Genomic DNA, 52,515 nt, shown 5'->3' with positions numbered 1-52,515 from the left:
AAAAGCACGCAAAAAGGTAGAGAACGCTCATAATACGCCGCTGCTTGTGTTATACGGCTCAAATATGGGAACAGCTGAAGGAACGGCGAGGGATTTAGCAGATATTGCGATGAGCAAAGGATTCGCACCTCAGGTTGCAACGCTTGATTCCCATGCAGGAAATCTTCCGCGTGAAGGAGCTGTTTTAATTGTAACGGCTTCTTATAACGGACATCCACCTGATAACGCAAAGCAGTTTGTCGACTGGTTAGACCAAGCGTCTGCTGATGAAGTAAAAGGCGTTCGCTACTCCGTATTTGGATGCGGCGATAAAAACTGGGCAACTACCTATCAGAAAGTGCCTGCTTTTATCGATGAAACGCTAGCCGCTAAAGGGGCAGAAAACATCGCTGAACGCGGTGAAGCAGATGCAAGTGACGACTTTGAAGGCACTTACGAAGAATGGCGTGAACATATGTGGAGTGACGTAGCAGCTTACTTTAACCTTGACATTGAAAACAGTGAAGAAAATGCGTCTACGCTTTCACTTCAATTTGTTGACAGCGCTGCGGACATGCCGCTTGCGAAAATGCACGGTGCTTTTTCGGCGAACGTTGTAGCAAGCAAAGAACTACAAAAACCAGGCAGTGAACGAAGCACGCGTCATCTTGAAATTGAGCTTCCAAAAGAAGTTTCTTATCAAGAAGGAGATCATTTAGGTATTATTCCTCGCAACTATGAACGAATAGTAAATCGTGTAACGACAAGGTTCGGTCTAGATGCATCACAGCAAATCCGTTTGGAAGCTGAAGAAGAAAAATTAGCGCATTTGCCACTCGGTAAAACCGTATCAGTAGAAGAGCTTCTGCAATATGTGGAGCTTCAAGATCCTGTTACGCGCACACAGCTTCGCGCAATGGCTGCTAAAACGGTCTGCCCGCCGCATAAAGTGGAGCTTGAAGCCTTGCTTGAAAAGCAACCGTACAAAGAAAAGGTGCTGGCAAAACGCTTAACAATGCTTGAACTGCTTGAAAAATATCCGGCGTGTGAAATGGAATTCAGCGAATTTATCGCTCTTCTTCCAAGCATGCGTCCGCGCTATTACTCAATTTCTTCATCACCTCGCGTCGATGAAAAACAAGCAAGCATCACGGTTAGCGTCGTCTCAGGAGAGGCGTGGAGCGGATATGGAGAATATAAAGGAATTGCGTCGAACTATCTTGCTGAGCTGCAAGAAGGAGATACAATTACGTGCTTTGTTTCCACACCGCAGTCAGGCTTTACGCTGCCAAAAGATCCTGAAACACCGATCATCATGGTCGGACCAGGAACAGGCGTCGCGCCGTTTAGAGGCTTTGTGCAGGCTCGCAAGCAGTTAAAAGAACAAGGACAGTCGCTTGGAGAAGCGCATTTATACTTTGGCTGCCGTTCACCTCATGAAGACTATCTGTATCAAGAAGAGCTTGAAAATGCACAAAATGAAGGTGTCATTACGCTTCATACCGCTTTTTCACGCGTACCAAATCAGCCGAAAACATATGTTCAGCACGTTATGGAACAAGACGGCACGAAATTGATTGAACTTCTTGATCAAGGAGCGCACTTCTATATTTGCGGAGACGGAAGCCAAATGGCACCTGACGTTGAAGCAACGCTTATGAAAAGCTATGCTGATGTTCATGAAGTAAGTGAAGCAGACGCTCGCTTATGGCTGCAGCAGCTAGAAGAAAAGGGCCGATACGCAAAAGACGTGTGGGCTGGGTAAATAAAAAATAACCTCCGCTATTTAGCGGAGGTTATTTTTTATAGTCAGATTGAGACATGACTAACCCCACCTCATTTATAGCGCCTTAGCGTTTCTTCTGCGTGACAGCAAATTTTTTCAATTAGCTCCTGAGGTTCTTCAATTAAAGCATGAGCACCTAAGGTATAGAAAAAAGAAGCCATGTAGTTTAATTCATTTCCATCAGTTATCGTATCGATATAGCCACTGCCATCACGCGCCACCTTCACGTGATTTTCAAGCCACGGAACGCCTTTACACTGACGAACGCCTTCGTGCGTCAAGGTTACTTTTAACGAAATCGGCTGTGAGTTTACCGGTTCTGTTTCAAGCCATTCTTTTAACGTAAGAGACATCTTTTCGTCTTTTTCTAAAACTTTTAACGAGTGAATACGATCTGCTCGAAACAATAATACTTTTTGCTTATCGCAGGAATAAGCGGGGCAGTACCACAAGCCGTTATGAGCATAAATGCCAAGGGGTTTGACTTCTTTTCTTGTTTGACCCGTCTTTGAATCATAAAGAAATTCAATATATTTTCCTGTAAGGCTTGCTTCTAGAAGCTCTTTTAAATAAGGAGTGTCTAAGTTTCTTTTAGGATTCCAAAACGCAATATGAGCACTTATTTTATCTACTTTTTTCTTCGTTTCTTCAGACAGGTACACATAAAATTTTTGAAGAGCCGCATGAATTTCTGCATCAAACGGAAGGTCATGATAATACTGCAGAGCTTGATAAGCAAAAAAGATCGAAATAGCTTCTTCTTCCGTAAACAAGATAGGAGGGAGAATACGGTTTTTTAACACTCTGTAACCACCGCTCCGTCCTTTTTCACTGTAAAGAGGCAGTCCTAATTCACTTAAGTCCAGCAAATAGCGCTGAACGGTCCGTACAGAAAGGCCAAATTCCTCCGCTAGTTCTTTTGCCGTAAACGTTCTTTTTGTATTAATAAACATAAGCATATCAACAAGCCGTCTAGACTTAGCCATTTATTTTCACCTTTTTCTTTTAATATGACAAAAAGTGTCGTATTAAGATGATATCATACAGAAACAGTAAAGTTGAAAGGAGAAAAGGGAATGAAGAAAAAAATCGTCGTATATATTGCCGCAAGCTTAGACGGGTATATCGCAAGAGAAAACGGAGAGATTGACTGGCTAGAAAGTGTAGAAGGAGAGGGAGACAACGGCTACGAAGCGTTTTATCAAACGTGTGATGCGGTCGTTATGGGAAAGGCTACGTACGATCACGTGCTGAAGCTCACACCCGAGTTTCCGTATCTCGATAAAAAGTGCTACGTGTTTAGCCGCTCAGCTCAAGGAAAAGATCAGTATGTGGAGTTTATAAACGAAAGCGTGACGTCATTTCTCCACAACCTCAATCAAGGTACGAAAAAAATATGGCTGGTGGGAGGTGCTGATATTCTCGCTGATTTCTTAAAAGCAAACAGGGTGGATGAATTTATTATATCGGTTATTCCTGTTTTGCTTGGAGCTGGTATTCCATTGTTTAAGCCAGGAATTCCAGAAGTGAACTTCAAGCTCACTAATATGAAGCAGTACGGACAAATTGCTCAGCTGTATTACAAAAGAGGATAAGCCTTTTGCGGAGCATTCAATTCCTGTTATTTTAGGGACAGTGACATCAAGACCGGCTTTTTTTCATAGTATATTTTTGGGGTGAAAAAATGCCAAGAGTAAATTATCGAGATTCAGACGTTGCTTTAATGGCAAGGATGATGAGAGCAGAAGCTGAAGGCGAAGGAAAACAAGGCATGCTGTATGTTGGAAATGTCATTGTAAATCGCCTTAAAGCAAACTGTTTAGATTTCAAGAATTTAAGATCCGTTCCGCAAGTTATTTATCAGGTGCAGGGAGGCAACTATTCGTTCGAGGCTGTTCAAAAAGGAAATGTATTTTATCAACGAGCAAGAGGTGTTGAAAAAAGGTTAGCCAAAAAGAATTTGGATTATTGGAGAGAACACCCGGGGAAATATGCACTGTGGTACTTTAATCCATCCGCTCCATGCCCTCCAACATGGTACGGTCAACCCGCTTCTGGTCAATACAAAAATCATTGCTACTATGAGCCAAAGCCTGGAACATGCGCTAGCGTTTATAACGGGTAGATAGCTTAGAAGATATGCTGCGCTTTGAAAGTCTGGCCTCAAATCCAAACCGTTAGCTGCAGGTGACAAGGTAATTCTTCTTCATATAATAAGAGAAAGCCCTCTTTTCATAAAGAGGGCTTTTGCTAATTGGTGCATGTCTCATTTTGCTTCAAATTTTATGTTTTTACCAGCAGCAAATTCGGATTGATCCTTCGCTTTTGTATCCTTTACCACCCAGGACGTCTTTACCTTAGCTGCTGCTAAAATATCTTTGATTTGCTTATCGGTTAAGCCTTTCGTATAAAGGACAAATTCCCTTGTATAGATGTTTTTGTTTTCTTGCTCTTCATCTGCACCGCTGCCAAACCAATATCTTGTTTGCTGATCGTCTTTCATGTTATTAAAAGCTTCTTTATAGTTAGGTAGCTTAACTTGAATATCCGACAGGTAGTTCGTACCGCGTAAAGTAAGAGTCATATGTACTTTGTGAAAATCTTTTTTAGAAGGGCCTGTTAACCCTGATGTTCCAACTTCACTAAATTCTTTTTTCGTCAGCGGTTTAACTGTAGTAGAAACAGAAACTTTTGGATCTGAATTATTTGTCACAACGTCTTCGGTACTGCAGGCACTTAAAATGAACAGCGTTAAAAGAGCATAAACTGCTCCCATCACTTTTTTCTTCATGCTCGTTCTCCTTTGTCATTAATAGATAATGGTACTCATTCGCCATGTTCATTATCTTTACCTTTATTTGTCTCAACGTCATGATTAATGAAGAAAAGTATAGAAACATTAAAAAGAGAAATGCCGAGGCATTTCTCTTTTTGTTCTATGAGTCTGGATTAAGCGAAGTATGCGTATACTCTGGCATACGCTCTTCTTTTTCCGTTAGTTGAGTATCGGGGCTTTGCTGCTCTTGTGAAACAGGAGACAGCGTGGATTTTTGTTCATGATTCATGTTTGTCATTCCTCCTTCTATGAAGTGAGCTGTTAATCAAGCGAAAGCAAATCATCTTGAATTCGCTGTGTCAAAGAGGCAACTTGCTGCGTTAAACTGTCATTTTCCGCCTGGAGTTTTTGATAAGACTGATTTGCTTTTGAACATAGGTAAGGGTCTGTTTCCCACCAGTCCATGCCAATTTCTCTTGCTTTATCAATAGAAGCGACAAGCAGCCGGATTTTTATGGTTAAGAGTTCAACATCAGCAATTTGCACTTTAATATCTCCAGCAATAACAAGACCTTTATCTAATACTTTTTCCAATACTTCTACAATGGTACCCAGATGCCCGTTATGTTCCGCCGCCATTTTTTCACTCCTTGTTATAACACTTTTCCCAGCGGACCTAGATCAATATTTAAATCTTCATTTGTAAAGTTAAACACTGATTTTAGCTCCTCCATTTTGTTCTCTAACTTCATCAACGCCACGCCCAGATCTTCGATTTGAGCGTCCGTCAGGTTTCCGCTGTCGACTCGGCGAATCGCATGTTTTTCAATGAGCTGCCGCAGTAATTCAATGACGGTTAAAACAAGCTGTGCTAGGCCGTGTTCAGCATTTTCCGTACTCAGCTCAATGCGACCGTTCCGTTTAGGGTTATTTTCCATTTCGCAACGCCTCCGTTTCCTGTTCAAACTGCTGAGAAGAAATGATTTGACGATCATGAGAGCCTATCAGCGTTTCTACAGAAGAAATCAGTACGCGCAGATCAAGATAGACTAAATCAATTCCGGCAATTGAAATCAATAAATCACCTTTAATGGCAATTCCTTTATCGAGGATCACATCCAATATATCAATGAGGGCGATGTCTTTTTGCTCGAGCGTTTGTTTTCGCAGCGATGTCATCCCGCATCTTTCTCCGAGCGGAGAGTGTCGATATGATAAGCAGGCCATGGTCCTGTTACTTCAATGTTCAGTCCCATGTTTTTGTAAAGCGCTTGCTTGTTGCTAATGGCTTTTAGAAACGATTCCACATTGCTCTTGGACAAAAGGTAGATGCTGTTCCAGCACATGCTGTAGCTGTCGCCGGTTATTTTTTGACTCCAGTTATTTTTGATTGTGTGGTAAGCGGCGTAGGGACTTATCTCACTGTGCAGGTGATTACAAAGCGAAAGCTGCTCTTTTTCTGTTTCTTCTTCAATCAGCCTTTCTATCTTTTTACGTTCAAAAAACTGCCTGCCCGGAGGTAACGTATTTATTTCTTCTTTTTTCTTTTGGATCGTTTCACTGTATGTCAAGAGGTAGCTCTTTAAATGATTCGTATGGGCATACACTTTTATATTCCATTCTTCAGATTTTTTTAAAAGCTGAAGAGAAGAAAGGGTTTTTTCTTTGTTATCGACAATGCTTTTTTGGCAGCTGTCCTTGCTTTTATAGACAGTACAAAATTTCATTGGAAGAAGCGTGTAGTGCTTCTGTAAGAAAAGAAGGGTCTCATGGTGATGCATAGCTTTGTCTTGCAGCCATTTCATATCTTGCTCTATCTTTTCTTTTAGCATTTCTTCTGAATACTCAACGCTTGGCAAGTCGCATACGAATGCGGTAATATCATCAAAGCAAAGAGTATAGATAGGGTTGTTCTTGTCCATGCCTTCAAGGGCGGGGAAGGAAATTTGCTTAGTTTCTTCGGTTGGAACTAGACCATATAAATAAATGAGCTTTTCCATCTCTTTCAACCTCACTTTTGTTTCTTCGTCATTGATTCCCATCTTTTTAATTCATGTTCTTTTGCTGATTCATATCTAAGCAGCAGTTCTTTTTCTTTTTCCATATATGCATCTTCTGGTATTTCTCCAAGCTCATACATCATTTGAAGATGAACGATTTTTTGCTGAATAAAAGAAACGTCATACAGTTCCTTATCCGCTTCTTCTTTGATTTTTTGCCCAACTTTAACAATGAGCGTGACAGGAGATAACAGCAGTTTATGAATCATACATTCTCTTCTACTTTTAATTGAATATTGATAAAGTTATAAGCGGCCCACGGTCCGGAATATTTAAAATCGGCTTTGTGCTTCCACTTTTCATACAGATCATTTACACGTTCATCAAACTGCGCTTCTTTTTCTCGATCAATTAAAAATGAAGCATTCAAAAGCATCGTTTCAACAATAGGAGGGTTAAGTCTAGACGCTTCAGCCATCGGTTCTAAATGTTGATACAGCTCTTTTTTACAGTCATGCTGAAGCTTTAAAAAGAATTTCTGAGCTGTTTCTCCGTGCGCAATTTGTTTATAAAAATCAGCACTGGCAGAACGCGGATTTCGCACTTGCTGCAAAGAAGAGTCTTGCCCCACTTTTTGTTTCAGCCAGTCCGCTTTCCCAATTACTTTTAGTCCGACTTCTATTTTTCCTTTTAACTGTGGGAAAAGGGAGGAGAACTGTGGATATAAGTTTTCTAACAGCATTTCAACATCTTGTTGACTATGAAATACATTGCCAAAGCTGATTGGAATGACCGAATCATGCTTATTCATTACTTTGGAAATCACCTGCTGGTGCGCTGTGACATTCTCTTTTGTAGGATGATAAATTTTAAGAGGAAAGGCAGCGGCCACTATAGCTGCATCTCGGTAGTGAATGGTAAAAGTAGATCGTTCCTCGTGATCAATCGTGACGCTGCCAAACGTATGCGCCTCGGTGGCAGGAATGCTGCAAAAAATGTAAATGCCCGTTGCTTCACTCATCGATTTCTGTTTCATTCCTTTCCTTTAAAATAATAGGCTTACTTCTCTGCTGGGGAGCTTCGGTAGCGCAGGCTGGTACGTGAAAAAGACGTAATGTTATGCTGCTTATTGACCAGCACTTCATAGATACCAAGCAGTTCATCTTTTGCATAGCGCCTCATATACTCCTGTTCTTCAAAAGCTTCAAGTGTTATTTTCCATCCTCCATTTTGAATCGATTCATACGAAATAATTCGATGAGGAGGAGCGACGTGTTCTTTAAAAAAATCAGTCACGGATTCCATGATTTCGGCTACTTTCACTTCTCTAATCCACCTTTATGAGTTTATAAATCTAAATCTTGCAAAAGGTTTAGCTGTTCAAGTTTGTTTCCGCTGTTATTGGAAGAAAGGAAATCTTCTCTTTCGTTATGAAGCAGCCGAATGGCCTCAGCGTACCTCAGCCATGTGTCCACGCTCGCAATCACGATTCTAGCTTCAATGGTAATCAATTCAATACCAATAACGGAAATACGAGCGAATACGTCAATTACCACACCTTTATCTAAAATGCGGTCAACTACTTCAGCTAGACTAGAACAATCGTTTGATTTGTTAATCGTCATGATGAAAACCCTCTCATGTTGCATAATAGAATAGATGCGTTTGCTAATCTTGCTATTAATGTGCGTGATGTTGTAAAAAATATACAAATAAAACGTACATAAATGTAAAAATAGTATAAAATACCATGATTATTTTTGTTTAGATACGGGTAAAGTTAAGTACATTACTTTTATCCATTGATGATTGAAAACACATACATAAAAAACAAAGGGAGTGGAGAAAGATGAGAAAAGAAGAGCAGCCGGTATTATCTGATTTTATTGAAAAGGACCAATTTGAGTTAAATTCATATTTAACCTCTTTACTTGAAACGACAAGTGAAAAAAAGAAAATCAAAGTTGATGAGTTGAAAACATAAAGGGCTACTTTCCATGTGGAAAGTAGTTTTTTCATTTGTGAACTTGATATATTGGACAAAGAGGTGAGAAAGATGAACCAAAAAGACGTGGTTTCGAAAAGTATTTTAACAAAAGCGACCGGCTTTTTGGCATCCGGTTATACTCATAGTTTAAATCCGTATGCTGGATGTACATTATCCTGCAAATTTTGCTACGTGCGAGAACTACCAATTCAGCGTTTTAAAGAAATGGAGTGGGGAACGTGGTTAGAACTGAAATTCAACGCAGCTGAAGTCTATCAAAAAGAAATACAAAAACTGCGAAAAAAAGAGCAGCCGGTGTGCATTTTTATGTCTTCAGCGACAGATCCCTATCAGCCGGCTGAGCGTAAAGCAGGCATCACTCGGGCTCTTTTAGAAACAATGATCAATCATCCGCCTGATTTTTTACTGATTCAAACAAGATCGCCGCTTGTGACGAGAGATATTGATTTGCTTTTACAGCTTCAAAAAGTATGTGACCTTCGCGTATCGATGACTATTGAAACAGACCGAGAAGATGTAAAACAAATTTTTTCTCCTTATGCTCCGGGGATGAAACTTCGTATGAATGCGTTAAAAAAAGTAAAAGAAAGCGGAATTTTAACGCAAGTAGCCATTGCTCCAATGCTTCCTTTCACGCCTGAATTTCCTGAGAAAATAGAAGGAATGATGGACCGGATTTGCATTGATACCTTGTACTTAGGAGACGGTTCCTTAGGTAAAACGTCTAAAAGGCTAGGGATGCCGGAACTATTTGATCAGCACGGTTTCCTAGACTGGTATGACAAAGACATTCATATCAAAGCCATTCGTTATTTTGAAAAATTTTATCCTTCTTCGATGATTTATCTTTCTCAAGAAGGGTTTGCGCCGTAAAAAAAGAAGGGCCTATATAGCCCTTCTTTTCTCCATATTAATTTTTATACGTATCAAACATGTTTGTGTCATCAGGTACGTTTTCTAAATAACTGATCTTCCCGTTTTTATCTAGCTTAGCAATATCTTTTCCTGTTTGAGTAAATACGCTGCCAGATGCACGTTTTCCGCATACTGCCCAAGGCGTTTCAAACATGTCCGTACCTTCAACTGCTTTCCAGCCTTCGAACATATGCTTAATATCAGCATTTTCTTTAAAAACCATTTTCACAAACAGCTTCCAGTTTTCAATGCCTTGCTTTTCGTGGCCGTTTAAGACAAATACGATATCGTCTGAAAAAAGGCTCACCAATTCTTCAAATGCTTGTTCGCTTGTACGTGATTGATCGAATAAATCAAAATATCTATTTAAGTTTTCCATGATAATCTCCTTTGGGTGCTACAGCACCATTTTTTCTTCTACAGTTGCTTTTAGCATGTCCAGGTTTTCTTTTGGACATTTTTTATGAATTTCATTTGTAAGCGTGGCAATGGTTTGCCGTTTTAAAATGGACTGCCATGAAGATTCGGCTTCTTCCATTAAATCGGATAATAAGCAAATATCTTTGTCTTTTAAATTAAGCATATCGTGAAAAATACCGCTTGATGAATAAAGAGACTGCTTGCCTTCAATGGCTACGTATACGTCATAGATTCGAATTTCTTCCGGCGTTTTCTTTAAGCGAAATCCACCTTTGCTACCAGGAACGGAAGCAAGTAAATCAGCGCTAACCAGCTTGCGAAGAAGCTTTTGAAAATACGTAGGCGAGCCCCCAAGCTGAGTGCTGATAACATCTCCTGGCAGCACAGCTTTTTCAGGTAAAAACGTAAGCAGCAAAATGGCATACACCGATTGCTCAACGCCTGTTTTCATGTGCAAAAACATCATCTCCTGCTATATGTGTACAACGTGGATAATATTTATCCACGTTTAGGTTATCATACCGCTTATGAAGCAAAAAGTAAAGCAGTTACTTAATATACACGCGATATTCGTGTATACTGTGAAAGAAGCAGCAACAAAATACGGAGATGAGAGAATGACAACTATTGCAGATATCGCTCGGCTTGCAGGAGTAGCAAAAAGCACTGTATCCCGCTACCTTAACGGAGGGTCTGTGAGCGATGCGACGAAACGAAAAATTGAAGGAATTATTAAAGAAACAAACTATAGCCCAAATGCTTTTGCTCAAAGCTTAAAAGCAAAAAAAACAAATATCATCGGTGTCATTGTTCCGCGCATGGGTTCTTTTGCGACTTCCCGCACATTAGATGGCATTGACCAAGAACTTAGAGACCACCACTATCAAATGATTGTTTCCAATTCTAATCAAGATTTAGAAAGAGAAATTGAAAATATTTATACGCTGGCTAAGCAGAAGGTAGCCGGTATTATTTTGCTTGCCGTTCAGATTACAAAAGCTCATTTGGAAGCGTTCCGTACGATTTCAATTCCCGTTTTGCTAATTGGACAGGAGCATAAAGAAGTTCACAGTTTAATTCACCAAGATTACGAGGCTGCATGCGACATTGGAAGGTACATAGGGGAAAAAGGGCATAAAAAAATTGCTTTTTTAGGCGTAACTGAAAAAGACATAGCTGTAGGTGTAAAGAGAAAAGAAGGGGTAAAGCAAGGTCTTAAAGACAGCGATTGCGAGATCCGCTGTTATGAAACAAGCTTTAACATGAGCGATGCAATCGGAGCAGCTACGGCAGTGATGAAAGAATTTAACCCGTCCATGATTGTATGTGCGACCGATAACATTGCGCTTGGTACGTTAAAGGCAGCTTATTTAAACGGACTGCGCGTTCCTGAAGATGTATCCATTACCGGCTTTGGAGGCTATGAAATTACAGGTGTGATTCATCCGAGCTTAACAACCGTAAAATATTACTATAAAGAAGCGGGCCAAATGGGAGCACAGCGAATTATCAAGCTAGTTAACGGCGAAGAAGTTGAAAAGCTTACACTTTCGAACTATGAATTGATTGAAAGAGAAAGCGTTGACAATCGTTTTACATAAAAAATGATTGACAGAATGTAGGAGATGCTATAGTATAAATGGTGTAAATACAAACAAATAACTGAACGTATCTCCTAAAGGGGAGTAGCTTTAACAGCAAAGTCGTCATTACAGAGATTATCTCTCGGCTTTGTTGGCGACATTATGTTGTTAGCAAGACCTTTACCGCTTATTTGGTAAGGGTCTTTTTTGTATTTAATTATAAAAAAGGAGGAAAAGGCTCGGACATTTAGAGGAGAAACGTTACATAAAAAGAGAAGGTGGAGGTAACTATGGAGGAACTAATTGGCGTATCAGTGCAAGGTTTGCTGCAAATTATTTTTCTTGATTTAATTTTAAGCGGAGATAACGCGATTGTGATTGCAATGGCGGCTCGTAACGTACCAAAAGACTTACAAAAAAGAGCGATTTTAATTGGAACAGGCGGCGCGATTGGTCTTCGATTATTATTTGCGGCTATTATTGTCCCATTATTAAAAATTCCATTAATCGGAGCGGTCGGCGGCTTGATGCTAGTCTGGATCGCGTATAAATTATTAGCCGATAATCACGAACACGGCGATAACCCTCAAGGTGGAGCAACGGTATGGAGTGCGGTTAAAACGATTATTATCGCAGATGCGGTCATGTCATTAGATAACGTATTAGCTCTAGCTGGTGTAGCTCATGAATTTGTTCCAATTATGATTGGTGTATTAATTTCAATTCCGATTATTATTTGGGGAAGCAGCTTTATTATGAAAGCAATGGAAAAATTTCCGATTATCATTTACGCTGGAGCGGCGATGCTCGCATGGTCTGCTGGAAAAATGATTGTTGAAGATAAAATTATTGGTGGATTTGTTCCAAGTACAGCTTTACATCTTGCTGTTCAAGTTATCTTAACGATTGCAGTTGTAAGTATTGGATACATGAAAAACAAAAAAATGAAAAAAGAACAAGCCCACGCAGCTTAATAAAAAAAGAGCGTACGGATGATCCGTACGCTCTTTTTTATGATTCGGGATAGTGCATAAGTAAAAAAAAGCTTGCTTCTTCTTCAGATGAATTGATATAGCTGTGAGAGGTATTTCCTGAAAAATGCAGAGCGTCTCCTGAGACTAATTCATGTTCTTCACTTTCAAAACGAACCGTTAATTCTCCTTCTTTAATAAGTAAGTATTCATCTCCTAAGTGAGTTTTTGCTTCGTGCACGCATCCGGGCTTTAATGTGACAATGTAAATTTCAAACTTTTTTTCCGGGTGATAAGGAAAAAAAGAATACACTAAGTAATCACCTTTGTTGTCCGTGATGGGATCTAGCTGTTTTATGCTTACTTTCTGCACATCCGGAGTGTCTTCTTTTATAAATACAGAAAAAGAGACTTGAAGGCCGTTCGCAATCTTCCAAAGCGTAGTAACTGTCGGACTGGATTTACCTTTTTCAATTTGTGCAAGCATTGCTTTGCTCACACCTGTTAATTCAGAAACTTGATCAAGCGTCAAATTTCGATTTTTTCGTAGTTTAACAAGATTTTTAGCAATAATATCTTGAATCGCGTCCATTGTTGTACTCCTTTAATGATTATAAAGATAGTATAACATACCGTTGTTTAATATAACGTATAGATGTATAATATAGCAGAAAAGGAGGGAGTACGGTGATCGCAGAAAAAGCAGTACAGCAGAGAGAAAAAGTGGATCTAACGTTCAGACAAGGGGCCAAGGACTGTGTCCCTACGCTACTCGGTTACATAAGCATAGGGCTTGCCGCCGGGATTGTCGGCGTGTCCTCGCATCTTTCCGTTATGGAAGTTACTTTATTATCAGCGCTCGTGTATGCCGGGGCTGCTCAGTTTATTATTTGTGCACTGATGGTTGCGAACAGTTCGATTTCAGCTATTATTCTCACAACATTCATCGTTAACTTACGACATTTTCTTTTGAGTGCTACGGTCGCACCTAAATTCGCAAAATATTCGTTATTAAAAAACGTCGGAATTGGAGCGCTTCTGACGGATGAATCATTTGGAGTGGCTTCAAATAAAATTGCAAAAGGGGAGCCAATTAATGACCGCTGGATGAACGGATTAAATATAACGGCTTACGTCAGCTGGATTATCGCCTGTACGATGGGAGCCATTTTTGGGCATTTGCTATCTGACCCGGAAGCCTTTGGATTTGATTTTGCCTTAACGGCTATGTTTTTAGCTCTGCTTGTTTTACAAATCGAAAGCGTGTTACCTTCAAAACTTAATCATTATTTACGTTTAATTCTTTATATGGCGATTATTATGATTGTGCTGTCTTTTTTGGTACCTTCACATGTAGCTGTCTTAATTTCAACGATTATTGTAGCGACGATTGGGGTGGTGACGGATAAATGAGTATCCACTATTCAACACTTATCATTATTTTAGGGTGTGCCCTTGTTACCGTAGTTCCTCGTATTGTTCCGTTTTTAGTTGTGCGTAACATCGCGCTGCCAGAACCCGTATTAAAATGGCTGTCCTATATTCCTATTTGTATTTTAACAGCACTTGTTGTACAGAACTTTATCATTCAAACAAATGACAGTGTGAAAATTAACTGGCCCGTCATCATCGTAGTTATTCCAACCTTACTGATTGCGCTGAAAACAAAAAGTTTATCTCTCACCGTTATTAGCGGAGTTGGAATGATGGCGCTGCTTCGTTTGTTTTTATTTTCATAAAAGAGGCTTTTCGTTTAGTTGAAGATAAAATTGAGTCTACTCATAATATGTTCATTCATAAAAAAGAAGCATCTTTTATAGCTCTACCATGCTTTTAAAAGGTGCTTCTTTTTTATTATACGTCTGTTGAAACAGGCAAGCTGCTTAGCGTTGTAAAACAAAAAGCCATTTTTTTTGCAAAATGCAAAGGAGGCTCTACAGATTGAATATGAAGATACATAAGGACGGGTTCTGTAAAAAGCCAATGGTTATGCAAAGCGCTTACGATAAGACCTTGCCGCGCAGCAGCTTCTGTAAAACGAGGGATTTCTTCTTGCAAAATAGCAATCTCAGCCAAGTTTAACGCGTTTCCCTGCGCGTCTATCGCCTCAAATGATACGCCAACCGGAACGACAGAGCTGCTTTTCCGCCCTTGAACAGAAGCCTGAAAGCTTCTTTTAAGCGACACTGAGCATCCTGTTGGACTAACTTTGCTTTTAGCGTTTAAAATCTGGCCAAACTGCTGACATATCTCACTTGTAGTATACATATAAGCCCCTGCCTTTCTTCTATACTCTTAGTAAGCTTTATGACATAAGAGCTTCACTTATGCAAACCGTGTTCTTATAAAAAAATCCTCTTCACGATGAAGAGGATTTTTTTATTATTCAGCATGCGATGAACGTTCGTTTAGCAAATTTTCATAAAAACGAGCAAGTGAAGCAGAAAGGTATGGAATAGACCATAAAAAGCCGATTCCTACTGTAATAATACTTAATAAAAACCAGCCAAGAAAGCTTAGCAGCAGGAGGAAGTACTGTCCTTTATAACCATTCATCAACCTGCGGCTTTCTGTAATCGCTTGATTCATCGAGTAAGTAGGATTGTCTTTACAAATATAGTACGTTTGTGAATATGCCAGTGCTTTAATAATTCCAGGAATCAGTAAGAGCAGTGACCACAGCATCACATAAAGAGTCATAAGTACATAAATTCCTAATGACTTTACATAAAGGCCAAAGTCTTGGAATGTTTTAAACAAGTGCCCCAATCGAACAGATTCACCTCGTGCTAGACCTAAAAATGCCCAGTAGTTCGCCATCAGAAGAGGCGAGAAGACAATAGCAAAGGCAGTTGAAATCCATGAAGCGGAATCAGATTCATCTTTCATCCAATTGTCATAGCCTCCGCTTGCCACAATTTCAAATGGAATAGGCAGAAGCGTATATACTCCGTACGTCACCACCGTCAGTAGAATCGCAAGTCCCCAGCGATTCTTTAAAGAAGCTTTAGCTTCTCTTTTAATCGTACCGATGTTCATGTTGTTCCTCCTTTAATGTTGCAAAACAGTATCTTTTTGCTCGTATTAACATGTAAACCATGCACAATTGTTAATTTTGTATGAAATGAAAATAATAGTCAATAGGTTCTGAGATGAAAAGAGCGCTCTTGCAAAAAAATTTACTAGACAGATAGAAATCTCTAAGTAGGTACAATCTGCTTTTGAATAAGGAGGAGGTGCAAAAGCACTGTGTGCGATGTTTTATTTTAGTATGAAGTGAAACCCTCATGGAAAGACTTTCTAAGATAGGAGGGATTTCTATGTTTGAAATGATTAAAATGATGCAACAAGTCTTAAACGAAAAAGAATTTTCTTATTGGGTTCATCAAGATCTTTTTAGTTTTCAGTGGTGGCTCATAGTAGTGATAAATGCACTTTTCCTGCTGCTTTTTTACTTTTTTATTGATAGACAGCGTCTCTTTTTTATGCTTCTCGTTTTTTTTATCAGCTTTGATATAGTCGGCTTGGTAGATGAATTCGGTAAATTTTTTAATCTGTGGTGCTATCCTCACCAGATGCTTCCATTTACCGATCGCTTCAATACGGTTGACTTTGCTATTATTCCGGTAAGTATCGCACTCGTCTACCAATTTTTTAGCAAATGGAAATCTTTCTTTATCGCACATATTATTACGTCTGCCGTTATTGCTTTTATAGGCATTCCGATATTCAAAGCGCTGTATTTGTACCAATTGCTGAACTGGTCGATGTTTTATTCATTTCTTACCGTATTCGTCATGGGAATTGTCGTGAAAATGATTAGCGATTGGATTGCGGGTAAGAAGAGAGGCTATAGCGTTAGCTAAACAAACAATACTCCTGTCTATTTGAGATAGGAGTATTATTTGTTTAAGGGAAAACGGCAGTATTCCTTTATAATAAATGTAAGAAAGAATGAGAGGAGACTGTGAAAGTGGAAAAAGCGAATATCACCCGAACATTTTATGAGTTAGAATGCAGCCACTTAAAATCAGAGATACGAACCTCTGCTAAAGAGCTTTCAAACATTCTTGCAGATGGTTACGTGGAGTTTGGCAGTTCAGGAAGGGTATGGAAACGAAAAGATTACAATAACAATCATGTACTTTCGCCAGATGTATTTGAGATCTCTCATTTTCATGTAGACGTATTGTCTCCTGACTGCGTATTAACTACCTATCATCTTATGAACCATACGGCAGAAAAAAAGACGCTTCGCAGTTCTATTTGGCGAAAAAGAGAAGAAAAGTGGCGCTTGTTTTTCCATCAAGGCACAGTGACAAACGGTGAGTAATAAATAAGATTATTCGGTTATTATTATACTTTCCCTCTATTTGATGCTATGATGAAAGTATATTTTGACGTAAGGGATGTTTTGAAATGAGCAAAAATAACGTAAAAAAAGAAGTGTTTTCATGGATTAAGTCCATTGTTATTGCATTGGTTATTGTAGTGGGAGTTCGCCATTTTTTATTTGCGCCAACTACGGTTCACGGTGAATCGATGTATCCAACGTTTGAAGATTCAAATCGCGTTATTTTAAATAAAATCAGTGATGTTGATCGCTTTGATATGATTGTATTTCATGCACCGGATGCAGATGAAAATTATATTAAACGTGTAATTGGACTGCCAGGAGATACGGTAGAAATGAAAAACGACGTTCTGTATATTAACGGAAAAGCTTATAAAGAGCCGTATTTAAAAGAATCTAAAAAATCTCTTGCACCTAATGAAAAATTCACGGAAGATTTTACGCTTCAAACGCTGCCCGCAACTGATGGCAAAGTGAAAGTGCCGAAAAATTCACTGTTTGTAATGGGTGACAACCGTCCTGTAAGTCATGATGGACGAGCATTTGGCTTTATTTCACAAAAATCAGTGATCGGAAAAGTGCAGTTTCGCTACTATCCGTTAAATGAAGTGGGCGAACCGAAATAAAAAAGATAGAAAGACTGACGAAATTTAATCCGTCAGTCTTTTTTTGTTGGGTGAAAAGAACTGATTTTAAAAAAACGATTTGCTTTATGCAAGTTAAACATCTTCTAAGAAATTAGTAAATTAGATCTTGTTTTTTTCTTTATTTAGGAAATCATAAGGGTGTTTAAAAAGGGACTTCTAGGTACCTATGTTACTTCAAAGTAAGAGGTAGTACTGATAGATAAGCAGTTTTTATGGGTATACAGATATATGAAGATAAAGAAGTAAGGATTTTGGAAAGGAGCAGGTCAGCATGAAAAACGTATTAATCATTAATGGACACGAGTATTATAAAAAGTCAAAAGGAGAGTTAAACCAGACGATTTTTAATGAAATGCAGCATTTACTCGCTGATCAATTTGACATTAAAACAACGGTGGTTGATAAAGGCTACGAAGTAGAAGAAGAAATTGAAAAGTGGCTATGGGCTGATGTTGTGATTATGCAGACGCCTATTTACTGGTTCAGCATTCCCGGAAAGTTTAAGCAATATATTGATCGCGTGTATATGGATAACATTTTCTTTAAAGGTTCAAATCAATACGGGAGAGGCGGCTTATTAACGGGGAAAAAATACATGTTTTCTCTCACGTGGAATGCGCCGGAAGCTATTTTTAACAATGACGAAGCTTTCTATGAAGGAAAAAGTTTAGACGAAGCCATTATGCATTTGCATAAAATGAATCAGTACGTCGGTATGAGTCCACTTCCAACATACTCTATTCACGATGTAGTCAAACATCCAAACGTTGATCACTACAAGCATAAATTAAAAAATCATGTAGCAGAAGTATTTGGAATAGGAGAGAATCAATAAAAGTATAGCCGTTCGTTTTCTAAGAGTATCCTTAGATTTTACAGCTAGTGAAAGAAAAAAACATAAAAAAGCTGCTTTCTATACATTACATGTATAGAAAGCAGCTTTTTTACGTGACAGTTTCAAACTTCAGGGTGTGAGGTGGGATAGTTTTTGTTTACCCGTCTATACCTAAATAAAACAATCTAAATGATAATAAAGTAGAAATTATTTATTCCGTTTGTTTATAAATTGTTTAAATATAAGTTGAAGGCGTTTAGCTTTGGAAAATAAGGGAAGAAACATACTAACTTGCCTGTGTATATTTAGAAAAGGAGGGATAAAGATGTCGTTAGCTCATTTTGATGATATTTCAGAAATTTGCTATGCATGTGAAAAACAACCTCTTGGGAAAAGACAAAAACGCATTGGCGTATGGACGGAAAAAGAAATGAGAAAGCCTGTTGAAGAGAGAGTAGAAAATCAGAAGGTGGTCGCCCTTTCTCGTTAATGTAAAAAAGCCTTTAGCTCATCTAAAGGCTTTTTTACATATTGGCGTTTGGACATGTGTGAAGGATCATAGAAGCAATCGTTATAAATCTTCTAGTCTTTGAACTTTTTTGCCTTCTATTTTATGCTGTTCCATCGTTTCTTTTAACTCTTTGTTCGCCGTTGTCATCGTCGTTTCATTTGTTACGCCCATAAATGACCAGCCGTGAGATTCAAGCCAGTACTTGAATTCCCGCAAAAACTCTTCCTGCGTTCCTCCCGTATGATAAAAAGCTCCTTGAATCGTAATAGCCGGTTTTTCCGTATTATACGTTACATACATTTTATTTGCACACATCCAAATGGACCTCCTTTATTAATAAACAAACGTAAATTGACAAAGAAGCGCTGAATCATTCCTCAATAGTTACACTATTTCTCTATTTGACTGCTGTTTTCCTTTTTATCTCTGCGATTAATCATAATTAAATCAAGTTTTTTACAGAAAGAGGAATGTAAGTAAACAGATAAAAAGCTCGTTTCGCAATGAAATCGTCATATTTCTACATATTCTTTAAGGGTCATGTAAAAGTTGTAACATAATGAATGGCACTGTAAGAAACTTAATCCAATTAGAACAAATGTTACTGTTTTTTTTAATGAAAAGGCGAATCTATGTGCTAAGGTAATAACAAGTTCAAATTTTAGGAGGTAGTTTTTGTGAGTAAAAAACGTGTAAAAAAATGGGCAGTTGCTTCTGCAGCGTCTGTAGCATTTCTAGCAAGTCAAGGAACAGCATCAGCAGCAGCTTCGCACAAAGTCGTAAAAGGAGATACCTTGTGGGGGCTTGGCCAACAAAATGGGGTTACGGTAGATGAGCTGAAAGGTGCTAATAACCGCCAAAACGACATGATTTACGTTGGAGAAACATTAACGATTCCTGACCAGGGACAAGCACAACCTGCCGCTAGTCCGGCAACATCTATACATACAGTAGCACAAGGCGAAACGTTATATCATATTGCAACACAAAACGGCATGACTGTGGATCAGTTAAAAGCTGTTAACGGTTTACAAAGTGATATCATTTCCATCGGACAAACATTAAAACTTCAAGGAGAAGCACCGGCGCCGGCACAAACTGCTCCGTCTACATCGGTTTCTGCACAAGATCAAGACTTACTAGCTAGATTAGTAGAAGCAGAAGCAAAAGGTGAGCCGTACCAAGGAAAAGTAGCGGTAGCAATTGTGGTATTAAACCGTGTAGCTTCACCAGAATTCCCAAATAACATTCACGACGTTATTTATCAGCAGCTAGGAAACGGCGTATATCAATTTTCACCAGTAGCAAACGGAGCAATTAATCAGCCTGCATCAGAAGAGTCAAAACGAGCGGTAAGCGAAGCAATATCAAACCCGCATGAAAACGATGCGCTGTTTTTCTATAATCCGAAAATCGCTGAAAGCCAATGGGTTGCAACGCAGCAAGTAACGGCAGTTATCGGAAACCATGTATTTGCAAAATAAGTAGATTTCTTTCAAATATAAACATATATTTCATATATATGTAATATTCATACAAAGAGTCTGCTACAAAAGTATCTTGGTTAAAGTAAAATCCAAACTATTAATATTGATAGTTTGGATTTTTTTGTTATGGTGAACGTAGGTTTCGTATATGTAGAGGTACTTCTAGCTGTTGATTGGAGGGGAAGGAGAAGACTCCTGGGGAGAAAATGGAACAAATGAGACCCCGCAGGAGCCCATGCAAAGAGGAGGCTTATCGGCCGCCCGCGGAAAGCGAGGCCTTGCACGGAAATCAACAGCGGTGAAACAAGCAGTCCAGATCATTTATTCCTATTATTCGTCTTTAAATGAGGGCGAGTTAGGTATGTTTTAATCTCTTATGTATGAAGAGAGAAATAGCTATTTTTAAGTCTAATTGAACCTTAAAATGCCTTAACAGATGGATCTGTTAAGGCATTTTTTGCTTAAATTTTAAGAAAACCATTGATTATTTAGAGAATAATGATATGATAAAGAAAGTCGATTGATAATGATAATCATTTACACATGATGAAGGAGGAGATAACTAGACTTATAGAGAGAAGAAAGGAGTAAGGAAAGTTGAAGTTTTATCAGTTAATTCTTGTGTTTGCTGTACTATCGATTTTGTCTCTTTTTGTAGGAGTACAAGATCTGTCAGCGATGGATCTGTTTCATTTAACAAAAGAAGAAAGCCAAACGCTGTTTTTTAGTCGTTTTCCTAGGCTTTTAAGTATTATTATGGCGGGAATGAGCCTTAGTATTTGCGGATTAATTATGCAGCAAATTACGCGAAATAAGTTTGTCTCTCCAACAACTGCAGGAACGATGGACTGGGCAAGACTTGGTGTGTTGATTTCTCTACTAGTATTTGCTTCAGCAAGTCCTCTATTAAAAATGAGCATTGCTTTCATTTTCTCACTTGCGGGCAATCTATTGTTTATGAGAATACTAGACAGAATTAAATTTAACGATACGATTTATATTCCACTAGTTGGTTTAATGCTCGGCAGTATCGTAAGTTCCCTAGCTACCTTCATCGCTTACAAATACGATTTGATTCAAAACCTTTCTTCATGGCTGCAAGGCGACTTTTCGCTAGTAGTCAAAGGGCGATATGAACTTTTATACCTGAGTATACCGCTCTTAATAATTGCTTATCTTTTCGCAGATAAGTTCACGGTTGCTGGTATGGGAGAAAGCTTTTCAATCAATTTAGGCGTGAAATACAAACAAATCGTAAACATTGGATTAGTCATTGTTTCGCTTATTACGTCGATTACGATTTTGACCGTTGGCATGCTGCCTTTTTTAGGATTAATCATCCCCAATATCGTATCGATTTACCGTGGAGATCATTTGCGAAAAAGCCTGCCTCATACAGCGCTGCTTGGAGCTGTGTTCGTACTTGCGTGCGATATTTTAGGCAGAGTCATTATTTTCCCTTATGAAATCTCTATTGGGCTAATGGTCGGTGTAATAGGAAGTGCGATCTTTCTTTTTATGCTGATAAGGAGAGGTCGTTATGCATAACAAACATAAAATCATCATTCTCGCCGCGCTGGCCAGTTTATCAGTGGCGCTGTTTATCAGCTACGATTTAGGCTACTGGCAGTACACGCTGCCGCGAAGAATTGAAAAAGTCGCTGCGATTGTTTTAACCGGAGGAGCGATTGCGTTTTCGTCCGTTATCTTTCAAACGATTACTAATAATCGAATTCTAACTCCTAGTATTCTAGGACTGGATTCACTGTATTTATTTCTGCAAACGTTTATTGTGTACATCTTTGGCTCGACGAATATTGTCATCATGAACAAAAATCTTAACTTTCTTTTTTGCGTTTCGCTGATGATTATCTTTTCGGTCTTGCTGTACATACTGATGTTCAAAAAAGCCGGTAAGAATATTTTCTTTATTTTACTGGTTGGAATTGTGTTCGGAACGTTATTTAAAAGCATGTCTTCCTTTATGGAAATGCTGATTGACCCGAATGAATTTCAAGTTGTACAAGATAAATCATTTGCAAGCTTTAACAATGTGAATACCGATTTGCTATACATAGCAGCCGTCATATTTATCCTGCTTGGCATTTACGTGTGGCGCTTTACGTCCATTTTTGATGTCCTTTCCCTTGGAAGAGAACATGCGGTAAATTTAGGGATTGATTATGACGGGCTCGTCAAAAAAATGCTGATTGTGATTGCCATTTTTGTCTCAGTGGCTACAGCGTTAGTTGGGCCGATCACCTTTCTTGGACTGCTTGTTGTGAACCTTGCGAGAGAGCTGTTCAAAACGTACAAGCACACCTATTTAATGATGGGATCACTGCTGCTTAGTGTTATAGCCCTCGTCGGAGGAGAATTTATCGTTGAAAAAGTGTTCACCTTCAGCACAACGCTGAGCGTCATCATTGACTTTGCCGGCGGAATTTACTTTATTTATTTGCTGCTAAAGGAGAATAAATCATGGTAGAAGTAACAAATGTCAGTAAAAAATACGGAGAAAAAACCGTTTTAGAAAAAACATCTGTGGTGATTCCAAAAGGGAAAATCACGTCATTTATCGGCCCAAACGGAGCGGGGAAAAGTACGCTGCTTTCCATTATGAGCCGTCTTATTAAAGCCGACTCAGGATCAATATCAATAGAAGGAAAAAATATAGAGAATATTGACAGCTCGGATTTAGCCAAAAAAATGAGCATTTTAAAACAGTCCAATCAGCTGAATATCAGACTTAGCGTACGTGAACTCGTAAATTTTGGCCGGTTTCCTTATTCAAAAGGCCGGTTAACAAAAAGCGATGAACAAGCGGTTGATCAGGCGCTGAGTTATATGAAGCTTGAAAGTATTCAAGATAAATACTTAGATGAACTGAGCGGAGGACAGTGTCAGCGAGCTTTTATTGCTATGGTCATCGCACAGGACACGGAGTATATCTTCTTAGATGAACCGCTCAATAACTTAGATATGAAGCATTCTGTTGAAATTATGAAGCTGTTGAAACGTCTCGTAGAAGACTTAGGCAAAACCATTGTGATTGTCATTCACGATATTAATTTTGCGTCTGTCTATTCGGATTACATCGTGGCGCTTAAAAACGGTGAAGTGATCCGTGAAGGCCCAACAGAAACCATCATTCAAACATCTGTATTAAAGGATATATACGATATGGATATTCCAATCGAAACGGTTGGCGGACAGCGTATTTGCGTTTATTTTTCATAAAATTTATTCATGAGGTGACAAAAGTGAAAAAAGTGTTAGTAATGTTTGTAGCAGTCTTAACGGCGATTGTTGTGGCCGCTTGCGGTAATCAAGGAGCAAAAGAAACAACAGGTGGAGAAAGTAAGCAAAAAGAAACGGTAACGGTAACCGATCAGTTCAATAAAGACGGAATTAAAATTGAGAAAAATCCTAAAAAAGTTGTAGTATTCAGCATGGGTGCACTTGATACGCTAGATAAACTAGGCGTTGAAGTAGCGGGCTTGCCAAAACAAGCGATTCCTGAGTATTTATCAAAGTATCAAGATGATAAGTATGCGAATGTAGGTGGCTTAAAAGAACCTGATTTCGAAAAGATTGCAGAACTAAAGCCAGACTTAATTATTATTCAAGGCCGCCAAGCAGATTCATTTGATGAATTTTCAAAAATTGCGCCGACGATCTATATCGATACGGACAACCAGCACTATATGAAGTCATTTAAAGAAAACACAAAAGTACTAGGACAAATTTTTGATAAAGAAGATCAAGCGAAAAAAGAGCTAGCAGCAATTGATAAGCAAATTGCAGATTTGAAAAAACAAGCGGACAAACTAGATAAAAAAGCGCTTGTAATGATGGCAAATGACAGCAAAATGACAGCATTTGGTCCAGGGTCTAAATACGGATTAATTCATGATGTATTTGGTATCAAAGCAGCAGACGACAGCCTAGATCCATCGGCTAAGCACGGTCAAAGCATTGCATATGAATATTTAGTTAAGCAAAACCCGGACTACTTATTCGTGGTTGACCGCGGCGCAGCAATTGGTGAAAAATCATCTGCTAAACAAATTGTTGAAAATGAGTATGTAAAAGAAGTCAATGCAGTGAAAAACAATCACGTTGTGTATCTTGATCCAGGTCTTTGGTATTTATCTGGAGGAGGCCTTGAGTCAATGGCAGGCATGATTAAAGAAATCAAAGCAGGGATAGAGAAATAATAGAGAAAAAGGAGCTGGTTTTAACCAGCTCTTTTTTTATGCATGGACTGGGGCAAGCTTTTCCCTGTACCAAATTATGATATGAATAAATACCTTGAATGAAGAAAATTTGTCGAGATGGGCTATCATAACACGCAATTTGATTTTAGGTCAGATCCGCACAGAATGGAAGAAATATTCCAAGGGCAGACGCCAAGCAGAAATGGCGGAGACTTGAGCGTAACGCCTCCACCGGAAGCTTTTCCCGTTCCTCACTTATCTGAAATGCCAAATGAGTACGCTCCAGGTTTAGGAGACATGAACGCTTAAAAATATGCGAATTAGCTTTAGTGAATTAGAACTAAAGTAATTTAAAAAACATTGACTGAGGACTAGTAGTCAATGTTTTTTTATGTTTTTTGAGCTGTTATTCCTCTAAAGGCAAGAACATCTGGCCGTTTTTATAAACTTCGGATGAAATGTGTGTTCATTTAATTGTTTTTTATAAGAAGAAAAGGGAATACTTTCTTTAATCGCTTGCGATAGAAAGTTAATAAGGGGCATGCTGCTATGAGTAGTCAACAAGATGAATTTTTATTTAAAAGAGAGCTCTATCGCTTAGTACAAGAATACAAACGCTGTAAAGCTGAAGAAATTAGACGGGCAATCAAAAAGGATATTCTTCTTTTGAAGAAGGTTATAAATAACTGAAATCGACAAAAACTAGAAAAAAGCTCATGTTAATAAATGAGCTTTTTTGCCTGCTTTAAACTTGTTCAAACGAATTAGTATGTCTATACATGATCGTGGGAAGGTTATGAATCATATTAAACAAAGCTAACGCAGCTGTTTCCAGTTCTTCATAACGATAAGTGATATCGTTCTCAATGTCGCAGATTTGAAAACTGTTTAATTGGTTTGAATAACTTAGTGTAAACCTATTAGCAAGAGTATGAGTAATGTCACTATCTTTATAATTTACTAAATTTGCTATCATGTGCTTAATTTCAGTTAGGTTCATCCACCAAGTCACCCTTTCATGTTATTGAGGTTATCATACCATGTCCAGGTAATTTGAATACTGTTTTTTACAATTTGTAACAACAATTTTTAAAATGAAACATAAAGGTAATAAAAAGTTAAAACAAGCAGCTTAATGTACGCTGAACATTTCCTATGAGGGTGTAGGCTTTTCTTTGTAGTGGATCAACTCCAACTTTTTATCCGCGATTTCTTTTAGCCCAATACGAATCATACTGAATACCAAAATCCATAATATAACCGTTAAAATCGTATGTCCTGCTGGGAAAATACCTAGTATAGGTGAGTCCCAAAGAGCGTGCATAAAAACGACAAGCAAAAATATACCGAGAAATTTGGGCTTTATCAACATGTTCCACTGAAATTTCTTATCTCCTTGCACGATGCAGATGGCAGCTCCAGTCAAGGCAGCCCAAGCCACATGTCCTCCAGGAGCAAAAATACTGCGCCAAAGTATCGTAGAATAAAGCATGTGAAAGCTGCCGGAAAGAAGTGCTCGCAAAGCATAGCCAGCGGTTTCAAAAGCAGCAAAACCAGCTCCTATTGCAGCTCCTAGGAGAAGTCCGTTAAGGATATATCTATATTTAAGATTGCGTACAAAATAAATAACCGCGATAACTTTAGCCAGTTCCTCACATATTCCAATCACAATCACGTTTGTGTTATTTCCAAGAACATCGTAAAATACAAGTGCTAATAAAAGTGAAAGGATTCCGCCAATAAAAACGACATAAACAATTTTGTAAATAGCAATATTCTGCGGAGCGTTCATTTCCCAAAAGAAAATGAGCGTAGTAAATGGCACTGCAAAAGCACCGACTACAATAAGGCCGGGTATAAAGTTGATGTTTTCGAACAAACTTACGCCTAGATATAGTCCTAAGTATGCGACAAGCGCAATAAGAAAGACCCTTGCAAAAAGCCAGGGCTTTGGTCATGTATTTACAACTTCTTCTATTTTAGGAGTCGTAAGCCCTGTCCCTACAATAAAAAGCCGTTCAGCTTCCATTTCACTGTGCTGTCGGAAGACTCGAGAGAATATATTTCGAAATTTAGGTTCAACCGAACGTTCATTTCTTGGAATTTTATCAACACGATGGGCAAACAAGTAGAATATGCTGTAGTTTTCATCGTGGTCCACGATTTCATGGCCGCAATTTAAGCAGAATTTTACCCCTTCCGGATTAGAATAAGCGCAATGGGGGCATTTCATTTATCTTCCTCCTCTTTCTTTTGACGCTTGTCTTACGATATCTTCTACATCTATTATGTGAGTTGATGAAAAAAAGCATAAGAGGGTTTGGCAGGTAATTTGCTTAAATAATGGAATGGTACAGAAGCTATTGCTGAAAGAGACCTCATGAAAGCTAAAAAAGGCTGCGTCATAAGGCGAATATTCGACTTACAGCACAGCCCTTTATATGATTAAAAATGTGGATGTTTATAATGCTACTACGCAATAAAAAAGCTTCCTGAAATAAAAATGATGACACCAATGACCATCATTAATGTTTCACGGTCTTTTTTTCCTGTTTTTTTATTAGCAGGAAGCAGCGATTTTGAAAGAGGCTTGGCAAAAATGATGACAAGCATGCAAACAGCAGCAAAGATGCCAAGCGCCACTTGGAAATTACCTTCAATAAAGACGCATGCCATTAAAAGTACAAGACTTATTTTTAGAAAAATTTTTGATAGGTTCACTATCAACACTCCTTTAGAACACTTAATACGAAAGACTTAGTGATTTTTTTATGTGCCTGTTGTTTTCTACGGCTTGAAGGAGAAAATGAGCGACATCAGAACGGCTGATGTTGCGTCCGTTTTCTGGTATGCTAGCTTCTCCTATACGATAATACGTGGTTAACGGACCGCTCGTTAGACCCATTGGCCGAGCAACGGTCCAGTCGAGTCCGCTTACCTTCAAGAGCTTCACGGCTTCGTGATGGTCGCGAAGCACATTTTTTAAAATACGCTGAGCAAGCCAGCCCGTCATGCCTGGAATTTCTCCGTCGATTCCGGCTGAAGCCGTGTAGGCGATACGCTGAATTCCGTTTGCGTTCATACATTGAATCAGCAGATTTGTCGTTTCTACTAAAAGGGTAGAATGCCCTAGATTTTCGGTTCCCAGACAAGAAATGACTGCATCACACCCTCGCATAGCCTGACACACTTCATAATAATCAAGCACGTCGCCTTGTATGATGTGTACGTTCGCATGCGTTACCTTAAGCTTAGATGGATTTCGCACAAAAGCTTTTACATAATGTCCGTTTTTAATCGCTTGCTTGATTACTTCCTGTCCGGTCCTGCCGCTTGCGCCAATCAAAAAAATGTTCATACGATCAACCCTTTCGTTTCAATGTAGGTAGTAAAAACGAAATTTTCTTTTACCATAACACATTTTTCTCGATTTAGCTTGTCAAAACATAAAAGCTACTTACGAGATTCACCAAAGTAAGAGGTATCCTCTGTTCTTTTTTAAAACTTATGTCATAGACTGTCTAGAAAACAAAGAAATGTACGAACGGTTTATAAAGGTGTTTAATGCTAGAGAAGCGAAAGGGTATTATAAGAATAAGGGACGAACAGAAGGGGCGATGCACGATGAAAAAATCGGTAAGCCGAGCACGTGTTATCATAGTACTAATAGGTTTTCCGCTCATCTTTCTCATTATGGCGCTTGTGACCGGTGAGTGGCGATATATGACTTGGATGATCCCGCCTGCACTGATGTCATGTTGGACGGTACTCTTCGTATTAAGAAAGCAAGAAGAAAGATAACAGGAAATTTGAACTATTGCATCGAATTTATAGAAAAAGTATAAAATGATAGAAAGCTATAGTAAGCTATAGTAAGAAAATTTAATGAAGGACGGTGTGAAGATGAACGGACAACAGTTATTGTATGGGTTGCTTACGTCTAAAGGCGATATCCTGAGAGCTGCTTATGTGTTATGTGACCACCGCATTTATACGGAAATGTCAGCACAGTATCAGCAAACGGAGCATACGGATTTTCAAGCATCATTGGTAGAAGAAATGAAATTGCTTGAAAAACAGCCTGAAGTAGACATGCATCTGCATATTTTGCTTGAAATGGCGAAGTTTTTTGAACTTCCCGTTTCTCATGCTACAACAAACGGCGAGCTGTACGAGTTAAGCGATAACATTGGAAATTTGCTTGTATCTAAATACAATGAGCTGTTTTCAATTGCACGCTGTCATACGCTAGAAGACGTAATGCGCCATCAAATCCGACTGTTCTTTCATCTAATTGATTCGCAATACATGATTGCTACAAATCGTCAGCAAGCTGTGTTTCAGCAGCAGCTGATGAATTGGATTGAGCAGCTTCCTCCCATGTATCAGGAAAGAATGATTGATGTATTAGGAGAATATCAGCAGGCAGCGCTTGTGAAACTGCTGCAAAAAAAAGGGACAATCGAGCTATACAAACAGCTTCCTCCGCACGCATACCCTGCTATTTCAGGCCTTATGGCAACCGTAATGAGTATCTTTATTCCCGTTAATTACCCGCCAGCACTGCTATTTAGTATGAATGCGCCGCTTTTTTTAATGGCGAGCTTTGAAAGTCATGAAATTATTGCAAAACGCAAAGAAGCTGGAACGTTTTTACCGCTGTTATTAGTAGTTGTTCAGCTGATGTGGACGTACAAGCTTGAGCATCAGGATGAGCTGTTGAATTATCAGTCTCTATTGATCAAGTGGTCATCTGTACACACAACGTATCAAGATTATGTAAAAAAGAAAGAGCAGTCACTGTTTGATCGTGAACGGTTAGACAACTTTATTTATAAAACAGAGCAGTATGTTAAGCAGCTCCGCGCTACGGAGAAAAAGACGGTGAAACAAATTGAAACGCTCAAAACAGCCATTCGCCATCAGCTTGATGAAATGGAGCTCACATCGTTAAACGGAGGGCTTGTGCTTCAAAAAATGATTGAAGAGCATGAATCATTAAAACAGGATGTAGAAGAACTGCAGCGCAAGCTTTCGATTAAAGGTGACTTCTTCTCTAAAGTAAGGCTGACGTTCCGTTCTGCAGAACGAGCTGTCAAAAGCAAAGTGAAAGAAGTAGAGCGTAAAAAAGTGCTTATGCAAATGACGGACTTTATTTTAGCAAATCGCTTGCCCGTATGCGTGGATATTCAAAATGAAATTTATGATTATCAAGACGAGCTGACGACGACTATTTTTCAAATTAATCAGCAGGTCGAGCTGCTTGAAGAAACAAAACAAAGCCGCCAGCTAGCCGATGCAAAAGTACGTCGCTATGATCAAGAAATAAAGCGATTTGAGCGGAACTATTATGGCTTAAAAGAAGGAACAGTTGAAGAAATGGCACAGTAAAACTGGGACAAACGTATTTTATCCGAACGAGTTTGATTCTTTATGGAGAATCAAACTCGTTTAGTTATGTCTCAACCTTATTCTCTGTCTGTAGGAGCGGACAGCTGATCTTTATACTCATCTACATAGAGCATGCCGTTTGTTGACACAACTGCATACAGCACTTGGTTCAACTGAAGCTGACGATTTGAAAGCTCAAGGTTGATCCATTGTTCGGTATATTGAGGTGTTAAATTTTTATGAATAATTTCTCCGTCCATGATGAGTTCTACCGGTAAATTCATTTCTTTAAACGGCTTAGACAAAACGTCCTGTTTGGCAATGTTTTGATAAGCAGTTTTCTTTAATACCGACAGTTTTCCGCTTACTTCTAAAACAGCAAATTCTACTTCAGCAATGTTGAACGTTCCTAGTTCTCGTAAATGCTGATTCAAGTCGTCAATGGAATATTTGACTTTTTTCATATTTGCTTCAAGAAGCTTTCCTTTTTCCATAATAACCGTCGGGCGTCCTGTAATCCATTTTCGCAAGCGCCTGCTTTTTAGAGCTGTTGATGCTAAAAGAAAATGAATGGCCACAAGAAAAGCAAAAGAAGCGAACATCGGCAGAAATTTTAATTTTAAATCAAATCCCATATTTGCGATGAACGACCCAATAATGATGGACATCGCAAACGTAAAATGATTGTTATGGGTGTTAATTTGTTTTCCAATCAGGAAAGTTGTAATGCTTAAGATAATAAAAGAAACAAAGGTTCTAAGAAGGGACATGAGAATGTCTTCCATAGGTTGTGATGTCACCTGCTTTCTCATAAATAGAAAGAGTATCTATCTCTATAGCGTTATCCATTTAAAGGATCGTTATACAAGAAAAAACATCAAGAAGAAGTGCGGATAATTCGTTCACATTCGGCTGCTTAAAAAGGGGTAGAAAGGCTGTAGGTAAGGGATAGAAGCGAACAAAAAGAATGTGCAAATTCCTTTGAAATTTTTTGGAGGATTTGTTACAATAAAGGTGCTTATTTTTGTTCGGTAAGGATAGTTCGAAGTGTTCGTCTTGACTTATTGTAAGAGCAGGAATAGAGTAATACACAATGTGTGGATTGTCACACAAGGAGGAAAAGAGATATGTTACAAGGTAAAGTAAAATGGTTCAACGCTGAAAAAGGTTTCGGTTTCATTGAAGTAGAAGGACAAGACGATGTATTCGTTCATTTCTCTGCTATCCAAGGCGAAGGTTTCAAAACTTTAGAAGAAGGTCAAGAAGTTACATTTGAAATCGTTGAAGGCAACCGTGGACCACAAGCTGCTAACGTTCAAAAGTAATTTTTTTTATAAAGTTTAAGCCGATCAGCAGAACGTTTCTCTGGTCGGTCGTTAAACTAAACTGGGAGAAGGCCCCTTTTATAAAAGGGGTCTTTTCTTGTTCGCTTTTTACACCTTGTTGACGATTTCTTTGATTTTGCAGAAGTATTCAAATATGAAAAAAACTAGTCACGCAGTATAAAAAAAGCGTATAATGAAATGATGAAAATAGGAATTGTAGAGCAGAAAGGATTTTAAAACGTATGAGCAACCAACTTCAAGAAACGATGGTCGATTCACGTCGTACATTCGCCATTATTTCTCACCCGGATGCCGGGAAAACAACGTTAACAGAAAAAATGCTGTTACTGGGCGGAATGATTCGTTCAGCCGGAACGGTTAAAGGAAAAAAATCAGGCAAGTTTGCTACATCTGACTGGATGGAAATTGAAAAACAGCGTGGAATTTCAGTTACATCAAGTGTTATGCAGTTTGAGTATAAAGATCACTTTATTAACATCTTGGATACACCAGGACACGAAGACTTCAGTGAGGATACGTATCGTACCTTAACAGCTGTAGATAGTGCGGTCATGGTTATTGACGGAACAAAAGGAATTGAAGCACAAACGCTTAAGCTTTTTAAAGTTTGTCGTATGCGCGGTATTCCCATCCTAACGTTTATCAATAAATTAGACCGTGAAGGAAAAGAGCCGCTTGAGCTGCTTGAAGAAATTGAAGATGTACTTGGTATCGAATCATACCCTGTAACGTGGCCAATTGGCATGGGGAAACGATTCCAAGGAACGTATGACCGTTTTTCAAAGCAAATTGAAGTGTATCAAGGAAACAAAGAGTCTTATTTTGCAGACTTTGACGGTGAAAATATCGACGATGAAATTAAAAAACACGTCGATGAAATGTATTTACCAGGCTTAGTGGATGATTTATCTCTATTAGACGAAGCAGGTAATGATTTTTCAATTGAAAAAGTAAAGCAAGGCTTATTAACGCCTGTTTTCTTCGGAAGTGCGATTGCGAACTTCGGCGTACAGTCTTTCTTTAATTCATTTTTACAATTAACATCACCGCCGCAGCCTCGTGAATCAACGAATGGCACCGTTCAGCCTACGGATGAAAACTTCTCAGGTTTCATCTTTAAAATTCAAGCGAACATGAACCCAGCTCACCGCGACCGCATTGCGTTCGTACGCGTATGTTCAGGAAAATTCGAGCGTGGAATGAACGTAACGTTAGCAAGAACGAACCGCAAAATGAAGTTAGCGCAGTCTCATCAGTTCTTGGCATCAAGCCGTGAAACAGTAGACACAGCGTATCCAGGGGATATCATTGGCTTGTATGACTCAGGTACGTATCAAATTGGCGATACCATTGTAGGAGAGGGAAAAGTATTCGAATTCGACGCTCTTCCAAAGTTCCCGCCTGAACTGTTTGTAAAAGTTCGTGCGAAAAACGCAATGAAATCCAAGCACTTTGAAAAAGGAATTAATCAGCTTGTACAAGAAGGAGCGGTACAGCTTTACCGTACGCCGTTCTTTGGAGATTATATTTTAGGAGCAGTCGGTGAACTTCAGTTCCAAGTATTTGAACATCGTATGAAAGGTGAGTACAATGTCGATCTTGAATTCACACGCATGTCTCACAACATTGCAAAATGGGTAGACAAAGCAACAATTGAAGATCGCATGCTAGATTCTCGCGTGATGCTAGTAGAAGATCGTGATAAGCATGCTGTTCTTATGTTTGAAAACGATTTTGTATGGCGTTTGTTCCAGGACAAATATCCATCTGTTAAATTCCTAGATCCGTTTAATCTATAAAAGAGTATAAAAAAAGGAAAACGATACATACTACTTTCATAAGTAGACAGTCGATTTTCCTCCTTTGCTTAAGAGTCAGTATTTACTGGCTCTTTTTTTAGTGAGCCACTGATTTTAAATTTAAAAGAATGACTCCTGCAATGATTAATACGATGCCAAATACCATCGTAAGACTGCCGCTTTCTTTCCAAATGACTACACCAATCACAGCTGTCACAGCAGTTCCTACACCAGACCAAATGGCGTATGCAACGCTGAGCGGAATGTGCTGAAGCGATGTGGAAAGCGCATAGAAAGCAAGACCAAATCCTAATAAAACACCAAGACTAGGCCAAAATTTTGTAAATCCGTTTGATGCTTTTAACATAGATGTACCAAATAACTCTGAACTAATTGCAATTGCTAAAAATAAATAGGCTTTCATCGAAAACCCTCCTCTGTTAATTTCCGAAGTTGTTGTTGAATCTGTTTTAGCATGTCTGGATCCACGGGTGCGAGCCCAAACATTTGGCTGAACCATAATCCATCGGCTGCTAAGCGCACAATGGTAGCAAGGACAGGGTCAATGCCATCTTGTTCAATATGGTGCTGCCACTTTTTGTAGTGTGTTTGAAGGTGCTGCAGAAGTTCAGGATTCGTTGCAATACCTGCAAGCAACCCTGCGCTCATCGCTTGTTCACGCTGAAGGTCATGAAGCGTCTCAGCGAGATAAGCCCGGCTCCATTTGCCAGGAGCATCGTCATGTTCAATTTGCACGTGTAGCCCGTCATCATATTGCTTTGTGACTGAATGCAGCATTTGCTGAATCAATTCATCTTTTGATGAGAAGTGGTACAACAAGCCGCCTTTACTAACACCGGCTTCTTTTGCTACTTTTTCAAGCGTCAAATTTCCAACGCCGTCACGCTGCACAACCTGAGTGGCCCCAAGCAATATATCATCATATGTAGACACATGAATTTCCTCCTTTTTGATTTTCCCTAGAATACTTTACCGTCTGGACGGTTTGTTTGGCAATACTTTTATTTCGAATTTCAAAAAAAATTTTTGTGCACACTAAAATATAAAGTATAAAAACAAAAATGAACGCGTAAACAAAGGGTTAATCCCTTTACTACTTTTACTATATGAAGAAAAAGGAAAATTAAAGCCTGGGTATATGAAAGATAAAAGAAAGGTGTGAAGAAACCGATGAGGGATGTGTATCAAAGTTTTCAAGAATTATCACAGTGCGAACGAGCCGGAATTGATTACGAAATAAAATGTGTCATTCGCCGGAGAGACATTGTCGTGCTTGCGATTCACGGGGGAACGATGGAAATTGGGACAGAAGAAGTAGCGGAAAAAATAGCAGAAAAGCTGAACGCAACGGTGTACGTATTTAAAACGCTGAAAACAGAAAATCCGTTTGAATTACATGTTACGTCTGCAAACTACGATGAAGAAATGGCGCGTCATCTTGTGAAAAAATCAGAGATCACCATTTCTCTTCACGGTGCCTATAGCGATGTCTGTACAACTTATATCGGAGGAAGAGACGAAAAGTTAGAAAAAGCGGTGCGTCAAGCACTTTCGAATTTTCCGATCAGTGAAACGCCCGTACATTTAAAAGGCGTTTCACCTCGAAATATCGCCAACGACAATCAGCGGCATAAAGGACTGCAGCTTGAAATCACCACTCCGCAGTATGAACAATTATTACAGGATGAGCAGCTGTTCAACGAGTATGTGAATGCGATAGTATCGGCTGTGAACTCAGTGATGTAAAGATAAATTCAACAGCTTTCTGTATATCGGCTGCAATAAGAGTTGGTTGTACATCAGCCCACTTTTCTCGTTCATGTAACGTGTCATGCCCGGCACCTGTTAACACTAAAATGCAGTGAGCGCCTGCTGCACTGGCCGCTACTAGGTCTTTCCACCGGTCGCCAATCACGATGCAGTTAGCCAAATTTAAGCTGTGCTCCTCCGCTGCTTTTAACAGCATGCCGGGGTTTGGTTTGCGGCACGAACAGGCGTCTGAATCTTCATGAGGACAAAGGTAAACATCATCAAATCCAAAAGCTAAAAGTTCAGAGATAAACTGTGATTTATTTATCTTTCCTTTTGCAACATCGGGCTGATTCGTAAAGGAAAACAGCGGAATGTTTTGTTTTTTTATGTCTTTAATCGCTTGCTTTGCTTGGGGGAACAGCTGAAAATCACCTGGATATTGAATGTCATTACTGCCTCCAATCGTTCCGTCTCGGTCCAAAAATATTGCTTCAATCATGTTATTCACCTCTTTTTCTATCATAATATAAAACAGGATGAATTTGGTAAAAAATTTGTTTTTTGAAAAAAATCAAAGAAATATGACTGTCTTTTTACTTCTCATCATATGGATAAGTTAAATAGAAGTGGTGAGGAGGGGAAGACAAGTGAACGAAGAATCGTTTTATTCACCATTTATAAGCGAAGACGGAAAGAAAAAAACAATTGGAGAAATTGAGTTTTCAGATGTGCAGCGCATGATGGAAAAACATTTAGAAGAAGGCTATCAGCTTGAGTTCAAGCGCGAAGTAAGCTCAACGGTCAAACGGAAAATCCCAAATATCATCGCTTCGTTTGCCAATGAAAAAGGAGGGTGGCTTATTTTTGGCGTAGATGAAGACGACCATTCCATTAACCTGCTCGAGCGCAAGGAATATGAGCTGTTTATTAATAATATGCTGAAAGATGTCACCAACCCCATTCCTCGTATCGTTACGCGCTTTTTATCACCTGAAGATCACCCCGGGCAAGGTGTCTTTGTTATTTGGATTCCCGAAGGTCCGAACCCTCCGTACATGTCTTACGGGAAAATTTACAGAAGAATTGGAAGCGGCACATCTCCCGTTACGGAAATCGATGATCGCTATCATTTAGATCGTCTTTATCAAAAATCGGAGGATCAAACGCAGCGAATAGAGGAATTTTGCACAAAAGAACTGTCTATCTATAACAGAAAGTGGCCGATGCACGGGAAAAGCTATATTCATTACGGGATGTGTAATATGTACGTGCTGCCACTATATGATTTGCATTTAATCGAACAAATGGAAGAAGAACGGTTAAAGCAATATATTTTAAGCAAGTCTAGCGAACCAAAACACTATCGTTTGGACGACGAGAGTATGGTGATGCTGCATACACCGTTTGTCAAAGCTTCTTATTCAGCGGAATCCATCATTTTTCGAAGCACAGATGTAATTGATGCATACGATAAAACAATTGCGTGGGAGCAGTTTTATAACGGATCAGCTAAGTTTCACATTCCTATTCCGTATATGGAAGAACCAAAACAAATTCATGACGTGCTGAAATCCAGCATTTCAAGCTACATTGATGAGACGATTTTTGAGCAGTTTCAATATATAAACGGACCCTTTTTTCTTACATCTTTAATCAGCTGCATCGGCGGATACATCGATTGTATGATGGAACTAAAAACTGAGCTCGAAGACATGATTATTGTAATTGATTTAGAGAACGTTCGAAATGATGTGCTTTACTTTCCGCATCAGCAGTTTCAAACATTTCTAGAAGAAGAAGGGCTCGTCTTTTCAGATAAAAAGCAGTATCGGTTTAATCAATCATTTAAAACAACAAAACTAGGGGGAAACGTCGAGCTTCTTGCCTACGTTGATTATATCGTAACGGCGTTTGGCCTTTCAAAAAATCAGTCCATGGACTTTCTTAAACATTCGTTAAACCGAGTATAAAATATACAATTTTTTGACAATAGCTAAAAAAATGACAAAAATGAAAAAAAGTATGATAATATCTTTCGTAAGTAATGAGCAAGTAAAGAAGAGAAAGGGGACTCTTTTTTACAGCTGCCGTTGCTAGGTAGGGTTAAACATAAGGGGAGAAAAAGTAATGAAAAAAGCGACATCCATACTTCTAATTGTCCTAGCACTTGCTGGTCTAGGAGGAGTATGCGCTGCTTATTATCATTTGGAGCAGCAAAAGCAAACGGAAGAAATGACGTATCAACAGAACTACATAACCGTAAGAAATGCATGAAAAAACCAGCCAATCGGCTGGTTTTTTTGGGTTTCAAGTCATAGTAAGTAAAATAAAGATTTTGCTTGTTCAGTTTTTTTAAATAACTCCAATGATGTATAGACGCAAAATAGAAAGCCAACGCTTGAAAAAATAAAAAACAAGCGGAGAAAAGGGCGTTTTTTTTGAATGCGAAAGTACGTAAAAACAACGAGTGAACATACAAGCAGTACGCTCATAGCAGCAAATCGAATCGCGAGCTCTGCTAAATCATCAACCGTGCTTTGAAACAGTTTTAGCGTTTCATCGTTCAAATCAGTCTCAGGAATGTTCGTTTTGTCTTGCTGATTTAACACCCCTACATCCCATTTTTCTCGACTATAATCATGAGAAACCGTGTAGTAAAACGGACCAAGCTTTTTTTCATCTGCACCGTCATCAGCAAGTGCTGAAGCTGGATGCATGAATGCTAGAACAAAAAATAAAAAGCTCCACTTTCTCATTACCAAAGCCTCTTTCTAACTCAGACTATCTCCCATTATAAACCAAAAATTTTTATGTTTCCATCATCCCTCTTTCCTATTTCCATTTCTATATATAAAGTGAAAGGGGGAATAAAAGATGGCAGAAAAAATTCAGCATTCAAGCCAGCTTCGCTTAGTATTAGAACAAGGAATAAAAGAGGATGGAAAACCCGATTTAAAGACAAAATCCTATATGAACATTCAGCCCGGAAGTTCTGCAGATGCACTCATTACAGCAAGCGAAACCATCGCCAGCCTGCAGTCGCTGCCGCTTGTTGAAATCAACGAAGTTGTCACGTTTTCACTTTTAAAATAAGAAAAGAGGTAGAGTATGAAAACTTTAACGATGCAGTTTTTGAATGAGTCACAAAAAGCAGTAAGCCTATCGATTGAATCACCAAAAGATACGTTAGACGCAGCAGCCATCACAACAGCAATGAACGCGCTGATCGCAAGCGATGTCTTTACTTCAAGCGGCGGAGCGCTTGTTGCCAGAAAAGGCGCCCAAATTGTCGAGCGAAATGTAACCGAATTTACGATTTAAAAATGAAAGTCCTTCCACTTCGGTGCGAAGGGCTTTTTTAAAAGGAGAGAGGAAGATGGCAGAGTGGTTTACGCTTGTTTCAGACGTTGGGTTTCCTATTGTGGTGACGCTTTATTTACTTCACCGAATCGAAGCCAAGCTCGATACAGTTGTGCTGTCCATTCAGCATTTAACCGATGAAGTAAAAAAGTGATTATGACAATTGTAAGGCGGTTGTCATGGAAAAGTTGACGGATTTGACACCTCACACTACAATTAGTAGTGTGAGGTGTCGAATATGAAAATTGAAAAATTCAAATTTAACGAAACCGGCCTTAATCGCTTTTTTGGCCCGCTTGAAGCAAAAATTATGACGGCTTTATGGAGCGGAAGTGAAATGTCCATTAAAGACGTGCAGCACGTGCTTGAGAAAGAAAAAACAGTTAACTTCAACACCGTTATGACCGTTATGAATCGACTGGTGGAAAAAGGCGTGTTGCAAAAGCGTTTAAAAGGACGTACGTCGATGTATCAGCCCATTCTTTCTAAAGAGGAATTTATCGACGCTCAGTCGAAAGAGTTAACGCACGAATTGATCGATGAATTTGGCTCGCTTGCTGTTACTCATATGCTTGATGCGCTAGAAGAAGTCGATGATTCACTGTTAAGTATGCTCGAATCAAAAGTCAAACAGTTAAAAAAGGATGAATAATCAATGAATCAAGGAATACTAAAGCGTTCTAAGCTTATTTTTAACCTGTGCTTTTTTATTGCCGTGACGTTGCTTATGCAAATGGGGATGTATGTGCTGCATTTGCTGTTTGGATGGAATTTATCGTTTAACTTAATTTTACTTTGTAACAAAGTAGCCCACTTTTTCGGCTTGTTTTTTATTGAATACATGCTGAATGCCGTTATTTTCCACACGATGTTTGTACTGTTCATTAAAGCTGTAAAGCAAGTGATTCAAATGCGGAAAGTCCGTAAAATGATTACGAAGCTGCGAGATGAAACAACAACGGCTGACCTGCAAAAAGCGTACGGAAAGGATTTAACGGTCTTAACAACAGATCAGCCCATTGCCTTAACGATGGGGCTGTTTACACCGCATATCGTCCTGTCTACAGGGTTGCTGTCGGTGCTTGATGAAAATGAACTCGAAGCCGTTATTTATCACGAGCATTCGCACGTTGCAAACAAAGACCCGCTCAAAACGTTTTTGCTAAGTACGCTTGCCTCTGCATTATGGTATATTCCATTTATTAAATGGAGCCATAAACGCTTCAAAGTTATGCGTGAAGTGCTGGCTGATCAAGATGCCATTGTGAAAAATGGCACGCCTGCTCACATCGGCAGCGCGCTTTTAAAAATGGTGAAAACGGGACAGACAAGTCTCTCGTGTGCGCACGTATCGTTTGCTGATACGTCGGTTAATTATCGCATTCAATATATTTTAAATCCGGAAACGAAAATGCCGATGCAGCCTCCTGTTATTTTAACGCTGACGTCGCTATACGTGTTTTTTATTTTGTGTGCGCTGATTTTTACAGCTCTAACAGCTTTGTAAGTTTGTAAGAGAGAAAGAAAAGAAGGAGATGAGATTGTGTCAAAAGCAAAGAAAAAGAAAAAAGTAACGCCCAATCAGCAAACATCCTCAAGCAAGTGGATTTTTTGGGTGATTGGAATTATTGCGGTCTGTGTTTTAGGGTTAATCGTCCTTTCGAATATGTCAAAGGGCGGAGGAGATGAAAAGGCCGCTCTTACATATGATAATCAGCCGTATCTTGGAAAAGAGTCAGCTCCGGTAGAAGTGGTAGAGTTTGGAGATTACAAATGCCCGGCTTGCAAAAACTTCACGGAATCCTTTTTCCCGCTGATTCAAAAAGATTATGTGGATACAGGTAAAGTGAAATTCTACTTTATGAACTATGCATTTATCAACAACGACTCCTCTCGTGCAGCAGAATTCGCCGAAACGGTATACAAAGAGCTTGGAAACGATACATTTTGGAAATTCCATGAACTTCTTTATAAAAAGCAAAACGCAGCGGACGAAAAGAAAGATGTCTTAACGGAATCTTACTTAGAAGATACGCTGAAAGAAGTGTCAAGCGATGCCGATGCGAAAAAAGTAGCGAGTGCATTTAAAGACGGAAAAGGAAAAGATGCGTTTAATCAAGATATGAAGACAGCCAATGACTTAGGCATCACAGGTACACCAACCATTTATGTAGGCGGCAAAAAATTCGAAGGAAAAACAATCGATGACTTTGATCAAATGGTCAAAGATGCGGCTAAGGAGAACAAATAATGAACAAGTCTTTGGTTTTCGGGTGGATTACAGCGCTTATCGCGATGCTTGGAAGCTTGACGTTTAGTGAAGTTCTTCACTTTATCCCGTGCGAACTTTGCTGGTATCAGCGAATTTTAATGTATCCGCTCGCGATTGTGCTAGGTGTAGCCGTGTACCGGAATGATACGTTCATCTACAAATACGTCCTGCCGTTTTCGGTGATTGGTATGGCGCTTTCAGGCTATCATTATTGCCTGCAGAAGATACCGGCTCTTAAAGCATTTGAAACGTGTACAAGCGGTGTTCCTTGCTCAGGTCAATATATTAACTGGCTTGGATTTATCACCATTCCTTTTTTAGCGTTTATTGCGTTTACCATTATTACGATTATGATGCTTGTTCTTCGCAAGCAGATGAAAAAAGCTTAACCTCCGGGTTAAGCTTTTTTTATCTGAAAACAAAAAAAGTCCCGCTTACAAGAAGCGGGTGCAAATAGGGTACATCTATGAAAAATGATGAAATTGTTTTGACAAGAACAGTATATAAAAGAAAAGTGAAAAAACGGTGAAAAGAGAAAAGCTTTTTAAAAAAATATGCTTTTCTTATAAAAAAAGCCCCGCTCACAAAAAGCGGGGAATAAATAGGGGTCATTTATGAAAAATGATGAAATTGCTTTGACAAACTTAGTATACAAAAGAAAAGTGAAAAAACGGTGAAAAGATGGAAGCTTTTAGAAAAAATAAAAAAAGACCTGTTTTGGGGAAACAGGTCACTAGAAAGGGAGTAAAACTATGAAAAAATATGCTAATTGGCTTTACACATACTATCTTACCGCCGAATAGTGAAAAAACAGTGAAAAGAAACATCAAACAAAAAAAGACCTGCTCTGGGGAAGCAGGTCTTCACAAAGGAGTAAAACTATGAAAAAAATATGCTAATTGGCTTCGCAAGTACTATCCTATACCTTTATGGTGAAAAAACGATGAAAAGAGAAGCAGGATATAAAAAAGACCTGTTTTGGGGAAACAGGTCTTTAGAAAGGGAGTAAAACTATGAAAAAATATGTTAATTGGCTTCGCAAGTACTATCTTATACCTTTATGGTGAAAAAATGATGAAAAAAGAAACTGGATATAAAAAAAGACCTGCTCTGGGGAAGCAGGTCTTCAAAAGGAGTAAAACTATGAAAAAAATATGCTAATTGGCTTCGCAAGTACTATCCTATACCTTTATGGTGAAAAAATGGTGAAAAGAGAAGCGGGATATAAAAAAGACCTGCTTTGGGGAAACAGGTCATTAGAAAGGGAGTAAAACTATGAAAAAATATGCTAATTGGCTTTGCAAATACTATCCTATACCTTTATGGTGAAAAGATAGTGAAAACGAGATTAGGATATAGCTCCTATTTTTCCATATTATAGATTCATTTCTCTTTAATAGGGTATACGTTCATTAGAATCGATATAAACTTAAAGAACTGGCAGGGAGGGATATATATGGAAAAGAAGCACGAAGCAACTGCAAATCAGCGCGTGGTTCACCGCGCTCGAAATAGCTGGTCAGGCTTTTTGTTTGGCGTAGGGTTAGTTGCTTTTATTGATGAAGCAGTGTTTCATCAGCTGCTTCATTGGCATCATTTTTATGATAAGTCCACAACGGCCGCTGGTTTAGTGTCAGACGGTTTGTTTCACGCCTTCAGCTGGTTTGCTACAATCGCATCACTTTTTATGGTGGCAGATCTCAGGCGCCGGGGCGGCTGGTGGGTGAAAAGGTGGATAGGAGGAGTATTGCTTGGAGCCGGGGTGTTTCAGCTTTATGACGGGACCGTGCAGCATAAGCTTATGGGCCTTCACCAAATTCGGTACGGAGTGAAGATTGCACCTTACGACATTACGTGGAATGTACTTGCATGTTTGATGCTGCTTATTGGCATCATGTTAACATGGTTTACACGTAAACAAGGTGCACATCATGATTAAATATGAAGTACTATCTCAGCTTTTATTAGCCCTGCCTTTTGTCGCTGCCTTTTTTTTATACATGTGGGCTGTAACGTCTTCAAATGCAACGTATAGAAAATGGTCATTATATAAGACGTCCAGCTGGACACTTGGTATTTTATGCGCCATATCTTCTGTAGCAGGACCGCTCGCAGCTCGTGCTCATATGGACTTTACCGCGCATATGACGGGGCATTTGCTTTTAGGTATGTTAGCTCCGCTTTTAATGGCGTTAGGAGCACCTCTTACACTGCTGCTTCGCACGCTTCCGGTTCATGCAGCCAGAAAGGTGTCAAAACTTTTAAAAGGGCGGTTTGTTCGGTTCATCAGCAGTCCGGTGACAGCTTCTGTTCTTAACGTAGGAGGACTTTGGATTCTTTATACAACAAGTCTGTATGGCATGATGCATCACTCTTTTTTCGTGCATGTCGCTGTACATATTCACGTATTTTTAGCCGGCTATTTGTTCACCGTATCGATGATTTCAATTGATCCTTCGCCGCATCAAAAAGCTTTTACGCACCGAGCGTCCGTATTGGTTCTTGCTCTTGCCGCCCACGGTATTTTATCAAAATATGTGTACGCTCACCCGCCTATGCACGTCTCGGCAGAAGAGGCGCAGCAAGGGGCTATGCTGATGTATTACGGAGGCGATTTAATCGACTTATGTTTAATTGTACTTCTTTGTTATGAATGGTTTAAGCGGATTCAAAAAGTCTCTTTTACATAAAAAACGCGCAGAAAGCATCATGCTTTCTGCGCGTTTTTTTAGTGAATGTTTCGTTTTTTAAAGCGTCCGCCGCGGACTTCGGTAATATCTGCAACGGCTAAAAAGGCAGTAGGGTCAAAATCTTCAACAATGGTTTTTAGCTTTGATTCTTCAAGGCGCGTAATGATGCAGAAAATCACTTTTTTATCATCGCCCGTATAAGCACCTTCACCGTGCAAATAGGTAACGCCTCGACCTAGACGCGCATTAATCGCATCGCCGATGTCATCAGAATGATCACTAATAATCCAAGCTGATTTTGATTCTTCCAATCCTTCTACAACCGTATCAATGGCTTTAGCTGCAATGATGTACGCAAGGATAGAATACATGGCGCGGTCCCACGTGAACACAAATCCCGCTGCTCCTAAAATGAAGAAGTTGAAAAACATTACAATTTCTCCTACAGAAAACGGAATTTTTTTACTGATTAAAATGGCAAGTATCTCCGTACCGTCAAGCGCTCCGCCGTAGCGAATGACGAGTCCAATTCCAATTCCGAGAATAATCCCTCCAAAAACGGTAGCAAGAAGAACGTCTGCGGTAAACGCGGGGACATCATGAAACATAGAAGTTAAGATGGATACAACCAGTATGCCAAAAATAGTGGAAAGGGCAAATGTTTTTCCCATTTGCTTGTACCCGATAAATACAAACGGAAGATTTAGTACAAAAAGAAAGATTCCTAGATTTACGCCGGTAATATGCGAAAGCATGATGGAAATACCGGTAATTCCTCCGTCGACAACGTGGTTTGGAACAAGGAAGATTTCAAGTCCTGTGGCCATGAGCAGGGCACCGATCGCAATAGCGATGGCCCTACCGAATACCTGTCCCTTGGACAGCTTTCGGTGCTGAATTTTCGCTTTTTCGAGTTCTGTCATTTGCATGTCTCCTTTGATGTCTCCTATGTATTTCTCACTTTAGAAAAGTGAAACTATCTTTAATTATACCTTACTATGCACAATTAGTGGGGATAGACGGCTTAATTACTTGTTTCAACCTATAAAAAAAGCCTGCTTTAGAGTCATAAGCAGGCTTTTTAAAGAGTAAAACGATGAAAAAAGATAATTGGCTTCACGGCTTTAACTATATAGAGGCTTGATGAAAAAATGATGAAAATGCCGGCATGTGCGGCAAGAAAATCGGGGATACTAGTTAAAAAAGGCCAAAAGGAGATGACGAAATGAGCGTGTGGATGATGTATAATCACTTGATGCACTCGCAAATCTTTTTAAGCAGCGTATTAATTAGCGGTATTCTTCTTGTTAGCGGAGGATTTGTGTACGGCAGAATAATGAGTAAAAAGTGAACCTAATATTGCCGCGGATAGGTTGTTAATGGAAGATGCTCAATAGTAGCTTGGTTAATGTTATACTTGCTCCATAAGCTTAGCGTGGAGGTGTCAGCATGAGCAAGCATCATGATCTAACAGCATCATACGGAGAATCGCTAGTGACGTGTGAACATCAGTTTGAAGCTAGCTATTACTATCATCAAGTGCGCGAACAGTGCATGAATCACATTCATGAAATAAGCAAAGCGGTAGCTGAATTTACCGTTGATTTTACAGACGAAAGTTTGAAAATATTAGAGCTTCTTTACTATGATCTAGAAGACAGCAATTGTTTTGACTATTTTTCGATGACAAAAGAAGAATTCGAAGAGTGTATGGGCGTATACTTTGGTGAGGTGGTTACGTCTACGATTGATGAAGCGCGCTGGGTTGTGAAAGAATATCCGCTTATGGAAAACAAGTATGTGACCGGAATTGAAAAAGGGAATCTTTCACTCATGTTTCCCCATGGCTTTTTTAACCATAAAGAGCGGCATCCAGAGTGCGTTTTTACTCTTTATCATTTATATAAACAGCTGCAAAAATAGGAAAAAGGTGAACGTAAGTTCACCTTTTTTAATGTCCAAGCTTTATGGGAATATAAATATCCATTTCATATGTATCACTATATAAATTGCCGTGTATAGCTGTATTTACAATTTCAAGAGCAGGACCTTCAATCATGCTGTAAGGAGAGTTCGGCAGCCATTCATTCCAGATGCTGTTATACGTCGACCCAAGCGATGTAATGGGACCTCGGTGTTTAAACTGCAGGTATGTAAACGAAGGAAACGTATGAACGCTCATACCGCTTGGAATACAAGCCGTATCAGCCACTTCTGTACCTGCAATATAAAAATAATTTTCTCTTTTCGGAGCCATGCAAATGCCTGTAATCATATGAGGTTCTTTTGAAGAAGTAATCATTTCTTTTTCTTTAAGTATTTGCTTCAAAAGATTCTCTTTTTGATACTCTCCGTTTTTTGCTATGCCTATCACTGAAAATCCTTCTTTGTATACAACTTTACCTTGCATAATCCACCTCGAATTTTTCAAGCTCTAGCTTTTATTCTATCAATCATAAATTACTTTACCGTGATTGTAACATAATCTTAAGTAGATATCGATGCAGAAAATGGAACATTACAGTAGCCAGCTTTTGTGAATTAAGAAATAGTTTTAACAAGCTGGTTTAAGGAGGTCTTTGAACTCTTAGTCATGTAAACTAAAAGGTAAGTATATACTTTATTACCGTATATTCCATATAAATAAAGGGAGGGAAAGTAATGGGAGACGTGATTCAAAGCCAGCTGAATATATTTTCATCGCAGTCTCAAAGCGTTCAGTCGTTGACTTACGGTTCTGAAACAAGCATTTTAACAGTAAATGCTGAGACGAAAAAAAACAATCAGAAGATGAAAATAGATGGGTTTGCGACAATTGAAGCAAACATTCCTCTTGGATTAACTAGTTATCAATACGGGGTAACACTTAGAGTATATAGAAATTCTCAGCTTTTGTTTTCACAGAATTTACAGCAAGGAGCTGCAGCCGTTCTAACACTGTCATTTACTCAGCAAAATGCTCTTTCTTTTACATGGGTAGATACAGTAGCATCAATTGGCACATACACGTACTCAGTCAGAATGGAATTTTTTGTCCGTTCTTCAACTGGGGTGAGCGTTCAAACGACTACCCGTGCAATTGCGATTACTACATAAAAACAGCGCCAAAATTCTGGCGCTGTTTTTTTACTGATGCAACACTTTATTTATATAACGTTTACGAAGAGTAAATCCGGGAAACTCTTTAATATAAGTCAAAATGGTAGCTAAACCAGTAGTCGTCCTGCACATTCTTTGTGTTTGAAGCGACAATATGCTCATGACCTTGTTCATCCGTGGCAATCCAGTTGTAGTTGATATCCATTTTAATCGGATACATATTGCCTTTTTTAAACAAAATAACGGGGGGAGTTACTTCAACAAACTCGTTTAGTTTTTTAACAACATTTTCTTTACAGCGAATTAGCTCCATGTCTTTTTCTCCTTCGGTGTTATTGCACAATCATATTTTTTGCGTTGTGCACAATATATAATTTAAAATAACAAAGGTAAGTTTAGCACATTTTACAAAAAACAGAGAAATAAAAAGGAGCGATATCGATGAATGAACAAATTTTATTAGCAGAACGCCCAAAGGGAATGCCAACAAAAGATACGTTTAAATACGAAAAAATTGAAATGCCTACAGCGAAAGAAGGCGAGGTACTTGTTCAAACACTTTACCTTTCTGTTGATCCGTATATGAGAGGACGCATGAACGATACAAAATCATATGTTCCTCCATTTGAGCTAAACGCACCGCTTGCAGGCGGCATTGTAGCACGCGTAACGGAATCAAAATCAGATCGCTTTAAAGAAGGCGATATCGTGACAGGTATGCTTCCTTGGAAACGCTATTCAGCCGCAGAAGCAAAAAACTTACAGAAAGTTGATCCAGAGCTAGCGCCAATTACAACGGCTATCGGCGTTCTTGGTATGCCTGGTCTCACAGCTTATTTTGGACTGCTTGAAATCGGTCAGCCAAAAGAAGGCGAAACAGTAGTCGTTTCCGGTGCAGCAGGTGCTGTTGGATCTGTTGTTGGTCAAATAGCTAAAATTAAAGGCGCACGTGTTGTCGGCATCGCAGGTTCTGAAGATAAAATTGCTTATTTAAAAGATGAGCTCGGATTTGATGAAGTGATTAATTATAAAAAAGGAAATGTGAAAGAAGCATTGAAAGAAGCGTGTCCTAATGGCGTTGATGTTTACTTTGAAAACGTCGGCGGCGAGATTTCAGATGCAGTTGTTAGCTTATTAAATAAATTTGCGCGCATTCCGCTTTGCGGCCAAATTTCACTGTATAACTTAGAAAAACAAGATGTTGGACCACGTGTTCAAACACCTTTATTAATTAACAGTGCGCTAATGAAAGGGTTTATCGTAGCCGACTATGCTGACAAATTCCCTGAAGGCATTAAGCAGTTAGGCGAATGGGTGCAGCAAGGGAAAATCAAGTACAGCGAAAACGTTGTAGAAGGTTTTGAAAATGTACCTGAAGCGTTTCTTGGGTTATTTGAAGGGGCAAACTTAGGAAAACAGCTTGTAAAAGTAGCAGAATAAGCGTAAAAAAACCGTGCGGGATCATTTCCGCACGGTTTTTTTACATAGTTGAAGCCGTTTGTTGTTTGGCTTCTTCTTCAATATGTTCACCCGTTCGTTCGATTGGCGAGCGTTTGTGATAGCGTCCAAGCAGTCCTGTCATGATGAAAATACCAATTAACGAATAAAGAACTTGAACTACGCCGAATACCACTGTTGCAGAGCCTACAATCAACACATCTGTCAAAAGCATTGTTTTACCTGGATTAATGCCAAATCTCTTATCAAGAAACACGCATAGCATGTTGATTCCGCCAAGAGAAGAGCCGTGGCGAAACAAAAAGATTAGTCCAATGCCGACGATAATGCCGCCCATAACCGCGGCTACAAGTGGATGCGGAAGCGCAAATGAAAAGTTCGCAGCTAATAAATCGGACATCACTGACATCAAGCTAACGCTGATGAAGCTTTTTATCGTAAACTGCAGTCCAATTTGCGTAAGAGCCATAAAATAAAACGGTAGATTGATGATAAAGAACAATACCCCAAATGAAATACCGGTTAAATGCTGCAGCACTATGCCAAGTCCTGCCGTTCCGCCAATAACGAGGTTAGAAGCGGTTAAAAATTGAATTCCGATGGCAACGCATAAGCAGCCAAAGGTAATCCATCCCCATTGTTTTACGTGATTCATATCTCCATCCCCTTTTGTATATTTATACAATACTTTCGATAGAAAACACCGTCTTTTAATTCACAAAATCTATTTTACTATATATCTTTTCAAAAAAAAGCACTTTTGTGAGAGAATCTAACACAAGATAAAAAGTTAGATAATTCAGATTTATTGAGTTCTTCTGGAGCAAATGAGTGATAAGCCGATATGTTTCTAAAAAAAGATTAAAAAGAAAGAATGAGAAAAACGGATTTTGGAAAATGTATAAACAAATATTTGGATAATGGTCAAAAAAAGGGAAGGAATATCAGTTAAAACGAACTATTTTAATTATTAATTAAAATATTATTCGTATTTGTGTTGATTTTTTGTTTGATTGAGGTAATATATAACATTATTAGCATGAAAATATGTAGAGATGGAAGTGGATGCAAAATGAATAAGAAATTATCAGCGTTGACAGGGGTGGCTGTACTTGCTTTTTCGCTTACAGCATGTGCCCCTCAGCAGGAAAAAGAGGTTTCTGCTGAGAAAAAAGAACCCGTTCAAAATCTAGCTGATCAGCAAATTATGGCGGACGCTTGGTACCAGACATCCGGCGAAATGAAAGCTTTGTATTACCAAGGCTATAATACAGGGAAGCTTCGTTTAGATGAGGCGCTTGCAAAAAGTACCGATAAAAAGCCTGCCATTATTTTGGATTTAGATGAGACCGTGCTTGATAATAGCCCATTTCAAGCTTCAGCCATCAAAACGGGTAAAGGATTCCCTTATAAGTGGGATGAATGGGTGCAAGCAGCAAAAGCGAAAGCAGTGCCAGGTGCTGTCGATTTCTTGACGTATGCAGATCAAAAAGGTGTAGATATTTACTACATTTCAGGCCGTACAACTTCTCAGCTTGAGGCAACAATTAAAAACCTAAAGAATTTACATATTCCTCAAGCAACCAAAGACCATGTGCTGTTGACGGGTCCAAAAGACGAAGGAAAAGAAACGCGCCGTCAAAAAGTAGCGACGAATCATAATGTAGTCCTGCTGTTTGGTGATAACTTATCTGATTTTAGCGGCTTTGATAAAAAGTCGATGAACGATCGAAATAAGCTTGTAGAAGAACAAAAAGAAGCATTTGGTCAAAAACTAATTGTGTTTCCAAATCCAATGTATGGAGATTGGGAAGGAGCTATTTATAACTACGACTACTCAATTTCGGACAAACAAAAAGATAAGCTTCGCCGCGAACAGCTTCAATATTTTAATTAAAAAATAGGTTGAAACATAACGAAATCGCTCCAATCAAAAGGCGAACAAATTGGATACATGAGCTGAACCGCTTGTTACACCGCTGTTGATTTCCGTACAAGACTTCGCTTTCCGCGGGCGGCCGATGAGCCTCCTCGTCGCTTCTCTCCTGCGGGGTCTCATCTATTCCGCTTTTCCCGCAGGAGTCTTCGTCTTGCCCTCCAATCACCAGCTGGTATCACCTGCATTAAATGAAACCTGTGTTCAGCATCACAATAAAAAATCCGAACGAGGTTGATTCTTCATTAAGAATCAACCTCGTTCGGATTTCTCTTCAACTCACATATTGTTGTCCCAGCTTCTTTTAATCTTTTTACTATACCCTATTTAAACGATAGCTTGTACAAATGATCCTGCTTTTTAAGAAAGAAGCCACGGAGCATAAGGAGCTTGCTTCCACTCGTGTTTTAACATGCCATAAATTACAAGATCGTGGTAGTGATCATATAGATATTCACCTTCTCTGCAAATGCCTTCTTCTGTAAAACCTAGACGCGTAGGGATGGCTTTGCTTTTTTCATTATTAACGCCGCAGCGTATTTCGACTCGATGAAGGTTTAACGTATTAAATGCATAATTCAGGCATCCGTGTACGGCTCTTGTCATAATGCCTTTCCCTTGGAAATCATGTCCAATCCAATAGCCGAGACTTGTACTTTTATTTCCCCAATTAATTCCGTGGAAACCAATCATTCCGGCGATTTCTCCGTAGTACCGAATGATCGCCTGGAACCCTTGGTTATTATAGTATTGAGCTCTCCATTCAGGGATGAGTTCATCATAGTCAGCAATACTTTGCATGCTATCTACCCATGGGAGCCATTCTTTTAGGTAAGGTCTTGACTCGTTAATAAGAGAAAGCAAGGGGAAAGCGTCAGTTGATTCAATTAAATGCAAACTAACTTCGTCATCAATTTTGTATTCAAACATACGAAAGCCTCCTGTGATGATGGGCCTGCTGAGATAAGCGTAGCGTGTAGGCAGTTCTAACATCTAGTTTTTCTTTATTCTACCACAAGTAGCAGAGCGGAGAACGAGGAAGTTTGAGCTAAACGTAAATAACGCATAAAGTCGATAGGATTTTAATGATTAAAAAAATTAATAATTGAAAGCACTTTTATCAATGTTTTTACAGAAAAGAAGCATATACAGTGATACAATGGAAGAAGAGATAAGGCGTTGTATGTATACATACTTTCTAACAAACATGATATTGGATTGATAAAAGCAGGTGGTAAAAACATGGATGTACAACTATTAATAACGGTATTTGCACTCGGGTTTTTCGGGTCATTTTTAGCAGGTATGCTTGGAATTGGAGGGTCAGTTGTTTTGTACCCGCTGTTGCTATTTGTTCCGCCTCTTGTAGGAGTGGGAATATTCAGCGCGCACGAAGTAGCTGGTATAGGAGCTGTGCAGTCGCTGTTTGCGTCTGTTTCAGGAGCTCTTGCTTATAAAAAGGGCGGCTATTTGAATAAACCGTTAATTTTATATATGGGCGTCAGTGTCTTAGTTGGTAGTCTCATTGGTTCAACGCTATCAAACTCGTTTTCAGAAGGAATGATCAATTTCATTTACGGCGTGATGGCAACAATTGCTGCAGGATTAATGTTTATGCCCAAAAAAAATAATCCAGCGGCCGATTCATTCGAAGTGACGTTTTCAAAACCTTTGGCAGCAGCCCTGGCGTTTTTAGTTGGAATTTGCGGGGGAATTGTCGGAGCAGGAGGCGCATTTTTACTTGTTCCTATTATGATTACCGTGTTAAAAATTCCTGTGCGCGTAACGATTGCAAGCTCATTAGCCGTGACGTTTATTTCGTCTATGGGAACAACATTCGGTAAAGTAATGACGCATCAAGTCCTTTTGCTTCCGGCGCTTATGATTATTGGAGCAAGCTTACTAGCAGCTCCGATTGGCGCTTTTGTCGGGCAAAAGACGAAGGTAGCGTCGCTGCAAGTGATCTTAGCAGTCGTTATTACGGCGACTTCGTTGAAAATATGGTTTGATTTACTAATGAAATCTATTCATTAAAAAAAGCTGCCTCTTTAAGGGCAGCTTTTTTATTTTGTTGTTGATGCAACAAGGTGAGCGACTAAAATATAGCGTTCAGGTGCTGAACCAACGTAGTTAAATGGATAACAGGTGCTGACGGTTAAAGTGGCTCTAGGTTTTGGCACAATAACGGTCCGGTCATCCGCATCCACAATTCGTACTTTGTTTACTTTGTATGTGAAGGTGCCTGCTGCTGTATTTACCACAAGCGAATCGCCTTCACCCACGTCGCCAAGCTTACGAAAAACCGTATCGCGATGTCCTGATAGAACAGAATTGTCGTTTTGACCAGGCAGCACGCTTCCCGCAAAATGACCGACGCCTTTTTCTAATTCATCTTCGTTCGTACCGTGATAAATTGGCAGCTTCGCATTTAATTTAGGAATATATAGTTCTCCCATTAAATCACCGATTTTTGGCTGTTTCGGATAAGACACATTTGACACTTTCGGCTTTTTTTCTGAGCTAGCAGTACGAGAGTGTACCGCTTTTTTGGGATCAACAGAAGAAGCTTCAGCAGAAGAGTCTGCTGTTGAAGAACCCTTGCTTTTAGAGACTGAAGCTGCGGCTGGTTCTTCTGTATCCATTGTTTTAAATGCCAAATAGCCTCTTGCAAATTTATAGGCGTTTGTTGTTGTAAACCAAAGACCAAAGCAGATGACAGCGGCTAAAAGGGAAAGAACAATCAACCGCTTTTTACGATTGATTGTTCTTCTTGTTTTTCTTGGTTCCATTTTATGCGCGTCTCACTTTGCGGAAAAGAACAAAGCCAGCTGCTACAAGCACTAATCCAATTAATGTATTGGTTACATAATTAGAAGCCGTTTCCGGAAGTTTTGCACCT

At 39.2% G+C, this 52,515-nt stretch carries 76 protein-coding genes and 1 pseudogene (2 of these 77 cut by a window edge); 43 read left to right on the top strand and 34 right to left on the bottom strand.

Annotation, left to right across the window (positions count from 1 at the left end; all coding sequences use genetic code 11):
- Positions 1-1,744: the 3' portion of a bifunctional cytochrome P450/NADPH--P450 reductase gene (locus tag AC1VNJ_RS07305; RefSeq protein ID WP_482640516.1), read on the top strand. It extends 1,406 nt beyond the left edge of the window; 1,744 of the gene's 3,150 nt are visible here — the last part of the coding sequence; its start codon lies beyond the left edge, outside the window; the stop codon is at positions 1,742-1,744.
- A gap of 71 nt (positions 1,745-1,815) precedes the next feature.
- On the opposite strand, the gene AC1VNJ_RS07300 is transcribed toward AC1VNJ_RS07305, so the two are convergent.
- Positions 1,816-2,751 carry a helix-turn-helix transcriptional regulator gene (locus tag AC1VNJ_RS07300; RefSeq protein ID WP_325077182.1) on the bottom strand — a complete coding sequence of 312 codons (936 nt, stop codon included), beginning with the start codon at positions 2,749-2,751 and terminating at the stop codon, positions 1,816-1,818.
- A 90-nt stretch (positions 2,752-2,841) separates the two neighbouring features.
- Between AC1VNJ_RS07300 and AC1VNJ_RS07295 the strand changes: the two genes are divergently transcribed.
- Both AC1VNJ_RS07295 and AC1VNJ_RS07290 read left to right on the top strand, forming a co-directional pair.
- Positions 2,842-3,360 (top strand): dihydrofolate reductase family protein, encoded by a 519-nt coding sequence (locus tag AC1VNJ_RS07295; RefSeq protein ID WP_482640515.1) that lies wholly within the window; start codon positions 2,842-2,844, stop codon positions 3,358-3,360.
- 89 nt (positions 3,361-3,449) lie between these two features.
- The gene (locus AC1VNJ_RS07290; protein WP_013083968.1) at positions 3,450-3,890 is read left to right on the top strand and encodes a cell wall hydrolase; all 441 of its coding nucleotides are present in this window, start codon (positions 3,450-3,452) and stop codon (positions 3,888-3,890) included.
- A gap of 141 nt (positions 3,891-4,031) precedes the next feature.
- On the opposite strand, the gene AC1VNJ_RS07285 is transcribed toward AC1VNJ_RS07290, so the two are convergent.
- The 10 genes from AC1VNJ_RS07285 to gvpA form a co-directional block, all read right to left on the bottom strand.
- Complete coding sequence (locus AC1VNJ_RS07285) at positions 4,032-4,556, bottom strand: hypothetical protein (protein ID WP_033580515.1); 525 nt, start codon at positions 4,554-4,556, stop codon at positions 4,032-4,034.
- 145 nt (positions 4,557-4,701) lie between these two features.
- Positions 4,702-4,830 carry a hypothetical protein gene (locus AC1VNJ_RS07280; protein ID WP_255219776.1) on the bottom strand — a complete coding sequence of 43 codons (129 nt, stop codon included), beginning with the start codon at positions 4,828-4,830 and terminating at the stop codon, positions 4,702-4,704.
- A 32-nt stretch (positions 4,831-4,862) separates the two neighbouring features.
- Entirely contained in the window at positions 4,863-5,180 is a 318-nt protein-coding gene (locus AC1VNJ_RS07275; protein WP_016764858.1) for a gas vesicle protein, read from the bottom strand.
- Between the two features lie 14 nt (positions 5,181-5,194).
- Positions 5,195-5,479 (bottom strand): gas vesicle protein K, encoded by a 285-nt coding sequence (locus AC1VNJ_RS07270; protein ID WP_482640514.1) that lies wholly within the window; start codon positions 5,477-5,479, stop codon positions 5,195-5,197.
- Positions 5,469-5,720, bottom strand: a complete 252-nt coding sequence (locus AC1VNJ_RS07265) for a gas vesicle protein (protein ID WP_033580517.1) — start codon at positions 5,718-5,720, stop codon at positions 5,469-5,471. The genes AC1VNJ_RS07270 and AC1VNJ_RS07265 overlap by 11 nt, the downstream gene beginning before the upstream one ends.
- Positions 5,717-6,541 carry a GvpL/GvpF family gas vesicle protein gene (locus AC1VNJ_RS07260; RefSeq protein ID WP_482640513.1) on the bottom strand — a complete coding sequence of 275 codons (825 nt, stop codon included), beginning with the start codon at positions 6,539-6,541 and terminating at the stop codon, positions 5,717-5,719. The genes AC1VNJ_RS07265 and AC1VNJ_RS07260 overlap by 4 nt, the downstream gene beginning before the upstream one ends.
- An 11-nt stretch (positions 6,542-6,552) precedes the next feature.
- Positions 6,553-6,810 carry a gas vesicle protein GvpG gene (locus AC1VNJ_RS07255; RefSeq protein ID WP_482640512.1) on the bottom strand — a complete coding sequence of 86 codons (258 nt, stop codon included), beginning with the start codon at positions 6,808-6,810 and terminating at the stop codon, positions 6,553-6,555.
- A complete protein-coding gene (locus AC1VNJ_RS07250) occupies positions 6,807-7,577 on the bottom strand; it encodes a GvpL/GvpF family gas vesicle protein (RefSeq protein WP_482640511.1) in 771 nt (256 codons plus the stop codon). Before AC1VNJ_RS07250 ends, AC1VNJ_RS07255 begins: the two co-directional genes overlap by 4 nt.
- A 23-nt stretch (positions 7,578-7,600) precedes the next feature.
- Positions 7,601-7,864 (bottom strand): gas vesicle protein GvpO, encoded by a 264-nt coding sequence (locus AC1VNJ_RS07245; RefSeq protein ID WP_013057922.1) that lies wholly within the window; start codon positions 7,862-7,864, stop codon positions 7,601-7,603.
- 23 nt (positions 7,865-7,887) lie between these two features.
- Positions 7,888-8,166 carry a gas vesicle structural protein GvpA gene (gvpA, locus tag AC1VNJ_RS07240; protein WP_029714942.1) on the bottom strand — a complete coding sequence of 93 codons (279 nt, stop codon included), beginning with the start codon at positions 8,164-8,166 and terminating at the stop codon, positions 7,888-7,890.
- 224 nt (positions 8,167-8,390) lie between these two features.
- Here gvpA and AC1VNJ_RS07235 point away from each other — a divergent pair, with 224 nt between their 5' ends.
- Positions 8,391-8,525: a hypothetical protein gene (locus tag AC1VNJ_RS07235; protein WP_482640510.1), complete on the top strand. Its 135-nt coding sequence runs from the start codon at positions 8,391-8,393 to the stop codon at positions 8,523-8,525.
- A gap of 72 nt (positions 8,526-8,597) precedes the next feature.
- Entirely contained in the window at positions 8,598-9,422 is an 825-nt protein-coding gene (locus AC1VNJ_RS07230; RefSeq protein ID WP_482640509.1) for an SPL family radical SAM protein, read from the top strand.
- Positions 9,423-9,459: 37 nt separating this feature from the next.
- Here the strand turns inward: AC1VNJ_RS07230 and AC1VNJ_RS07225 are convergent, their stop codons facing one another.
- Both AC1VNJ_RS07225 and AC1VNJ_RS07220 read right to left on the bottom strand, forming a co-directional pair.
- Positions 9,460-9,843: a nuclear transport factor 2 family protein gene (locus AC1VNJ_RS07225; protein ID WP_028414480.1), complete on the bottom strand. Its 384-nt coding sequence runs from the start codon at positions 9,841-9,843 to the stop codon at positions 9,460-9,462.
- A gap of 18 nt (positions 9,844-9,861) precedes the next feature.
- Complete coding sequence (locus tag AC1VNJ_RS07220) at positions 9,862-10,341, bottom strand: RrF2 family transcriptional regulator (RefSeq protein WP_013057917.1); 480 nt, start codon at positions 10,339-10,341, stop codon at positions 9,862-9,864.
- A gap of 160 nt (positions 10,342-10,501) precedes the next feature.
- Between AC1VNJ_RS07220 and AC1VNJ_RS07215 the strand changes: the two genes are divergently transcribed.
- Both AC1VNJ_RS07215 and AC1VNJ_RS07210 read left to right on the top strand, forming a co-directional pair.
- A complete protein-coding gene (locus AC1VNJ_RS07215; protein ID WP_028414479.1) occupies positions 10,502-11,485 on the top strand; it encodes a LacI family DNA-binding transcriptional regulator in 984 nt (327 codons plus the stop codon).
- A gap of 272 nt (positions 11,486-11,757) precedes the next feature.
- Positions 11,758-12,441, top strand: a complete 684-nt coding sequence (locus AC1VNJ_RS07210) for a TerC family protein (RefSeq protein ID WP_028414478.1) — start codon at positions 11,758-11,760, stop codon at positions 12,439-12,441.
- Positions 12,442-12,478: 37 nt separating this feature from the next.
- Here the strand turns inward: AC1VNJ_RS07210 and AC1VNJ_RS07205 are convergent, their stop codons facing one another.
- Positions 12,479-13,030: a helix-turn-helix domain-containing protein gene (locus AC1VNJ_RS07205; protein WP_028414477.1), complete on the bottom strand. Its 552-nt coding sequence runs from the start codon at positions 13,028-13,030 to the stop codon at positions 12,479-12,481.
- A gap of 95 nt (positions 13,031-13,125) precedes the next feature.
- Between AC1VNJ_RS07205 and AC1VNJ_RS07200 the strand changes: the two genes are divergently transcribed.
- Together AC1VNJ_RS07200 and AC1VNJ_RS07195 are read left to right on the top strand one after the other, a co-directional pair.
- Positions 13,126-13,851 carry an AzlC family ABC transporter permease gene (locus AC1VNJ_RS07200; RefSeq protein WP_154992039.1) on the top strand — a complete coding sequence of 242 codons (726 nt, stop codon included), beginning with the start codon at positions 13,126-13,128 and terminating at the stop codon, positions 13,849-13,851.
- Positions 13,848-14,177 carry an AzlD domain-containing protein gene (locus AC1VNJ_RS07195; protein ID WP_028414475.1) on the top strand — a complete coding sequence of 110 codons (330 nt, stop codon included), beginning with the start codon at positions 13,848-13,850 and terminating at the stop codon, positions 14,175-14,177. Before AC1VNJ_RS07200 ends, AC1VNJ_RS07195 begins: the two co-directional genes overlap by 4 nt.
- 115 nt (positions 14,178-14,292) lie before the next feature.
- On the opposite strand, the gene AC1VNJ_RS07190 is transcribed toward AC1VNJ_RS07195, so the two are convergent.
- Together AC1VNJ_RS07190 and AC1VNJ_RS07185 are read right to left on the bottom strand one after the other, a co-directional pair.
- A complete protein-coding gene (locus AC1VNJ_RS07190; protein WP_154992041.1) occupies positions 14,293-14,706 on the bottom strand; it encodes a DUF1259 domain-containing protein in 414 nt (137 codons plus the stop codon).
- A gap of 114 nt (positions 14,707-14,820) precedes the next feature.
- Positions 14,821-15,477, bottom strand: coding sequence for a DUF975 family protein (locus AC1VNJ_RS07185; RefSeq protein WP_028414473.1), 657 nt, complete (start codon positions 15,475-15,477; stop codon positions 14,821-14,823).
- Between the two features lie 281 nt (positions 15,478-15,758).
- Between AC1VNJ_RS07185 and AC1VNJ_RS07180 the strand changes: the two genes are divergently transcribed.
- The 5 genes from AC1VNJ_RS07180 (at position 15,759) to AC1VNJ_RS07160 (ending at position 18,764) form a co-directional block, all read left to right on the top strand.
- Positions 15,759-16,304 carry a CBO0543 family protein gene (locus AC1VNJ_RS07180; RefSeq protein ID WP_033580526.1) on the top strand — a complete coding sequence of 182 codons (546 nt, stop codon included), beginning with the start codon at positions 15,759-15,761 and terminating at the stop codon, positions 16,302-16,304.
- A gap of 107 nt (positions 16,305-16,411) precedes the next feature.
- On the top strand, positions 16,412-16,771 hold the full coding sequence (locus AC1VNJ_RS07175; protein WP_028414471.1) for a nuclear transport factor 2 family protein: 360 nt from the start codon (positions 16,412-16,414) through the stop codon (positions 16,769-16,771).
- 86 nt (positions 16,772-16,857) lie between these two features.
- The gene (lepB, locus tag AC1VNJ_RS07170; protein ID WP_028414470.1) at positions 16,858-17,418 is read left to right on the top strand and encodes a signal peptidase I; all 561 of its coding nucleotides are present in this window, start codon (positions 16,858-16,860) and stop codon (positions 17,416-17,418) included.
- A gap of 292 nt (positions 17,419-17,710) precedes the next feature.
- Positions 17,711-18,274: an NAD(P)H-dependent oxidoreductase gene (locus AC1VNJ_RS07165; RefSeq protein WP_482640508.1), complete on the top strand. Its 564-nt coding sequence runs from the start codon at positions 17,711-17,713 to the stop codon at positions 18,272-18,274.
- 325 nt (positions 18,275-18,599) lie between these two features.
- Positions 18,600-18,764, top strand: coding sequence for a hypothetical protein (locus AC1VNJ_RS07160; protein WP_013057894.1), 165 nt, complete (start codon positions 18,600-18,602; stop codon positions 18,762-18,764).
- A gap of 81 nt (positions 18,765-18,845) precedes the next feature.
- On the opposite strand, the gene AC1VNJ_RS07155 is transcribed toward AC1VNJ_RS07160, so the two are convergent.
- Positions 18,846-19,100: a hypothetical protein gene (locus AC1VNJ_RS07155; protein ID WP_013057893.1), complete on the bottom strand. Its 255-nt coding sequence runs from the start codon at positions 19,098-19,100 to the stop codon at positions 18,846-18,848.
- A gap of 362 nt (positions 19,101-19,462) precedes the next feature.
- On the opposite strand from AC1VNJ_RS07155, the gene AC1VNJ_RS07150 reads away from it, so the two are divergent.
- The 8 genes and pseudogenes from AC1VNJ_RS07150 to AC1VNJ_RS07115 all read left to right on the top strand — a co-directional run bounded on the left by AC1VNJ_RS07150 (position 19,463) and on the right by AC1VNJ_RS07115 (position 25,182).
- Positions 19,463-20,269 carry a cell wall hydrolase gene (locus AC1VNJ_RS07150; protein ID WP_482640507.1) on the top strand — a complete coding sequence of 269 codons (807 nt, stop codon included), beginning with the start codon at positions 19,463-19,465 and terminating at the stop codon, positions 20,267-20,269.
- Positions 20,270-20,441: 172 nt separating this feature from the next.
- On the top strand, positions 20,442-20,642 hold the full coding sequence (locus AC1VNJ_RS07145) for a hypothetical protein (protein WP_033580529.1): 201 nt from the start codon (positions 20,442-20,444) through the stop codon (positions 20,640-20,642).
- 227 nt (positions 20,643-20,869) lie between these two features.
- On the top strand, positions 20,870-21,820 hold the full coding sequence (locus AC1VNJ_RS07140) for an ABC transporter permease (RefSeq protein WP_482640506.1): 951 nt from the start codon (positions 20,870-20,872) through the stop codon (positions 21,818-21,820).
- The gene (locus AC1VNJ_RS07135) at positions 21,813-22,760 is read left to right on the top strand and encodes an iron chelate uptake ABC transporter family permease subunit (RefSeq protein WP_482640505.1); all 948 of its coding nucleotides are present in this window, start codon (positions 21,813-21,815) and stop codon (positions 22,758-22,760) included. Before AC1VNJ_RS07140 ends, AC1VNJ_RS07135 begins: the two co-directional genes overlap by 8 nt.
- Entirely contained in the window at positions 22,754-23,512 is a 759-nt protein-coding gene (locus tag AC1VNJ_RS07130; protein ID WP_028414465.1) for an iron ABC transporter ATP-binding protein, read from the top strand. Before AC1VNJ_RS07135 ends, AC1VNJ_RS07130 begins: the two co-directional genes overlap by 7 nt.
- 23 nt (positions 23,513-23,535) lie before the next feature.
- On the top strand, positions 23,536-24,492 hold the full coding sequence (locus tag AC1VNJ_RS07125; RefSeq protein ID WP_033580631.1) for a siderophore ABC transporter substrate-binding protein: 957 nt from the start codon (positions 23,536-23,538) through the stop codon (positions 24,490-24,492).
- A gap of 36 nt (positions 24,493-24,528) precedes the next feature.
- Positions 24,529-24,801 (top strand): annotated as a pseudogene (locus AC1VNJ_RS07120) (manganese catalase family protein); the annotation flags it as partial.
- 240 nt (positions 24,802-25,041) lie between these two features.
- Positions 25,042-25,182: a hypothetical protein gene (locus AC1VNJ_RS07115; RefSeq protein ID WP_176343797.1), complete on the top strand. Its 141-nt coding sequence runs from the start codon at positions 25,042-25,044 to the stop codon at positions 25,180-25,182.
- A gap of 463 nt (positions 25,183-25,645) precedes the next feature.
- On the opposite strand, the gene AC1VNJ_RS07110 is transcribed toward AC1VNJ_RS07115, so the two are convergent.
- The 4 genes from AC1VNJ_RS07110 to AC1VNJ_RS07095 form a co-directional block, all read right to left on the bottom strand.
- Positions 25,646-26,371: a PrsW family glutamic-type intramembrane protease gene (locus tag AC1VNJ_RS07110; protein WP_482640504.1), complete on the bottom strand. Its 726-nt coding sequence runs from the start codon at positions 26,369-26,371 to the stop codon at positions 25,646-25,648.
- A gap of 75 nt (positions 26,372-26,446) precedes the next feature.
- On the bottom strand, positions 26,447-26,725 hold the full coding sequence (locus tag AC1VNJ_RS07105; RefSeq protein ID WP_482640503.1) for a zinc ribbon domain-containing protein: 279 nt from the start codon (positions 26,723-26,725) through the stop codon (positions 26,447-26,449).
- A 239-nt stretch (positions 26,726-26,964) separates the two neighbouring features.
- Positions 26,965-27,213: a hypothetical protein gene (locus AC1VNJ_RS07100; protein WP_033580533.1), complete on the bottom strand. Its 249-nt coding sequence runs from the start codon at positions 27,211-27,213 to the stop codon at positions 26,965-26,967.
- A gap of 22 nt (positions 27,214-27,235) precedes the next feature.
- Complete coding sequence (locus AC1VNJ_RS07095) at positions 27,236-27,850, bottom strand: NAD(P)-dependent oxidoreductase (RefSeq protein ID WP_033580534.1); 615 nt, start codon at positions 27,848-27,850, stop codon at positions 27,236-27,238.
- Positions 27,851-28,395: 545 nt separating this feature from the next.
- On the opposite strand from AC1VNJ_RS07095, the gene AC1VNJ_RS07090 reads away from it, so the two are divergent.
- On the top strand, positions 28,396-29,883 hold the full coding sequence (locus AC1VNJ_RS07090; RefSeq protein WP_033580536.1) for a hypothetical protein: 1,488 nt from the start codon (positions 28,396-28,398) through the stop codon (positions 29,881-29,883).
- Positions 29,884-29,960: 77 nt separating this feature from the next.
- Here the strand turns inward: AC1VNJ_RS07090 and AC1VNJ_RS07085 are convergent, their stop codons facing one another.
- Positions 29,961-30,683: a DUF421 domain-containing protein gene (locus AC1VNJ_RS07085; protein WP_231099203.1), complete on the bottom strand. Its 723-nt coding sequence runs from the start codon at positions 30,681-30,683 to the stop codon at positions 29,961-29,963.
- A gap of 327 nt (positions 30,684-31,010) precedes the next feature.
- Between AC1VNJ_RS07085 and cspD the strand changes: the two genes are divergently transcribed.
- A complete protein-coding gene (gene cspD / locus AC1VNJ_RS07080; RefSeq protein ID WP_013057877.1) occupies positions 31,011-31,208 on the top strand; it encodes a cold-shock protein CspD in 198 nt (65 codons plus the stop codon).
- Between the two features lie 242 nt (positions 31,209-31,450).
- Positions 31,451-33,028: a peptide chain release factor 3 gene (locus AC1VNJ_RS07075; protein WP_028414456.1), complete on the top strand. Its 1,578-nt coding sequence runs from the start codon at positions 31,451-31,453 to the stop codon at positions 33,026-33,028.
- 97 nt (positions 33,029-33,125) lie between these two features.
- Here AC1VNJ_RS07075 and AC1VNJ_RS07070 read toward each other — a convergent pair whose 3' ends face one another.
- Together AC1VNJ_RS07070 and AC1VNJ_RS07065 are read right to left on the bottom strand one after the other, a co-directional pair.
- The gene (locus AC1VNJ_RS07070) at positions 33,126-33,452 is read right to left on the bottom strand and encodes a DMT family transporter (protein WP_013057875.1); all 327 of its coding nucleotides are present in this window, start codon (positions 33,450-33,452) and stop codon (positions 33,126-33,128) included.
- Positions 33,449-33,982, bottom strand: coding sequence for a TetR/AcrR family transcriptional regulator (locus AC1VNJ_RS07065; protein WP_482640502.1), 534 nt, complete (start codon positions 33,980-33,982; stop codon positions 33,449-33,451). The genes AC1VNJ_RS07070 and AC1VNJ_RS07065 overlap by 4 nt, the downstream gene beginning before the upstream one ends.
- A 237-nt stretch (positions 33,983-34,219) precedes the next feature.
- Here AC1VNJ_RS07065 and AC1VNJ_RS07060 point away from each other — a divergent pair, with 237 nt between their 5' ends.
- On the top strand, positions 34,220-34,795 hold the full coding sequence (locus AC1VNJ_RS07060; protein WP_311264704.1) for a poly-gamma-glutamate hydrolase family protein: 576 nt from the start codon (positions 34,220-34,222) through the stop codon (positions 34,793-34,795).
- Here the strand turns inward: AC1VNJ_RS07060 and AC1VNJ_RS07055 are convergent.
- Positions 34,746-35,300 carry an HAD-IIIA family hydrolase gene (locus tag AC1VNJ_RS07055; RefSeq protein WP_328158909.1) on the bottom strand — a complete coding sequence of 185 codons (555 nt, stop codon included), beginning with the start codon at positions 35,298-35,300 and terminating at the stop codon, positions 34,746-34,748. The two genes, AC1VNJ_RS07060 and AC1VNJ_RS07055, sit on opposite strands and share 50 nt — an antisense overlap.
- 148 nt (positions 35,301-35,448) lie before the next feature.
- On the opposite strand from AC1VNJ_RS07055, the gene AC1VNJ_RS07050 reads away from it, so the two are divergent.
- Positions 35,449-36,771, top strand: a complete 1,323-nt coding sequence (locus AC1VNJ_RS07050) for an AlbA family DNA-binding domain-containing protein (protein WP_033580541.1) — start codon at positions 35,449-35,451, stop codon at positions 36,769-36,771.
- Positions 36,772-36,928: 157 nt separating this feature from the next.
- Entirely contained in the window at positions 36,929-37,075 is a 147-nt protein-coding gene (locus tag AC1VNJ_RS07045) for a hypothetical protein (protein ID WP_221817582.1), read from the top strand.
- Between the two features lie 38 nt (positions 37,076-37,113).
- On the opposite strand, the gene AC1VNJ_RS07040 is transcribed toward AC1VNJ_RS07045, so the two are convergent.
- Positions 37,114-37,557 (bottom strand): hypothetical protein, encoded by a 444-nt coding sequence (locus tag AC1VNJ_RS07040; RefSeq protein WP_028414451.1) that lies wholly within the window; start codon positions 37,555-37,557, stop codon positions 37,114-37,116.
- A gap of 118 nt (positions 37,558-37,675) precedes the next feature.
- On the opposite strand from AC1VNJ_RS07040, the gene AC1VNJ_RS07035 reads away from it, so the two are divergent.
- The 9 genes from AC1VNJ_RS07035 to AC1VNJ_RS06995 all read left to right on the top strand — a co-directional run bounded on the left by AC1VNJ_RS07035 (position 37,676) and on the right by AC1VNJ_RS06995 (position 43,123).
- A complete protein-coding gene (locus tag AC1VNJ_RS07035; RefSeq protein WP_013057868.1) occupies positions 37,676-37,894 on the top strand; it encodes a DUF1659 domain-containing protein in 219 nt (72 codons plus the stop codon).
- 15 nt (positions 37,895-37,909) lie between these two features.
- Positions 37,910-38,122: a DUF2922 domain-containing protein gene (locus AC1VNJ_RS07030; protein ID WP_482640501.1), complete on the top strand. Its 213-nt coding sequence runs from the start codon at positions 37,910-37,912 to the stop codon at positions 38,120-38,122.
- Positions 38,123-38,177: 55 nt separating this feature from the next.
- Positions 38,178-38,315: a YvrJ family protein gene (locus AC1VNJ_RS07025; RefSeq protein ID WP_028414450.1), complete on the top strand. Its 138-nt coding sequence runs from the start codon at positions 38,178-38,180 to the stop codon at positions 38,313-38,315.
- 84 nt (positions 38,316-38,399) lie between these two features.
- A complete protein-coding gene (locus tag AC1VNJ_RS07020; protein WP_482640500.1) occupies positions 38,400-38,813 on the top strand; it encodes a BlaI/MecI/CopY family transcriptional regulator in 414 nt (137 codons plus the stop codon).
- A gap of 3 nt (positions 38,814-38,816) precedes the next feature.
- A complete protein-coding gene (locus AC1VNJ_RS07015) occupies positions 38,817-39,668 on the top strand; it encodes a M56 family metallopeptidase (protein WP_482640499.1) in 852 nt (283 codons plus the stop codon).
- Positions 39,669-39,704: 36 nt separating this feature from the next.
- A complete protein-coding gene (locus AC1VNJ_RS07010; RefSeq protein ID WP_482640498.1) occupies positions 39,705-40,412 on the top strand; it encodes a DsbA family protein in 708 nt (235 codons plus the stop codon).
- Positions 40,412-40,822: a disulfide oxidoreductase gene (locus AC1VNJ_RS07005; protein WP_028414446.1), complete on the top strand. Its 411-nt coding sequence runs from the start codon at positions 40,412-40,414 to the stop codon at positions 40,820-40,822. Before AC1VNJ_RS07010 ends, AC1VNJ_RS07005 begins: the two co-directional genes overlap by 1 nt.
- Before the next feature lie 1,067 nt (positions 40,823-41,889).
- Entirely contained in the window at positions 41,890-42,372 is a 483-nt protein-coding gene (locus AC1VNJ_RS07000; protein ID WP_328141288.1) for a DUF2243 domain-containing protein, read from the top strand.
- Complete coding sequence (locus AC1VNJ_RS06995) at positions 42,365-43,123, top strand: cytochrome c oxidase assembly protein (RefSeq protein WP_482640497.1); 759 nt, start codon at positions 42,365-42,367, stop codon at positions 43,121-43,123. Before AC1VNJ_RS07000 ends, AC1VNJ_RS06995 begins: the two co-directional genes overlap by 8 nt.
- A gap of 38 nt (positions 43,124-43,161) precedes the next feature.
- On the opposite strand, the gene AC1VNJ_RS06990 is transcribed toward AC1VNJ_RS06995, so the two are convergent.
- On the bottom strand, positions 43,162-44,046 hold the full coding sequence (locus tag AC1VNJ_RS06990) for a YitT family protein (protein ID WP_016764809.1): 885 nt from the start codon (positions 44,044-44,046) through the stop codon (positions 43,162-43,164).
- Between the two features lie 302 nt (positions 44,047-44,348).
- Between AC1VNJ_RS06990 and AC1VNJ_RS06985 the strand changes: the two genes are divergently transcribed.
- Together AC1VNJ_RS06985 and AC1VNJ_RS06980 are read left to right on the top strand one after the other, a co-directional pair.
- Positions 44,349-44,474, top strand: a complete 126-nt coding sequence (locus AC1VNJ_RS06985; RefSeq protein ID WP_016764808.1) for a hypothetical protein — start codon at positions 44,349-44,351, stop codon at positions 44,472-44,474.
- Between the two features lie 98 nt (positions 44,475-44,572).
- The gene (locus AC1VNJ_RS06980) at positions 44,573-45,046 is read left to right on the top strand and encodes a hypothetical protein (protein WP_221817580.1); all 474 of its coding nucleotides are present in this window, start codon (positions 44,573-44,575) and stop codon (positions 45,044-45,046) included.
- A gap of 28 nt (positions 45,047-45,074) precedes the next feature.
- Here the strand turns inward: AC1VNJ_RS06980 and AC1VNJ_RS06975 are convergent, their stop codons facing one another.
- Positions 45,075-45,533, bottom strand: a complete 459-nt coding sequence (locus tag AC1VNJ_RS06975) for a GyrI-like domain-containing protein (protein ID WP_047750500.1) — start codon at positions 45,531-45,533, stop codon at positions 45,075-45,077.
- Positions 45,534-45,784: 251 nt separating this feature from the next.
- Between AC1VNJ_RS06975 and AC1VNJ_RS06970 the strand changes: the two genes are divergently transcribed.
- Positions 45,785-46,219: a hypothetical protein gene (locus AC1VNJ_RS06970; RefSeq protein ID WP_033580550.1), complete on the top strand. Its 435-nt coding sequence runs from the start codon at positions 45,785-45,787 to the stop codon at positions 46,217-46,219.
- 88 nt (positions 46,220-46,307) lie between these two features.
- On the opposite strand, the gene AC1VNJ_RS06965 is transcribed toward AC1VNJ_RS06970, so the two are convergent.
- Positions 46,308-46,535, bottom strand: a complete 228-nt coding sequence (locus AC1VNJ_RS06965) for a hypothetical protein (protein ID WP_013057853.1) — start codon at positions 46,533-46,535, stop codon at positions 46,308-46,310.
- 128 nt (positions 46,536-46,663) lie between these two features.
- On the opposite strand from AC1VNJ_RS06965, the gene AC1VNJ_RS06960 reads away from it, so the two are divergent.
- Complete coding sequence (locus AC1VNJ_RS06960) at positions 46,664-47,662, top strand: NADP-dependent oxidoreductase (protein ID WP_028409240.1); 999 nt, start codon at positions 46,664-46,666, stop codon at positions 47,660-47,662.
- Between the two features lie 40 nt (positions 47,663-47,702).
- Here AC1VNJ_RS06960 and AC1VNJ_RS06955 read toward each other — a convergent pair whose 3' ends face one another.
- Positions 47,703-48,335 (bottom strand): YitT family protein, encoded by a 633-nt coding sequence (locus AC1VNJ_RS06955; protein WP_028414439.1) that lies wholly within the window; start codon positions 48,333-48,335, stop codon positions 47,703-47,705.
- 417 nt (positions 48,336-48,752) lie between these two features.
- On the opposite strand from AC1VNJ_RS06955, the gene AC1VNJ_RS06950 reads away from it, so the two are divergent.
- Entirely contained in the window at positions 48,753-49,577 is an 825-nt protein-coding gene (locus tag AC1VNJ_RS06950) for a 5'-nucleotidase, lipoprotein e(P4) family (protein ID WP_028414438.1), read from the top strand.
- On the opposite strand, the gene AC1VNJ_RS06945 is transcribed toward AC1VNJ_RS06950, so the two are convergent.
- Entirely contained in the window at positions 49,570-49,785 is a 216-nt protein-coding gene (locus AC1VNJ_RS06945) for a hypothetical protein (protein ID WP_165573214.1), read from the bottom strand. The two genes, AC1VNJ_RS06950 and AC1VNJ_RS06945, sit on opposite strands and share 8 nt — an antisense overlap.
- A 191-nt stretch (positions 49,786-49,976) precedes the next feature.
- Positions 49,977-50,546: a GNAT family N-acetyltransferase gene (locus tag AC1VNJ_RS06940; RefSeq protein ID WP_013083913.1), complete on the bottom strand. Its 570-nt coding sequence runs from the start codon at positions 50,544-50,546 to the stop codon at positions 49,977-49,979.
- 312 nt (positions 50,547-50,858) lie between these two features.
- Between AC1VNJ_RS06940 and AC1VNJ_RS06935 the strand changes: the two genes are divergently transcribed.
- On the top strand, positions 50,859-51,650 hold the full coding sequence (locus AC1VNJ_RS06935) for a sulfite exporter TauE/SafE family protein (RefSeq protein WP_033580552.1): 792 nt from the start codon (positions 50,859-50,861) through the stop codon (positions 51,648-51,650).
- A gap of 29 nt (positions 51,651-51,679) precedes the next feature.
- Here the strand turns inward: AC1VNJ_RS06935 and AC1VNJ_RS06930 are convergent, their stop codons facing one another.
- A complete protein-coding gene (locus AC1VNJ_RS06930) occupies positions 51,680-52,405 on the bottom strand; it encodes a class D sortase (protein WP_482640496.1) in 726 nt (241 codons plus the stop codon).
- A gap of 1 nt (position 52,406) precedes the next feature.
- Positions 52,407-52,515 carry the final stretch of a processed acidic surface protein gene (locus tag AC1VNJ_RS06925; protein ID WP_155007957.1) on the bottom strand. It continues 1,025 nt past the right edge of the window, so 109 of the gene's 1,134 nt are visible here — the last part of the coding sequence; the start codon falls outside the window, past its right edge; its stop codon occupies positions 52,407-52,409.

The organism is Priestia sp. 3CA3 (genome assembly GCF_056836725.1).
The sequence above is the reverse complement of the archived record's forward strand: the minus strand, read 5'-3'. Positions and strand labels throughout refer to the sequence as shown.

Coding starts and splice junctions, on each gene's coding strand:
- AC1VNJ_RS07300 (WP_325077182.1), bottom strand. CDS start 2,751: ATGGCTAAGTCTAGACGGCTTGTTGATATGCTTATGTTTATTAATACA.
- AC1VNJ_RS07295 (WP_482640515.1), top strand. CDS start 2,842: ATGAAGAAAAAAATCGTCGTATATATTGCCGCAAGCTTAGACGGGTAT.
- AC1VNJ_RS07290 (WP_013083968.1), top strand. CDS start 3,450: ATGCCAAGAGTAAATTATCGAGATTCAGACGTTGCTTTAATGGCAAGG.
- AC1VNJ_RS07285 (WP_033580515.1), bottom strand. CDS start 4,556: ATGAAGAAAAAAGTGATGGGAGCAGTTTATGCTCTTTTAACGCTGTTC.
- AC1VNJ_RS07280 (WP_255219776.1), bottom strand. CDS start 4,830: ATGAATCATGAACAAAAATCCACGCTGTCTCCTGTTTCACAAGAGCAG.
- AC1VNJ_RS07275 (WP_016764858.1), bottom strand. CDS start 5,180: ATGGCGGCGGAACATAACGGGCATCTGGGTACCATTGTAGAAGTATTG.
- AC1VNJ_RS07270 (WP_482640514.1), bottom strand. CDS start 5,479: ATGGAAAATAACCCTAAACGGAACGGTCGCATTGAGCTGAGTACGGAA.
- AC1VNJ_RS07265 (WP_033580517.1), bottom strand. CDS start 5,720: ATGACATCGCTGCGAAAACAAACGCTCGAGCAAAAAGACATCGCCCTC.
- AC1VNJ_RS07260 (WP_482640513.1), bottom strand. CDS start 6,541: ATGGAAAAGCTCATTTATTTATATGGTCTAGTTCCAACCGAAGAAACT.
- AC1VNJ_RS07255 (WP_482640512.1), bottom strand. CDS start 6,810: ATGATTCATAAACTGCTGTTATCTCCTGTCACGCTCATTGTTAAAGTT.
- AC1VNJ_RS07250 (WP_482640511.1), bottom strand. CDS start 7,577: ATGAAACAGAAATCGATGAGTGAAGCAACGGGCATTTACATTTTTTGC.
- gvpA (WP_029714942.1), bottom strand. CDS start 8,166: ATGACGATTAACAAATCAAACGATTGTTCTAGTCTAGCTGAAGTAGTT.
- AC1VNJ_RS07235 (WP_482640510.1), top strand. CDS start 8,391: ATGAGAAAAGAAGAGCAGCCGGTATTATCTGATTTTATTGAAAAGGAC.
- AC1VNJ_RS07230 (WP_482640509.1), top strand. CDS start 8,598: ATGAACCAAAAAGACGTGGTTTCGAAAAGTATTTTAACAAAAGCGACC.
- AC1VNJ_RS07225 (WP_028414480.1), bottom strand. CDS start 9,843: ATGGAAAACTTAAATAGATATTTTGATTTATTCGATCAATCACGTACA.
- AC1VNJ_RS07215 (WP_028414479.1), top strand. CDS start 10,502: ATGACAACTATTGCAGATATCGCTCGGCTTGCAGGAGTAGCAAAAAGC.
- AC1VNJ_RS07210 (WP_028414478.1), top strand. CDS start 11,758: ATGGAGGAACTAATTGGCGTATCAGTGCAAGGTTTGCTGCAAATTATT.
- AC1VNJ_RS07205 (WP_028414477.1), bottom strand. CDS start 13,030: ATGGACGCGATTCAAGATATTATTGCTAAAAATCTTGTTAAACTACGA.
- AC1VNJ_RS07195 (WP_028414475.1), top strand. CDS start 13,848: ATGAGTATCCACTATTCAACACTTATCATTATTTTAGGGTGTGCCCTT.
- AC1VNJ_RS07190 (WP_154992041.1), bottom strand. CDS start 14,706: ATGTATACTACAAGTGAGATATGTCAGCAGTTTGGCCAGATTTTAAAC.
- AC1VNJ_RS07185 (WP_028414473.1), bottom strand. CDS start 15,477: ATGAACATCGGTACGATTAAAAGAGAAGCTAAAGCTTCTTTAAAGAAT.
- AC1VNJ_RS07180 (WP_033580526.1), top strand. CDS start 15,759: ATGTTTGAAATGATTAAAATGATGCAACAAGTCTTAAACGAAAAAGAA.
- lepB (WP_028414470.1), top strand. CDS start 16,858: ATGAGCAAAAATAACGTAAAAAAAGAAGTGTTTTCATGGATTAAGTCC.
- AC1VNJ_RS07165 (WP_482640508.1), top strand. CDS start 17,711: ATGAAAAACGTATTAATCATTAATGGACACGAGTATTATAAAAAGTCA.
- AC1VNJ_RS07160 (WP_013057894.1), top strand. CDS start 18,600: ATGTCGTTAGCTCATTTTGATGATATTTCAGAAATTTGCTATGCATGT.
- AC1VNJ_RS07155 (WP_013057893.1), bottom strand. CDS start 19,100: ATGTGTGCAAATAAAATGTATGTAACGTATAATACGGAAAAACCGGCT.
- AC1VNJ_RS07135 (WP_482640505.1), top strand. CDS start 21,813: ATGCATAACAAACATAAAATCATCATTCTCGCCGCGCTGGCCAGTTTA.
- AC1VNJ_RS07130 (WP_028414465.1), top strand. CDS start 22,754: ATGGTAGAAGTAACAAATGTCAGTAAAAAATACGGAGAAAAAACCGTT.
- AC1VNJ_RS07115 (WP_176343797.1), top strand. CDS start 25,042: ATGAGTAGTCAACAAGATGAATTTTTATTTAAAAGAGAGCTCTATCGC.
- AC1VNJ_RS07105 (WP_482640503.1), bottom strand. CDS start 26,725: ATGAAATGCCCCCATTGCGCTTATTCTAATCCGGAAGGGGTAAAATTC.
- AC1VNJ_RS07095 (WP_033580534.1), bottom strand. CDS start 27,850: ATGAACATTTTTTTGATTGGCGCAAGCGGCAGGACCGGACAGGAAGTA.
- AC1VNJ_RS07090 (WP_033580536.1), top strand. CDS start 28,396: ATGAACGGACAACAGTTATTGTATGGGTTGCTTACGTCTAAAGGCGAT.
- cspD (WP_013057877.1), top strand. CDS start 31,011: ATGTTACAAGGTAAAGTAAAATGGTTCAACGCTGAAAAAGGTTTCGGT.
- AC1VNJ_RS07075 (WP_028414456.1), top strand. CDS start 31,451: ATGAGCAACCAACTTCAAGAAACGATGGTCGATTCACGTCGTACATTC.
- AC1VNJ_RS07070 (WP_013057875.1), bottom strand. CDS start 33,452: ATGAAAGCCTATTTATTTTTAGCAATTGCAATTAGTTCAGAGTTATTT.
- AC1VNJ_RS07060 (WP_311264704.1), top strand. CDS start 34,220: ATGAGGGATGTGTATCAAAGTTTTCAAGAATTATCACAGTGCGAACGA.
- AC1VNJ_RS07055 (WP_328158909.1), bottom strand. CDS start 35,300: ATGATTGAAGCAATATTTTTGGACCGAGACGGAACGATTGGAGGCAGT.
- AC1VNJ_RS07045 (WP_221817582.1), top strand. CDS start 36,929: ATGAAAAAAGCGACATCCATACTTCTAATTGTCCTAGCACTTGCTGGT.
- AC1VNJ_RS07040 (WP_028414451.1), bottom strand. CDS start 37,557: ATGAGAAAGTGGAGCTTTTTATTTTTTGTTCTAGCATTCATGCATCCA.
- AC1VNJ_RS07035 (WP_013057868.1), top strand. CDS start 37,676: ATGGCAGAAAAAATTCAGCATTCAAGCCAGCTTCGCTTAGTATTAGAA.
- AC1VNJ_RS07030 (WP_482640501.1), top strand. CDS start 37,910: ATGAAAACTTTAACGATGCAGTTTTTGAATGAGTCACAAAAAGCAGTA.
- AC1VNJ_RS07025 (WP_028414450.1), top strand. CDS start 38,178: ATGGCAGAGTGGTTTACGCTTGTTTCAGACGTTGGGTTTCCTATTGTG.
- AC1VNJ_RS07020 (WP_482640500.1), top strand. CDS start 38,400: ATGAAAATTGAAAAATTCAAATTTAACGAAACCGGCCTTAATCGCTTT.
- AC1VNJ_RS07015 (WP_482640499.1), top strand. CDS start 38,817: ATGAATCAAGGAATACTAAAGCGTTCTAAGCTTATTTTTAACCTGTGC.
- AC1VNJ_RS07005 (WP_028414446.1), top strand. CDS start 40,412: ATGAACAAGTCTTTGGTTTTCGGGTGGATTACAGCGCTTATCGCGATG.
- AC1VNJ_RS07000 (WP_328141288.1), top strand. CDS start 41,890: ATGGAAAAGAAGCACGAAGCAACTGCAAATCAGCGCGTGGTTCACCGC.
- AC1VNJ_RS06995 (WP_482640497.1), top strand. CDS start 42,365: ATGATTAAATATGAAGTACTATCTCAGCTTTTATTAGCCCTGCCTTTT.
- AC1VNJ_RS06990 (WP_016764809.1), bottom strand. CDS start 44,046: ATGACAGAACTCGAAAAAGCGAAAATTCAGCACCGAAAGCTGTCCAAG.
- AC1VNJ_RS06985 (WP_016764808.1), top strand. CDS start 44,349: ATGAGCGTGTGGATGATGTATAATCACTTGATGCACTCGCAAATCTTT.
- AC1VNJ_RS06980 (WP_221817580.1), top strand. CDS start 44,573: ATGAGCAAGCATCATGATCTAACAGCATCATACGGAGAATCGCTAGTG.
- AC1VNJ_RS06975 (WP_047750500.1), bottom strand. CDS start 45,533: ATGCAAGGTAAAGTTGTATACAAAGAAGGATTTTCAGTGATAGGCATA.
- AC1VNJ_RS06970 (WP_033580550.1), top strand. CDS start 45,785: ATGGGAGACGTGATTCAAAGCCAGCTGAATATATTTTCATCGCAGTCT.
- AC1VNJ_RS06965 (WP_013057853.1), bottom strand. CDS start 46,535: ATGGAGCTAATTCGCTGTAAAGAAAATGTTGTTAAAAAACTAAACGAG.
- AC1VNJ_RS06960 (WP_028409240.1), top strand. CDS start 46,664: ATGAATGAACAAATTTTATTAGCAGAACGCCCAAAGGGAATGCCAACA.
- AC1VNJ_RS06955 (WP_028414439.1), bottom strand. CDS start 48,335: ATGAATCACGTAAAACAATGGGGATGGATTACCTTTGGCTGCTTATGC.
- AC1VNJ_RS06950 (WP_028414438.1), top strand. CDS start 48,753: ATGAATAAGAAATTATCAGCGTTGACAGGGGTGGCTGTACTTGCTTTT.
- AC1VNJ_RS06940 (WP_013083913.1), bottom strand. CDS start 50,546: ATGTTTGAATACAAAATTGATGACGAAGTTAGTTTGCATTTAATTGAA.
- AC1VNJ_RS06935 (WP_033580552.1), top strand. CDS start 50,859: ATGGATGTACAACTATTAATAACGGTATTTGCACTCGGGTTTTTCGGG.
- AC1VNJ_RS06930 (WP_482640496.1), bottom strand. CDS start 52,405: ATGGAACCAAGAAAAACAAGAAGAACAATCAATCGTAAAAAGCGGTTG.